Source organism: Collinsella sp. MSK.8.10 (assembly GCF_019041915.1).
Classification (GTDB): Bacteria; Actinomycetota; Coriobacteriia; order Coriobacteriales; family Coriobacteriaceae; genus Collinsella.
The window spans coordinates 1-55,440 of sequence record NZ_JAHPYF010000005.1; the positions used below are offsets into that span (position 1 = coordinate 1).

Here is a 55,440-nt window from a genome sequence, read left to right on the forward strand (position 1 = left end):
GCGGCGTGGTGGACGCCTCCGGGGGCATGGCTCCGCATGTGGTGGTTGAGCCCGATGTCGCCACGCCCCCGGCGGGGGAGACCGACGGGCGCGATGTTCCTGGCGATAGCGTGGAAAAGTCTCCCACCGATGCTAGCCCCGCTGCCGGAGAGCCCACCACAGGGCCCACGGCAAATCCCGCGCTGAAACCCGCGGCCGCGACAACCAAGACAACAACGACAGTAACCAAGGCCACGGTGTCCACGCCGTCAAGGCCCAAGACCGCAACCGCAACCACTGCGGCGCTCCCCAAGACTGCCGACAACAACTGGATCACCGCTTCCGTGACGCTTTTCATTCTGGGAACAGCGCTCCTGGCAGCCGCATATCGCTGCTAAGGCCTCGTTTAAGTGAGACCAGGGGAGAAGTGAATGCAGCTATTGCAGAAGCCTTTAGCCTTCCACTAAATCAATTTCTTAGAGATTGGTGCCGTATCAGCCATCGCTGCGACGGCACTATTTTGTTCAGCTCGACTGCCTCTCGATCCATTACCGATGTTGAGCCTTACACCCCATCTGCCAGAGCGATAAGATAATTGCAATTCAAATACTGCCGTTTATAAAGCTCCATTTGGATCCAATTGCCTATATCACTGGAGTCATACCATGAGGAACTACTATCAAATCAAAACCGTCGCATCGGCCCCTCCAAGGAGGCTCATCCCGATCGGAAAAGTCATCAGCGCTTCTGGTCTTGTGTTGGTAATTGTCAGTCTCTTTTCCGCTCTGTCATCGAGTGCCAACATATATGGTTCGCTTTCTTTTCCTTTCTTGCTCTTTGGCTTGTTCTTTTTTGTGGACGGGCTCCTTCTTGTTATTACGGCATCAAAGCAACAAGAGAAACTACTGGGGATACGCCAATCGCTCCTAGAAGATGATCCGCAAATCGTCGCAAGCGCCGAAGAGTTTATCGCTCAGCGAAAGGCCCTGACACAGCAAGGTGAAATTACTGGCATCTTCATTGTCCATAATGCAACCAAAGATCTGTACTACGTAGGCCAAAGCGCAAAGGCAATTGATCGGGCGGCCATACAGTTTCTCGGTAGGGGCAATTGCGATGTGTATGCCGATTACAAGTACGGTGACTCATTCAACGTGCGAATAATCCCGCTGTCGGGAAGCGGCTACGAAAGTCTCAATGAGCAAAAACGCGCAGCGATACAAGCGCTCGAGGCTGCTGATGAGGTGCTCTATTAAAGGCGAATGTTAGGTTAAATGAAATGGCAAGCTCAAATAACACTGGCAACAACGAGGAATTAACGCCGTCCGTCGAAGAAACGCTTCTTAACGAATCCGGCTCGATTGCCAGGGTCAAATCGTTCTCATGGATTTGGTTTATCAATAAGGAGCGAATCCACGACATAGATCCCGTTCAATGCGGCAAATGGATGTTCTTCTTCTCTCCATTCAAAACCGCCCTCATGGACGACATTGTCGGAACGGCAGTTCTAGATGGCGTCGTCGTAGAGGCCAAATACTCGAACCCCGAAACGCTCATCGTGGCGGGCTCGAAACAAGGTGTCTGCTGCTTTTACCTAAACGGTAACGATAGAGAAAGCCATAAGAGGGTACTGAGCTACATGCTGGAAAACGGGCTGATCAGGAAGACAAAGACCGGAAAGCTTTATAACATTTCGTTCAAGTTCGACTCTGAGACCTATGCAGGAAAGTACAAGGGGAGCGGCTTCTCCGGAAAGATAAAGCTCGCGGACTTCGTAGACCTGGAGACGGGAGAGTTTATCTAGGACAGCGGGGCGGAGTAATGAACTCTGCTTATGCTAGGGATGACGGGACCGTTCGCGTAGCCGTTGAGGGTCCGGTTGGCCCTGGCTTTGACCATGCGGAATGCTTCTTGCCTAGGGTTAATTGATTCAAAGTCGAAGGATTTACTACTGACGATCTGGTTTTTTTGACCGAGTTCGTTAGATCAAACGCTCCGTTTATCTTCGAGCTTGCAGAACGGCAAAAAGCTGGACCGGCGGTGGCATAATGCCTCGAATTCTTGTTTTTGGACAGTATATACGAGCTTGTTCTGGAGCTCGAGGAAGCGCTTGGTCAAATACCCGAGGGCTGACGAGCCGACCGTGTGACTTCTGGGTTTGCCTTGCAGCTTTTCCCATTCATTTGTATACTTAACTTATATTTTGGTCGTAAGGCGCGACCAACGGAATCAAAACAATGCTCGCGGAGAAGGCGCCTTCAATCGCATTGATTGCAGGCGCCTCTAATATCAAGCAATATCTATTCTGCCGGGGAGCGTGGAGTAAGGGCGTCGGTCGAATACGCCAGATAACAGGTATCGCCCTGACGATACTCTGATAAACTATCGTTAGGGCGATACCTGTTAGGAGACTCGTGTGAAGCTGTGGCATGGTTCTCAGAAAATCATTAAGGCTCCCCAGCTTGGCCTGGGGAAAGTCCATAACGACTATGGACAGGGATTCTATTGCACAGAGAGCCTCGACCTTGTAAAGGAATGGGCATGCTCTCGGGATGTCGATGGTTTTGCAAATAGATATGAACTCGATATGACCGATCTTAATATCCTCGACCTGCTATCGCCGCAATATAGCGTCATGCATTGGATAGCGTTGCTCATAGAGCATCGTTCTTTTCGTAAAGATACTGCCGTTGCCGTAGGGGCGTGCGAATATCTCCACGATCACTTTTTACCGGATACTGAAGCCTATGATGTGATTAGAGGATGGCGTGCGGACGACTCGTACTTTAGCTATGCCAGGGCATTTGTGAACAATACGATCACCGTTGAGCAACTTGGTCGATCTATGAGGCTTGGCAACCTGGGGGAGCAGATCATGCTCAAAAGCGAGCATGCGTTTAAGAATATTCGATTTGCTGGATTTGAGCGCGCACCGCTAGCCCTGTATGGCCCATTGGCCAGGGAACGAGACGAAGCAGCAAGAGAACAGTATCGGCAGCTGCTTGCCGAAAACCCGTTTGAGGGAATCCGCATCGTCGACATCATTCGAGAGGGGATGACTGCAGATGACCTGCGCATACAGTGAAGTGTATCTCGAGGACGCTATGAGAACGCTGGGCGAGGCAGTCGATTTTGCCCTCTGCGACCAAGGGCTGAATCCGACCGAACTGACGGCGATCTTGTCAAACGCTCTTGAGATGAAACAGTTTGAGCGCGGTATCCCACGCGTTGTCTGCGGCATGTCGGGCGACGAGCTTGCGCACGAGATCATTGTTCACGCGGGTCTGAAGCCCGTCGAATTCAGGGAGGCCTATCCGTTCGACCGTTCCCCGCAATACTGGGCAGGTTGGGTTTTGGCATACACGCAGTGGACGTGCGGCCTAGGTTTTAGCGACCTTTTTGAAGTGGCACCACTCGATTGGATTATCGGCTCGTACCATCCGCTCCACGAGGCCTCCGAAGATAAATTCGCCCAGATTGTCATCGAAAAATGGAACAACGCCCAGGCAGACAAAAAGGGCCTCAAGGCGGCACGAAAGGCTGCCGGACTAACGCAAAAACAGCTCGCCGCCCAATCGGGGGTTAAGCTTCGCGCCATACAACTCTACGAGCAGAACCAGCTCGACCTACGCCGTGCCTCGGTTTCCTCGGCATTGGCGCTTGCAGACACCCTAAACTGCACCATCGAAGACCTCGTCTGGCAACCGATTGCTCTGGAGTACGACTCGCAGGCTATTTCGTCTGTAAAGCTATAGAGGAGTCAGACATGCCTTGGAGCTATGTTCAACAAGATGACGGCGCTGATTGCGTTGCTCAAGAAGATCATTCAACTGCGCACGTGGCAAATTCAGCATCACCGATTTTGCTCGGCGGTACCACGTCAATCGACGAAGCTATTCGGCTGACCATTTCGAACATGCCCAACGCGCTCAGGCTCTTAGAGAACTCATGATGGCGGACACGAAGCGGGGAGCGCATCCGTTCGCGCCGCTCGTGCTCGATGATGCCGGTTCGCTCGAAGATATGGCCGCGGCCGTGATGCGCCTGCACAGCACGCTGATAAAGGTCGGGCGCTGCTATACAACCGACGCCACAGGCGACCGGGCCGCGCTTGAGCTTGGAAGTGTCGAGTCCGTGCTTGCGGGTGCATTCTGTACGATATTCGGTCAATCGCCGGCCGATCGCTTCGCAGACATCTTTGACCAGGTCACCTACGTGGTCGAGCACATGGTCAAGGACCACATCTTTGAAGACGGTAACAAACGAACCAGCCTTGTCTTTGCGTTGTCCGTCTTAAGGTTCGCAGGCACTCCGATCGTGCTGTCTGACAGCCCCGAACCAAAAGACAACCAGTACTACGCCTGGATCCAGGACCTCGTTTCCAGTCGCCGCACGAACAGCGAGCTAGCCGAAGAGCTGCGCTGCGGATTCGTTGCGGGCACGGGCGATCTGTCGCTCGTATAGAATCTAAGCATCCGCACGCCGGTTAATGAATTGATTGGACGCCACATGGAACTCCCTAGCACCCTGTGCAGCAATGTCTACGACTTTGCGTTTTGCCCCGAGCCCTGCTACGACCGCCTGGCCGACCTCGCCGATCCAGAGGACTGGGGTCCCGGCAACCGCATCCTCAAAAACTACCTGTCGTTTTCGTTTAGCCGCGCGGTGTTCCTGACCGAGCGTGACTTGGACCAGACCGGGCCGTCCAACCTGCCGCTGGTGTTCGACGATGACCGCTGCCTGTTCAATACCGGCCTGTACACGCGTCGCTACGAGACCATCTACGGCCTGTTTGAGCCCAACACCAAGCCCGACGCGCGCCAGCGCTGGTTTTTGAAGGGCTTCTTTAAGGAGAGCGACCCCATGCTGGTCTCGTTTGAGTACCTGCCGTGCCGCGTGCGCTTTGCCGAGGACCCCTCCGAGCTGGTCTTTGACTATCGACTGCCCATCCGCTCCAACATCGACCACATTCTGGGCGACGAGGAGAACCTTACGCGCATCCCCGCCAGCCTGATGGGGGAGGACAACTCGCTGCTGCTGCGCCGCGCCTTTGAGGGTGCCGTCGTCGAGGCCGCCCGCCGCGCCGCAGCCAACTACACGCTCGCCGTGCCGCAGTTCTACGGCGGCCGGATCCAGCTGCTCTTGCCGCTGTGCCTGACCGGCGACAAGCCCGAGCTGGCGCTGACCATCCAGCGCGAGGACGGTTTCTACGCAGCGCGCACCTGCCTCACGCTCGACATGGCTTACAACAACGCGCGACTTATCTGCCGCCCCGAGACCTCGTGGATTAAGCGATAAGGGGTGGTTAAGCTGCGGTTTTGTTGGTTGACTGGGTTGAAACAGCGCGGTTTGCTCTCACGAATTTATAATCGAGGGCAAAAAGTTCTTGGTAAACCGCGCACGGCTATGTTAGTATCTCTTTTGCCGAAAGGCGACGGGCGATTGGCTCAGGGGTAGAGCATATCCTTCACACGGATGGGGTCACAAGTTCGAATCTTGTATCGCCCACCATCAAAAGAGCAGGTCAGAGGTGTTAAGCCTCTGGCCTTTTTCTTTTTGACACCAAGGGTGACACCAAAAGTGACACCAAAATCGAATCGAAGTCGTATAAGGCGTCGTTTTTTATCGCGCCCTTTTTGCTGACGCCATTGCATGTTTTGCATAAAACACATCTGTATTTTCATTGAACTCCCCATGTGATTCGAACGAAAATGTGGAGACAGGGACCGCATGCCCAGAGCGCCTTCCAGCGGATTTCTATCACACGACGGTTTTTCACCAGAACTCGTCAAGCATTTGGTCAGCTTCTGGTACTTACCGGCATGATGCCCCAGTAGATAATCGGCGATGCCCACAATCCGCACGGTCTATAGCCGATACCAGGGAAGACGCAAATGGAAGAAATCGTCTGCGCAAACACCGCATTCCGTTACTGGCGCTGCCCGCCACAGGTCCGCGACCTCTACCCGAGACTGCCAGCCCCAGAAAACGGCTGGCGAGCCCTATCTCAATCGCCCTTTGTAGTCGACATCCTCAAGACCCCGATTATTACCGCAACAGTGCCCGGTGGCATTAATTACCATTCGGGATTACGGACAACAATCCACTGTGATGATGCTTCGGAGGTAGATAGCACGCTGGAAACCGCGATGGGCTTTAGGGTTACCAATCCACTTGCGACGCTATTTACCATGGCGCGCTTTGTTTCTCCAACCGATCTTGTCCTTGCCATGTACGAATTCTGCGGATGGTTCTCAGTCTTTGAGCCCACGGTAGCAGTAGAAGCGGAACTAGACAAAGCCAATGAGGCTGCCGAGAATGCAACCACCGAATCCCTCTTTGACCTCGATGAAAGCCAAGACGAACCACAATGGAAACGCGTTTATGCGTGCATAAATGCCAAAGAACAGGTAAATACGAAGGGGCCCAACGGACAAAAGAAGACGAAGGGGGTCACAAGGCTAAAGGGCATTTCGCTCTGGATGAGGAAGCCACTCATCGAATTACACGAGCTTCATGAGTACGCCAGTAAGATGAAAAGACGAAAGTGGGGTACAAAGTTTTACAACGCCGCGCAGCTGGTGACAGGTATAGCAGCTTCTCCGCTTGAAGTTGCAGGAATTTTATTACTATCGCTTCCTCGCTCTCGCGGCGGTGCCGGCTTTCGTAACGTTTATGTTAACGACCTTACGCCGCTTACCGCATCGGCGCAGAGCATTGCAGGGCAAAAAGTCTGCTACGGGGATATCGTGATCGTGAATCCAACCATAATGAAGGCAGGCATCGTGGAGATTCAGGGAGAGGTCATCCACGGATCAGGCGCCGTGCTCGACCACGATGCCAAACGAATGACGGCGCTGCAAAGTATGGGGTACGACGTCTTCCTGGTTACGCACGACATGCTTAACGATGCCGAGCAACTTGATGCGATCGTGCGAAGTCTTTGCTCGCGCTTGGAATTGCGCTATAGGTGCAAAAATAAGGCGCAAAAGACGACAGAAATGGAGTTGCGAGCCAACGTACTATGCAACTGCCTGGAAATCGGTCGTTAGACGGGTGCCTTGCTCACTTCCGGGCGCCCTCGGTCGGCTGCCCGCGATGCCGCCGGAAAATTTTTCCAAAAATGTCCTTGCATCGCCGTCCGAGTTCCCGTATAGTACTTCTTCGCACGGGGGCGTAGCTCAGCTGGGAGAGCGCTTGACTGGCAGTCAAGAGGTCAGGGGTTCGATCCCCCTCGTCTCCACCCGAGCATTGAATGAGGCTCCAACGCAAGTTGGGGCCTTTTTTCATATAGGAACACAAGGTCAAAGGCGGCACCATGATCCTCCTGGTCGACAAGATCGTGCGTTGAACGGGTTCCGCGCGCATGGTAGTATTTCACATCGTGGTTCAAAGCGTTGGAGGCTGTTCTGCCACCCCAACTGCAAGCGCCACTTTATAAGGGCTCTTGGCGCAACGGTTAGCGCAGGGGACTCATAATCCCTGGGTTCTGGGTTCGAATCCCGGAGGGCCCACCAGGTTTTTCAACAGGTCAGGCAATATGTCTGGCCTGTTTTCTTTTTCATGGCATTAGTTTTCACTTGCAAATAGCCTGCTTGCTCATTTCCGGGCGCCCTCGGTCGGCTGCCTGCGATGCCGCCGCCACGAAACCGGCCCATCTACTACGTTTAACCCCGACCCCTCGACCATACCCCGTATTTCGCGAAAACCGCAGGCCGTCTACCTGCGGTTTTATTTCTGCCCGAGACGCCATGGTCGGGGGATGTCGCCCAAACGTAGTAGATGGGCCGGTTTCGTGGCGGGGGTCCCGGGGGCGGCCGGAGTGGAGCCTGATAGGCGGGCGGCGGCAGCGCCGCCCGCATCGGCCCCGCGGGCGCTGGTCTCCGCCGTCGCGGCCCCGCGGGACTCCGGCGCCCGCGCCCCCCGGAAAGTTTTCCAAAAATGTCCTTGCATCGCCGTCCGAGTTCCCGTATAGTACTTCTTCGCACGGGGGCGTAGCTCAGCTGGGAGAGCGCTTGACTGGCAGTCAAGAGGTCAGGGGTTCGATCCCCCTCGTCTCCACCCGAGCATTGAATGAGGCTCCAACGCAAGTTGGGGCCTTTTTTCATATAGGCACACAAGGTCAAAGGCGGCACCATGATCCTCCTGGTCGACAAGATCGAAAAAAGCTTCGGCGCGCGCGTCCTCTTTAGCGGCGCGTCCTTCCAGATCAACCCCGGCGAGCGCTTCGCGCTCGTGGGCCCTAACGGCGCCGGCAAAACCACCATGCTCAAAATCATCATGGGCATCGACAGCCCCGACGCCGGCCAGGTCCAGTACGCCAAGGACTGCCAGGTGGGCTACCTAGAGCAGGAAACTAATCTGGAGCACAAGGACACCACCATCCTTGCCGAGGTCATGGCCGCCGCCAAGGAAATCCGCCGCATGGGCGAGCGCGCTAACGAGCTGCAGGCCCAGATCACCGAGCTCTCCGAGCAGGGCAAGGACGTCGACGCACTCCTTAACGAGTACGGCCAGGTCCAGGACCGCTTTGAGCACCTGGGCGGCTACGAGCTCGAGAGCAACGCCCGCAAAATCCTTTCCGGCCTGGGCTTTAAGGTCACCGACTTTGAGCGCCCATGCTCCGAGTTCTCGGGCGGCTGGCAGATGCGCATCGCGCTCGCCAAGCTCTTCCTGCGCCACCCCGACCTGCTGCTGTTGGACGAGCCCACCAACCACCTGGACCTCGAAAGCGTCCAGTGGCTGCGCGGCTTTATCGCCAACTACGACGGCGCCGTCCTCATCGTCAGCCACGACCGCGCCTTCATGGACGCCTGCGTCGACCACGTCGCCGCCCTCGAGAACCGCCGCGTGACCACCTACACCGGCAACTACAGCAGCTACCTCAAGCAGCGCGAGGACAACCTGGAGCAGATGCGCGCCAAGCGCGCCGCCCAGGAGCGCGACATCGCCCACATGCAGGTTTTCGTCGACAAGTTCCGCTACAAGCCCACCAAGGCAGCCCAGGCCCAGGAGCGCATCCGCAAGATCGAGCAGATCAAAAAGGAGCTTGTCATCCTACCCGAGGGCCACAAGCACATCGACTTTAAGTTCCCCGACCCGCCGCGCTCCGGCGACATGGTCGTGGGCCTGGAGGGCGTCTCCAAGTCCTACGGCAACAAGCACATCTACAGCGACATCGACCTCAAGCTCTACCGCGGCGAGCACGTGGCGCTCGTCGGCCCCAACGGCGCTGGCAAGTCCACGCTCATGAAGATCCTCGCCGGCCTGGAGCCGCCCACCACCGGCACCCGGGACCTGGGCACCAACGTGGGCGTGGCCTACTACGCCCAGCACGCACTCGAGGGCATGACCGAGTCCAACACCGTCCTGCAAGAGATCGACACCGTCACGCCCAAGTGGACCGTGCCACAGCAGCGCAGCCTACTGGGCGCCTTCCTGTTTAGCGACAACGATTCCATCGAGAAGCAGGTTCGCGTCCTCTCCGGCGGCGAAAAAGCGCGTCTGGCCCTGGCCAAGATGCTCGTGGCCCCCGAGGCGCTCCTGTGCCTGGACGAGCCCACCAACCACCTAGACATCGACTCGGTGGACATGCTCGAGAACGCCCTGCAAAACTTCCCCGGCACCATCGTGCTGATCAGCCACGACGAACACCTGGTGCGCGCCGTGGCCAACCGCGTCATCGACATCCGCGACGGCCAAGTCACGGTCTACGACGGCGACTACGACTACTACCTCTACAAGCGCGAGGACCTCGCAGCCCGCGCCGCCGCCGAGGCGTCCACGGAGAGCGCGCCGGCCACGACCAAGTCCACCAAGGCCAGCGCCGCCCAGGCCGACACCCCCGTCGCCGCCCCCAAGCCTGCCGAGGGCAAAAAGACCAAGGAGCAAAAGCGCGCCGAGGCCCAAGCCCGCGCTGCGCTCAACAAAAAGCTCAAGGGCGTGCGTAACCAGCTCAAGAAGATCGAGACGGAGCTCGACAAAAAGCGCGCCCGCTATGACGAGCTTATGGAATTGATGGCAAGCGAAGAGCTTTATGCCGATCAAGACAAGTTCAACGCCGCGCTGGGGGAATATAACGGCCTTAAGCAAGAGCTGCCCAAGCTCGAGGACGAATGGCTGGAGCTTTCCACCCAGATCGAAGAGGAGACCGCGCGTGAACTCTCGTAAAGCCGCTGCCGTGGCGATGAGCATCATCGCCATCGCCTGTCGCATCTGCGGCATCTTTATGAGCGCGATGACCGTGCTGCTGTGTTTTAGCGGCCTCACCGCCAAGCTGCAGATCGTAGGCTTTGTCGTTGAGCTTTCGCGCGCACTGCCGAGCGCCATCGCCGGCTATGGCGTCATCACGTCGCCCTTTGGCGGCGTGTTCCGCCTGGATTACGCCATCGTCGCCGTGATCCTGTTTGTGATCGACTACCTGCTCACGCGCGCCTCGCGCCACGTCCGCTAGGGGAGCGCTATGTCCAGCAGCTACCTCATGAACCTGCTCGCCAGCGCCGTTGCCGTCATCGTGGGCATCGTGATCCACGAGAGCGCACACGCCGCCGCGGCCTGGGCGCTCGGCGACAAGACGGCCCGTTCGCGCGGGCGCGTCTCGCTCAACCCGCTCAACCATATCGACCCGTTTGGCACCATCATCCTGCCGCTGCTCATGCTCGCGGCCGGCGGCCCGGTGTTCGCCTTCGCCAAGCCCGTGCCCGTCTACCTTAACAACCTCAAGCACCCCAAGCGTGACGAGGTCCTGGTGAGCGCGGCCGGCCCCGCGTCGAACATCGCACTCGCGTGCCTTGCCGCGGCACTCATGCACGTGGCGTACGGCAACCTCTACACCGGCATCTCCTTTGCCCTGGCGTCACAGATCATGAACTTCGGCGCCACGTTTATCGTGGTTAACCTGTCACTCGCATTCTTCAACCTCATCCCGATCCCGCCGCTCGATGGCTCGTCGATCATCGTGCCGTTCCTCAAAGGCAAGGCGCTCAACAACTACTACCACCTGCAGCAATACGCCATGCCCATCCTCATCATTGTGCTGTACCTGCTGCCCATGTGGACCGGCATCGACGTTATCGGCCGCTTTTTCGACGTTACCGTGTATCCGCTGGCCGAGTGGCTGCTCAACTTCGCAATCGCCGGCATCTAAGGTAAACTTACAGGTCGACCGTGCAAAACGGTCGTAACATGCACCCAAACCGCGCCGCGAAGGCGCCGTCAAAGGAGGTCGAAGATGTCGTATCGCGTGTCGACGCAGGTCTACAGCGGACCGTTCGACCTGCTGCTGCAGCTGGTAACCCGACAAAAAGTAGATATCGGCGCTATCTCCATCAGCGAGGTGGCCGAGCAGTACCTTGCCGAGGCTGAGCGCATCGAGGCGCTGGACCTGGACGTGGCGAGCGACTTTCTGCTGGTCGCGGCAACCCTTCTGGACATCAAGGCCGCCTCTCTGGTCCCGCAGGAGGACCCGCGTAAAATTGATGACGACGATGGCGAGTTCGACGAAGACCTCGAGGAACTCAGCGCGCTCGACGGCGACGCCCTGCGCGAGGTCCTGATTCAGCGTCTGATTGCCTACAAGCAGTTTAAGGGTGCGGCTGCGGCCCTCGGTGCCCGCATGCAGGCCGAAAGCCGCATGCACCCGCGTGTGGCCGGCCCCGACCCCGAGTTTTTGGGCCTTATGCCCGACTACCTGGCCGGCATCACCCTGCGCGGCCTCGCCGTCATCTGTGCCGACCTGGACGGCAAGCGCCAGACCTTCCTGCTGGAGGCCGAGCACGTGGCGCCGCATCGCGTGCCGCTCGATCTGACCGTAGCCTCGGTCGACCGCTTTACCATGGCGCACCAAACTTGCACCTTCCGCGAGCTGTTGGACGGCGACGCCACCACCGAGCAGCTCGTCGTCACCTTCCTGGCCATGCTTGAGCTTGCCAAGCGCGGCTCGCTCACGCTGAGCCAGGACGAGATCTTCGGAACCATCTGCATCAACCGCGTCGAGGGCGCCGAGGCATACGTGCCCGGCGAGGGCCCCGAGCTCACCGAATAGGAGCCGCAACCATGTCAACCCTTTCCACGCTGGAGGCAAACAGCCTCAAAGGCGCCCTTGAGGCGCTGCTGCTGGTGTCGAGCGACCCCGTGAGCGCACCCGCGCTGGCAGGTGCGCTGGATATCGCCCCGGGCGAGTGCGCATCGCTGCTCGCCGAGCTCAAGGTTGAGTACGAGGAGGCCAACCGCGGCTTTCAGCTGCGCGAGGTCGCCGGCGGCTGGCGCCTGTTTACGCATCCCGCCTACCACGACGTGGTCGAGGCCTACGTGCTGAGCTGGGACACGCAAAAGCTGTCGCAGGCGGCGCTCGAAACCCTGGCCGTCATCGCATACCACCAGCCTGTGACGCGCGAGGTGGTCAAGGGCATCCGCGGCGTCAACTCCGACGGCGTCATCGCGTCGCTCGTGGACAAGGGCCTGGTGCGCGAGCTCGGCCGCGATCCCCAGCGCGGTCAGGCCATCATTTACGGCACGACCAACGCCTTCTTGGAAAAGTTCGGTCTGCGCTCCACCCGCGACCTGCCCGACCTGGAGCAGTTTGCCCCCGACGAGCAATCGCGTCAGTTTATCCGCGAGCGCCTGAGCGGCCGCAGCATTCAGTCCACGCTCGAGGAGCAGGCCGATGACCTGGACGAAGAGCGCGAACTGCTCGATACCGATGTTGAAGATGTTGAGGCAGTCGAGGACTTGGAAACCCTGGTCGTCGACAAGACCTCGGAGGATTTGCATGACGAGGACTAACGAAGTAGGGGAGACGCACGCCATGGGTAACGCAGTACCCGCCACCGACGCCCAGCCCGTCTATCCGCACACCATGCGCCTGCAGCGCTTTTTGGCGCGCGCGGGCGTGGCGAGCCGCCGTGGCTCGGAGGACCTAATGACCGCCGGCCGCGTGACCGTCAACGGCGAGGTCGCGACCGAGCTGGGCACCAAGGTCGATGTCGACCACGATCACATCGAGGTCGACGGCATGCCCGTCAAGCTCAACCAGGGCGCCGTGTACTTGATGCTCTACAAGCCGACCGGCTACCTCACCACCATGAGCGACCCGCAGGAGCGCCCTTGCGTGGCCGACCTGGTCCCGCGCGACCGCTTTCCGGGCCTGTTTCCAGTGGGCCGCCTGGACCGCGACACCACGGGCCTTTTGCTCTTTACCACCGACGGCGACCTGTCGCAGGATCTGCTGCACCCCAGCAAGCACGTCTACAAGACCTACCAGGCGCTCGTGGACGGACGGCTGTCCGACCGCGACTTGGAACCACTCCGCAGCGGCATCGAGCTCGACGACGGCCTGTGCCAGCCGGCGTTCTGCCGCGTCATCAACGCGCGCGAGGCCGAGGCTGTGGCACCGCAAGGCGTCAAGCCCGGTACCACCGCCGTGGAGGTCATCATCCGCGAGGGTCGCAAGAACCAGGTCAAGCGCATGCTGAGCAAGATCCACCATCCGGTAATCCGCCTGCACCGCTGCAACTTTGCCGGCCTTGAGCTCGAGGGCGTGGCCAAGGGCTCATGGCGCGAGCTCACCGACCGCGAGGTGCAGATCCTCAAGGCCGGCGGCATCCCGCCCAAGCAGGCGAGCGCCAAGCGCAACGGCGGCAAGCCCCAAGATACGCCCGCCAGCCGCACGCGTCACCACGGCAGCCACGGCTCCGCACCCAAGCGCAACACCTACCGCGAGCGCTACACAGGCTAGGCAACCCGCCGCGCCCCAGCGCCCCGAACCATACCAGCACGTCAACCATCGAAAGGAAGCATTGCATGATCGTCGCCATCGACGGCCCCGCCGGTTCCGGCAAATCCACCATCGCCAAGGAGATCGCCCGCCAGCTGGGCTTTAACAAGCTCGACACGGGCGCCATGTATCGCGCCGTCACGTTCGCCGCGCTCGACCGCGGCATCGACCTGGACGACGAGGCGGCCATCGACGCCCTCGCCGAGCAGATCGAAATCCGCTTTACCAACGGAACCGGCGAGGATACGCGCCTGACCATTGACGGACAGGACGCATCGGCCGCCATTCGTACCCCGCAGGTCGACGCCAACGTGTCCAAGGTCTCGGCCTATCCGGGCGTGCGCACCGCCATGCTCATCCACCAGCGCCGCGCCGCCGAGGACCGCGATATCGTGGCCGAGGGTCGCGACATCGGCACCGTCGTGTTCCCCAACGCGCAGGTCAAGATCTTCCTGACTGCCGACCCGCGTGAGCGCGCCCGCCGCCGCGTGCTGCAGCGTCACCAAAACGACGCCCAGCCGCTCACGTCCGAGCAGCTCGAAGCCGAGGTCGACGAGACCCTCGACGCCCTTAAGCAGCGCGACAAGCTCGACAGCAGCCGCGAGGTCGCCCCGCTCGTACCCGCCGAGGACGCCGTGCACGTCGACTCCACCGCCCACACCATCGACGAGGTCGTCTCGATAATCGAGGACCTTATCAACCAAAGGAGGTAGCCCATGCGCCTGTTTAAGCAGACGCCCGAGGACTATTACAACGCCCCCTACGCAGAGTTCCCAGCGCTCATCCGCGGCACCGTCGTCGTAGTCATGGCCATCCTTTGGGCCTTCTCCAAGCTCATGTGGCGTTGGAAGGTCGAAGATGCCGATCTGCTGTTTGAGCGCCAGGACGGCCGCGGCAGCGTGGTCATCTGCAACCACACCTCGATGGCCGAGCTCTTGGCCGTGGAGACGGCGCTGTTCTTTGGGGGCCGCCGCATTCGTCCCATCTTTAAGTCCGAGTTCGCCAAGAGTAAGATTGTGCGCTGGGCCTTTAGCCGCGTTGGCGGCATCCCCGTGGAGCGTGGTACTGCCGATATGAAGTGCCTGCGCGCCGCCCAGCATGCGCTGCAGCGCGGCGAGGACGTCCTGATCTTTCCCGAGGGAACGCGCATCCGCTCGCGCGAGATCAAGCCCGAGGTCCACGGCGGTTTTGCGCTCATCGCTCAGATGGGCAAGGCGCCCGTTAACCCGCTCGCCATCTGCGGCTGGTCCGACATCACGCCCGCGGGCAAAAAGCTCATGCGTCCCAAGAAATGCTGGATTCGTGCCGGCAAGGCCGTCTCGCTTTCGGACGCGCCGGCCGGACTTAAGCGCACGGAGCGCTTGGCCTGGTTTGAGTCCGAGGCTATGGACCGTGTCTATAAGATGCGCGACGACCTGTGCGCTGAGCATCCGGGCAGGTTCTAGCCATGAGCGAGAACATTATGGACACCAACGCGACTACGTCCGACCGGAACGGCGCGCCTACCATCGAGATCGCCGCCCACGCCGGCACCTGCTACGGCGTGCAGCGTGCGCTCGATATGGCATTGGCGGCCGCCCCGCAGGCGGAGAAGAACGCTCAGGTCCACACTCTGGGCCCGCTCATTCATAACCCCATCGTGGTGCGCGAGCTTGCCGAGGCAGGCGTTGGCCTGGCCGACACCTTGGACGACGCCACGTCGGGCACCGTGATCATCCGCGCCCACGGCGTGGTGCCGCAGGTGATCGAGGCCGCTCGCGAGCGTGACCTTACTGTGGTCGACGCCACCTGCCCATACGTGAAGAAGGTCCATGTGGCGGCCGAGCGCCTGGTGCGCGAGGGCTACCGCGTAATCGTCGTGGGCGAGCCGGGCCACCCCGAGGTCGAGGGCATTCTGGGCCACGCCGGCGATAACGCGCAGGTCGTAAGCTGTGCCGCCGATGCGGACGCGCTGCCGCTCAAGGGCAAGGTGGGCCTGGTTGTGCAGACCACCCAGACCGCGCAGAACCTGGCCGAGGTTGTGGCCTCCATCACCCCGCGCGTGCAGGAGCTGCGTGTGATCAACACGATCTGCGCCGCCACGAGCGAGCGCCAGCAGGCAGCCGCAACCCTCGCCAACCGCTGTGATTGCATGGTCGTCGTGGGCGGCAAAAATTCGGGCAACACCCGCCGCCTGGCGCAGATTTGTGCCAATGCCTGCGAGCTCACACATCATATCGAGGAAGCTTCCGAGCTCGAAGCCGCATGGTTTGTCAACGCGCGCCACATCGGCATCACCGCCGGAGCCTCCACCCCGCAAGAACACATCGAACGCGCCGTTGCGCGCATTAAGGAGCTTTGCCGCTAGTTATGGACCAGACCGTACCCGCATACGCCGCCGAGGTGGCCGATTACGGGCGCAGCCGCGACCCCGAGCCGGGTGAGGGCGCGCTCGTAAAGAACGTGCGTCCCGAATCGCCCGCGTGGGATGTGGGTATCGAGCCGGGCATGCGCGTGCTCACGGTCAATGGCGAGCGACTCACCGACATGATCGTGTGGCTCTGGGAGGCCGACGACGACACCGTCGAGCTGGAGGTATTCGACCCGCGCGACAACACCGTCTCGCCCGTGGAGCTCGACCGCTTCCCGGGCGAGGACTGGGGCCTGGAGTTCGACGGCCCCATCTTCGATGGCATGCGTACCTGCGTTAACGCATGCGTATTCTGCTTTATGACCATGCTTCCCAAGGGCGGCCGCTCCACGCTCTACATCCGCGACGACGACTATCGTCTGAGCTTTTTGCAGGGCAACTTTGTCACGCTCACGAACCTCACCGACGAGGACGTGCAAAACGTCATCCAGCGCAACATGAGTCCCATGAACGTGTCGGTCCACGCTGTGAGCCCCGACGTCCGCCGTCGTATGATGGGCCGTAACGCTCAGCGAGGCATGGACGTACTCGAGACCATCATGGCCGCCGGCATCGAGATTCACGCGCAGATCGTGTTGTGCCCCGGCATGAACGACGGCGAGGAGCTGGAAAAGACCCTGCGCTTTTGCGAGGAGCACGAGCAGATCACAAGCCTGGGCATTGTGCCGCTCGGTTTTACCAAGCACCAAAACCGCTTTAGCTGGTCATACAGCGACAAGCCCGAACTAGCGCGCGAGACCATTGCCATGATCCGGCCCTTCCAGGACCGCGCCTACGAGCGCTTTGGCCGCCACACCTTCCAGATGAGCGACGAGTTCTATCTGGACGCCGGCATCGATCCTCCCGAGGCGGACTTTTACGACGGTTACCCGCAGTACTACGACGGCATCGGCATGATCCGCTCCTATCTGGACGAGACCGACGACGTGCTGGCTACCGATGCCGAACGCCTGACCCGCGTTCGCGAGGGAATCGCCGCCCGCAGCCAGCGCCTGCTGTGCCTCTCGGGCGCCAGCGCGCGCGATACGGTCGCGCGCTTTGTGGAATCGCCGCACGGCCTCGCCGGCACCGTCACGGCCATCAAGAACCGCTACTTTGGCGGCAACGTGGACGTGACCGGCCTCATCGTCGCGAGCGACATCCTGGAGCAGCTGCCGCAAGACCTGTCGGGGGTTATGCTCTTTGTGCCTAAGCTCATGTTCAACGCTGACGGCATGACGCTTGACGAGTATCATCGTGACGATTTACTCGCAAGCCTTACCAGTCGCGGCGCCGAGGTTCATGTGGTGTCGACCATGCCGCATGAGTTGCTCGATACCCTGGAGCACATCCTTGGCATAGCGCCCGCCAATTCAACTATTCCCGCTGACCCTACCCATTAAAGGAGAGCAGATGAAACCTATCGTCGCCGTCGTCGGACGCCCTAACGTGGGCAAGTCCACGCTCGTTAACCGCCTGGCCCAGACCTCGGACGCCATCGTCCACGAGTCCCGCGGCGTCACGCGCGACCGCTCATACCACACGGCCGATTGGAACGGCCGCGAGTTCACCATCGTAGACACGGGCGGCATCGAGCCGCTCAAGAGCGATGACGTCTTCGCCACGTCCATTCGCGACCAGGCCCTCGCCGCCGCCGAGGAAGCCGCCGTCATCCTGTTTGTGGTCGACGGCCGCACCGGCGTCACCGAGGAGGACGAGTCGGTCGCTCGCATGCTCAAGCGCTGCGACAAGCCGGTCTTTCTGCTGGTGAACAAGCTCGACAACCCCGATCGCGAGAACGACAGCATCTGGGAGTTCTATTCGCTCGGCATCGGTGAGCCCACGCCGCTTTCGGCCCTGCACGGCCACGGCACGGGCGACCTGCTCGACGACATCGTGGCGCTGCTGCCGGAGGAAGAGGACGAGGTCGCCGACGAGTTCCCCGACGCGCTCAACGTCGCCATCATCGGCCGCCCCAACGCCGGTAAGTCGTCGCTGTTCAACCGCATCCTGGGTGCCGATCGCTCCATCGTGTCCAACATCGCCGGCACCACGCGCGATGCCATCGATACCGTCGTAGAGCGCGATGGCAAACACTACCGCATGGTCGATACCGCGGGCATCCGCAAGAAGAGCACCGTGTACGAGAACATCGAGTACTACTCGATGGTCCGCGGCCTGCGCGCCATCGACCGCGCCGACGTGGCGCTGCTCGTCGTCGACGCCTCCGTGGGCGTCACCGAGCAGGACCAGAAGGTCATGGGCTTGGCCATCGAGCGCGGCTGCGCCATCGTGGTGCTGCTCAACAAGTGGGACCTGCTCGACGACGACCGTAAGCGCGAGGCCTGCATGGAGACCGTCGACCGCCGTCTGGGCGTTATGGCTCCCTGGGCACAGTACCTGCGCATCTCTGCCCTGACCGGCCGCAGCGTCGAGAAGATCTGGGCGATGGTCGACGCCGCCGAAAAGACGCGCTCGCAAAAGATCAGCACCTCGCGCCTCAACACGTTCCTCACCGACCTGCGCGAGTTCGGCCACACCGTGGTGGACGGCAAGCGCCGCCTGCGCATGCACTACGTGACCCAGACGGGCGTCAACCCGCCGACGTTCACGTTCTTCGTCAACCACAGCGACCTGGTCAACGACACCTACCAGCGCTACGTGGAGAACCGCATGCGCTCGACCTTCGATTTTGCCGGCACGCCCATTCGACTCTTCTTTAGGAAGAAGGAGCAAAAGGATGCATAATCCGATTCTGCTGACCGCCATCTGCGCCGTGGTCTCGTTCTTTATCGGAGCGATTCCGTTTGGCCTGATCCTGGGCCGCGTGTTCAACCATACCGACATTCGCAAGGCGGGCTCCGGCAACATCGGCACCACCAACGCCCTGCGTGTGGCCGGCCCCAAGGTGGCCGCGCTCACGCTGCTGCTCGACTGCCTTAAGGGCGCTATCTGCGTCCTTATCGCGCGTCCGCTTATCGCCGACATGGGCTATGGCTTCCCCGTGAGCATTATGGCCCCCGGCGCTGCCGGCGACTGGATGCTCGGTGTCATCTGCCTGGCGGCCGTATGGGGCCACATATTCTCGCCGTACCTCAACTTCCACGGTGGCAAGGGTATCGCGGTCGGTCTGGGCGTCATCCTCGCCTGGTACTGGCCCATTGGCCTGTCGCTGCTGGGCATGTTCATCGTGGCCGTCGCCATTACCAAGTACGTGTCGGTGGGCTCGCTTGCCGCCGCCGTCGGCCTTCCCATCGCCGCCTGTGCGGTCTTTCCGTACAGCAGTCTAGGACTTAAGTTTTGCATGGCGATGATCGGTATCACCGTGGTGTGGGCTCATCGCGCGAACATCAAGAAGCTCATGACGGGTAAGGAGTCCAAGCTCTCGTTTACCAAGCGCGTCACCGAGCCCGACGATAAGTAGGAGAGAGTCATGAATGTTGCGCTGATTGGCTCCGGCTCCTGGGGAACCGCCGTCGCCGGCCTTGCCGCCGCGCGAGCCGAGCACGTGACCATGTGGGCCCATAGCGAGCAGACCGCCGTCGGCATTAACGGCGAGCACCGCAATCCCCGGTATCTGGTGGACTACGAGCTGCCCGGCAACGTTGTCGCCACCACGGACCTGTCGCAGGCGCTCGACGGCGCCGACTCCATTATCTTTGCCGTGCCCTCCACACACCTGCGCAGCGTATGTCATCAGGCAGCACCCTTCATCGCTGCCGGCACCCCGGTGCTCTGCCTCACCAAGGGCATTGAGCCCGAGTCTGGCCTGCTCATGAGCGAGGTCATCGCCAGCGAGATCGGCAACGAGTCGCGCGTGGCGGCGCTCTCGGGCCCCAACCATGCTGAGGAAATCTGCCGCGGTGGACTTTCTGCCGCCGTCATCGCCAGCGAAGATCCGCAGATAGGGGAGACCTTTAAGGACCTGCTCCTGTCCACGGCCTTCCGCATCTACCTGTCACAGGACATGACCGGCGTCGAGGTTTGCGGCGCCATGAAAAATGTCATCGCGATCGTGTGTGGCATCTCCGCCGGTACCGGTTCGGGCGACAACACGCTCGCCCTTATCATGACGCGCGGCCTGGCCGAGATCAGCCGTCTGGTGCATGCCCGCGGCGGGCAAGCTATGACCTGCATGGGACTTGCCGGCATGGGTGACCTCATCGCCACCTGCACCTCGGAGCATTCGCGCAACCGCACCTTTGGCTACGAGTTTGCCCACGGCGTGTCGCTCGACGAGTATCAGGAGCGCACGCATATGGTTGTCGAGGGCGCCGTCGCGGCCCGCAGCGTCAGCGAACTTGCCCGTTCACTGGGCGTAGACATTCCGCTCACCTTTGCCGTGGAGCAAACGCTCTACAACGGTGTTACTTTGGATAGGGCGCTCGAGATTCTTACCGATCGCGTCCCTTCTCAAGAGTTCTACGGACTCACCGACTAGCGCAGAAAGGCTTCTACCATGGGTTCCATCAAAATCGCTCCGTCCGTCCTTTCGGCCGATATGGCCAACCTCAAGGGCGAGCTCGACAAGATCGCCGGTGCCGACTACGTGCACTTCGACGTTATGGACGGTCACTTTACCGGCAACCTCACCTTTGGCGTCGACATCCTCAAGGCCGTCAAGCGCTCCACCGATGTACCGGTCGACGCGCACCTGATGGTGTCGAACCCCGACGAGACGGTCGATTGGTACACCGACGCCGGTGCCGATATGATCACCGTCCACTACGAGGCTTCCACGCACCTGCACCGCACGCTCACCCATCTGCAGCAGCGCGGCGTCAAGGCAGGCGTTGTGCTCAACCCCGCCACCCCCGTGTGCGTGCTCGAGAGCATCATCGACGTCGTCGATATGGTGCTGCTCATGAGCGTGAACCCGGGCTTTGGCGGCCAGAGCTTTATCCCGGGCACTATCGCCAAACTGCACGAGCTCAAGGCCATGTGCGAGCGCCACGGCGTGTCGCCCATGATCGAGGTCGACGGCGGCATTTCTTCCAAGAACATTGCCGAGGTCGTCAAGGCTGGTGCCAACGTTCTCGTGGCCGGCTCCGCCGTATTTAAGTCCGAAGATCCCGCCGCCGAGGTTGCGCTGCTGCAGAAGCTGGGCAATGAGGCCGCACAGGAGGCATAAACCCTTATGACCGCAGGTCAAAACCGCATACCCGTGAATCTTGACTACGCCGCCTCGACGCCCATGCGCGCCGAGGCGCTCCTTGCGCAGCGCGAATATGACGACAGCGAGCTTGCCGGCGTCAACCCCAACTCGCTGCACTCGCTCGGCCGCAAGGCCGCCGCGCGCCTGGAGGTTGCCCGTCGCGAGATCGCCCATAGCTTTGGCGCACGCGTCCGCCCGTCCGAGATTGTTCTGACCAACGGCGGCACCGAAGCCAACCAGCTGGCGCTGCTCGGTCTTGCCGAGGGCGCTCGTCAGCGCGATCGCAAGCGCGATCGTGTAATCGTTTCGGCCATCGAGCACGATTCGATTCTGGACAACCTGCCGCTGCTGCGTGCCGCCGGCTTTACCGTCGACCTGGTGCAGCCCTGCCGCGCGGGCTACATTGAGCCTGCCACGCTGAGCGACTTGCTGAGCGACGACGTGTCGCTCGTGAGCATTATGGTCGCCAACAACGAGACCGGCGTGGTGCAGCCCATCCGCGAGCTTGCCTCGGCCGCTCATACCGTGGGCGCAGTGTTCCACACCGATGCTATCCAGGGCTATCTGCACATTCCACTCGATGTCACCGAGCTGGGCGTCGATGCTATGTCCGTCGCGGCCCACAAAATTGGCGGTCCTGTGGCATCCGGCGCGCTCTACGTTAAGACCCGCACGCCACTGCGCCCCCGCATCTTTGGCGGCGGACAGGAAGCCGGACGTCGCGCCGGCACGCAGGACCTGCGCACGCAGCTAGCCTTTGCCGCTGCTGCCCGCACGCTGGTGCCCCAAGTGGCTCAGGAGCGCGAAAAGCTGCAAGCCCTTTCCGACAAACTCTACGCCACGCTTACGGCCCATCCACGCATTCATGCCACCATGGGCGACTACGAGCAGGTCGACCGTCTGCCGGGTATGGTTTCGATCTACGTCGACGGCATGGACTCCGAGGAGCTCATCGTCAAGCTCGACGCCGCCGGCTTTGAGGTTTCGGCCGGCTCTGCCTGCTCGAGCGGCAGCATGGACCCGAGCCACGTTTTGAGCGCGATGGGCATCGGTCGCGAGCAGGCATTGGGAGCACTGCGCATTTCCTTTGATGACCGCGTGAATCCGAGCGATCTGGACGAGTTCGCCCGGACGCTGCTCTCGATCGTGGGTGCCGCATGATCGTCGCCGAGCTTGAGCGCGCGCTGCTGGCACGCTATCCCAAGGCGGACGCCGAGGGCTGGGATCACGTAGGACTCTCCGTTGGCGATCCGGCCGCGGAGATCACCGGCGTTGCCTGCGCACTCGATGCGACCGTGGCTAACGTTCGCCGCGCCCAAGAAGCCGGCGCCAACGTGCTGCTGACGCATCATCCCATATACATCAAGGCACCCGAGGCCTTTTGTCCGGCGGATGCCACACGACCCCAGTGCAGCGCGGCCCTCTACGAGGCTGCCCGCTGCGGCGTGAGCATTATTTCGCTCCACACCAATCTGGACCGCTCGCACGAGGCGCGTGCCTGCCTAAGTGAGCTGCTGGACGCCGTGCCCGTGAGCTCGCTGGAGCACGTAGACGACCCCGAGTCGACCGGCCTTGGCGCGCTTGCGACGCTCAACGACCCGTGCACGCTGCGCGATCTTGCCGCCCGTGCTGCCACGGCCTTCGGAAGCGACCCGCGTGTATGGGGCGATGCCGAGCGCTCGTGCCGCACCGTCGCCATTCTGGGCGGCTCCCTCGGTGACTTTGGCGAACTTGCCATCGCCGCCGGTGCGGATGTTGTCCTGACGGGCGAGGCAGGCTATCACGTGGCGCAGGACCTTGCCTTGCGTGGGCTACCGGTGATCTTGCTCGGCCACGACCGCTCCGAGGAGCCGTTCGTTGATATATTGATGAACTCTGCAGTTGACGCCGGGGTCGACCCCCGTCATGCGATTAAAATACTGAACCCTTGCCAATGGTGGACTGTGACAAAAGGAGAGAACTTATGAGCGCCGGCGCTACGCTACTCAAGCTGCAACAGATCGATTTGGAGCTCACCCGCAACAAGAGTGAACTTGCCAATATGCCGGAGCTCAAGGAGCTCGCTTCCAAGCGCAAGACCTATGTGAAGCTCAAGTCCGAGATGACCAAGCTCTACGCCCAGCGCAAGGATCTGGACATTGAGCTCGACGATCTCAATACCACCGAGATTCAGACCAACAACGCCATCGAGGCTGCCAAGAAGCGCCACGTCGACGGCTCCGACTACCGCGAGGTTCAGGACCTGGAAAACGAGCTCGCCACCCTGGCCAAGCGTCTGGACAAGATTGAACACACCCGCAAGGACGTCGTTGTCGCCCATAAGGAGGCGCTCGACCGCGAGGCCCGCGCGCAGGCAATCATCGCCAAGTTCGAGGAGGGCGTGAAGGCCGATACCAAGGCCGCCCGCGCCAAGGCTGCCGACCTGCAGGCTCAGATTGACGCCGCCGCTAAGGAGCGCACCGCGCTTGCTGCCACGCTGCCGGCCGACGTTCTCACCGACTACGAGCGTCTGCTCAAGCAGTTCCGTGGCCTGGCCGTCGAGACCATCCAGGGCAACATCCCCACGGTCTGCCACACCGCGCTGCAGGCATCGTCCATGAGCGACCTCAACCACGACGGTAGGTCAATTACGCACTGCCCGTACTGCCACCGCCTCCTGGTGCTCCCGAGCAAGGAAGCTTAAACGATGGCGGCACCCAACAATTCAATGCAACTTGAGGGAAATACGATCCTGCTGGGCATTACCGGCGGGATCGCCGCCTATAAGTCGTGCAATATCGTGCGCCTGCTGCAAAAGCGCGGCGCGCGCGTCAAGGTCGTTATGAGCGAGCATGCCACCGAGTTTGTGGGGCCGCTTACCTTCCGCGCACTCACCAATGAGCCGGTCGCGGTGGGCCTATTCGACGATCCCTCCGACCCCATCCACCACATTTCGCTGGCGCAGGAGCCCGATCTGGTGGTCGTGGCGCCCGCGACGGCCAATATCATCGCCAAGATGGCCAACGGCGTCGCCGATGACCTCATCTCCACCACGCTGCTTGCGACGCCGCGACCCATCGTGATCGCACCCGCTATGAACAACGGCATGTGGAAGGCGCCGGCGACGCAGGCCAACATGGCCACGCTGCGCGAGCGCGGTGTCCATGTGGTGGGTCCGGGCAGCGGCTACCTTGCCTGCGGCGACGTGGACACGGGACGCATGAGCGAGCCCGAGGACATCGTAGAGGCTGTCTGTGAGGTGCTCAACCCCGCGCCACAGGACCTGGCGGGTAAGCGCATCGTAATTACCGCCGGTCCCACGCACGAGCCGATCGACCCCGTGCGATTCATTGGCAACCGTTCTTCGGGCAAGATGGGCATCGCCCTGGCGGGGGAGGCCGCACGCCGCGGCGCTGCGCTCACGCTCGTGTTGGGACCGACATCACTCGATGTGCCCTGCGGCGTGGAGTGCGTGCGCGTGCAGACCGCCGCAGAGATGCTCCAGGCGGCCCTGAGCGCCTTCCAGACGGCCGATGCGGCAATTTGTGCGGCCGCCGTCGCCGACTACACCCCCGCGGCCCCTGCGGACCATAAGCTCAAAAAGGCCAACGAGCGCCTGGATCGCATCGAACTGGTCGAGACGGTCGATATTTTGGCCGAGCTCTCGCGCCAGAAGGGCGAGCGATGCGTGATCGGATTTGCGGCCGAGACCGATAACGTTGTCGAGTACGCAGAGCGCAAATTGGCCCGCAAGGGGTGCGATGTAATAATCGCCAACGATGTCTCACGCACCGATTCGGGCTTTGGGACCGACACCAACAAGGCCTGGATTGTGAGCACAACGGGTACGCAAGAACTTCCCGTACTAACAAAACCCCAGCTCGCAGATACAATTTTGGACTTGCTTCAAAAATTGTAAAAAAGTTCTTGCACAAGTCTAAAGTTTCGGGTTAATATACTCCCTGTTGCGAGCGAGAGCAGAGCAACAAACAAAAGCTTCGGGACGTGGCGCAGCTTGGTAGCGCACTTGACTGGGGGTCAAGGGGTCGCTGGTTCGAATCCAGTCGTCCCGACCAGAAGTTTGCAGGTCAGGCACATAGTGCCTGACCTTTTTTGTTTTAAGCAATTGCTTAATTTTGATTAAGCAACGGGGTGCCAAAAATCTACCTGCGCGATAATCGCCTTTTACGGCTACTTGCGCGTTTAGCACACGCTTGAGCCGTTTTATTAACGCGATATGAATCTACATACGCGTAGCTGGTATGCAGCCGAGTACAGGCTGTATTTATCGCGGCGATTAACACAGATATAGCGACTGTAACGGACAAGCGTGTCGCTGTATCTATTCCAGTAGTTCACTTGATCGGTGGACAAGTGGGCTGTTGCAACCAAACGGCAAGCGGGATGAACTCTATACGAGGGCGCAGCAGAGGTAATTGTGGGGGAGTGCGGCAGACGCTCTGAGAGCCGCTTTATGGCCCCATTTTTTTTCTCAAACCGACTACCTATGCCACGAACTTCAAATCGTTCGTGCGATAGCCAATAGAAAAGCCCGCGCGGTATGGCGCAGGCTTTTCATCCAGTAAACTAGAAGCACCAGGCGGGACAGACGCAATCCGAGTACGCGGCACCATTGGCGCAGGACGGACTGCCGCGATGATCGACTAAGAGGAAGTACGCAGAGTTGTCCGGTAGCATCGAACGCTCCCACCAAAGGCGGCCAATGGCAATGGCGGAGTTGTACGAATAGTTCTCCGTCACTTTGCCCTCGAATGCCTCGTACTGGACACCTTCCTTGCCAATCCAAGAGTATTCAGACCAACCGCTATATGGGGTCTCAACAATCTCGGAGTAGCTGAGCAGGAACAGCTTGTCGGTGGTAGCCGTCACGGCGGCATCCTTGTTCGCCCGCTCGCCGTCGACGTTGTTCGTGAGCTTCCTGACCGATTTCACCTTGGTTTGGAAATCGGACGGCATGAGTTTCCAGATCTCGCCGGAATTCATCTTCTGGCGCAAGTCGGATTTCTCCCAGCCGCCTGCATTGGTGTGGCCGGCGTTCATGTTGGACGAAAGCTCTGTCGAGGTGGTGAGGAACGTCAGGCCCGCCTTGCCGGAACCATCGGCCAAATCCTCGTGGTTGATGCCGATGATACGGTAGGTCATGGTTTCGCCGTTCGTCAGCTTGACCGACCAGGTCGTCCCCGCATCCATGGCGGCCTTGGCCTTGGAATATGCCGGCGAGGTCTCGCCTTTCGCGGCGATGTCCTCGGCCACGGCCTTCTGCTCCTCGAGAGTCCAGTCCTTGGCGTCCTTGGCGATAGCCGCCTGGACGGTCGCGGAATCGGCTCCTGTGGAGCCGCCACCGGACGCGCCGCCGCCCTCGACGCCGCCGCAAGTCCCGCTGTTCACCGTGTTGCCGACCAGGTTGAACTGGTTTCGGATGGCACCGGCCACGCCGGGTCCCGCGAACACGATAACCAGACCGATGACCGCGATGATCAGGACGTACTCGATAATCGATTGGCCTCGGAGGCGGGCACCTCTAGGAGATACCCCCCCCCGAAGGTTAATTGCCGCTGCATGCATATGCGACACTCCCTTCGCTCAGGGTTTGCAATACGAGCCGAGCGTAGGGCTATTCCATAATTCTGCTCCGGTCTTGCCGCAGCGGCAACGATGACGGTAGGGGAGAAAACCGAGTGTCTTGGATGCAGTCAATTGCCCTCCCGAAGCCCTCGCACGGCTGCACCTCGTCGATATAGAGGCGATTGTGGGTGCCCCCCTTGTACCGCCCAATGTTTGTCAATCTTGCTCGAGTTCCCTGCGCCGGGTCTGGCAGCTGAACCAAAGGCATAAAGCGCAGAGTATACTGACGTTCGCATGAGAAACAACGCGATTCGAACTGTCTGTTCGCCCACGAGAAAGAATCGTCCATGAGCATATTCGACAAAGGCTTCGACCCGCTGCAGGAGATTCAGAGGGCCACTAAGACTGCCGGCGAGACGGCGACCAAGATTGCCGAGGGGGCATCTGGGATGGCGGTTGCGGCAAGCGCTGCGGTCGTGGGCACGGCGACTACGGCGGGTGCAGCGATTGCAGAAGCGGCGAGCGGCGCGAAGGCCTCCCTCGACGAAAAAGAGGCCGAAAGACTCGATGCGGAGAAGGCGGAGTACGCGCCCAAGGTACAGGAAGCCCTGAGAGCGATTGAGGGCTCCCGCGCACAGGAGCTACTCGGCTCATTCCAGGAGTCTCCGCTTCCGTTGACGGAAGCCAATGCAGCCAAGGTGAAGTCAGCCTTTCCGATACCGAGGGAACAGACCGTCGTCTGGGCCGACGCTGAGTTCGACCTCAGGCCCAGCGGCATCGCCATGACCGAAAAGGGCGTCTACATCAAGGCAGATGCCGACGCGTTCGCCGTCCTGGGGAAGGAAAAGAGGCAGTCTCGGCTCTTCTACTTCGAGTAGGCGTACTTCGAGCCCGGCCCCTTCGCCTCCGACAGTGAAAGCAACCTTGCGCTCACCGTCGACGAAGCGTGCCGGGGCCAATTCGTATCCCGCTGCCGGGCAATCCGCGGCCTTGAGGATGACCGAGCCGCCGGCATCGACAGCGAGCTTGCCACGGTGGACGATACGGCGGTCAAAGCCGCGGCAGTCGCGGCGGCGGCGACCATCAACAGCAACGGGGAGGTCTTCGTCGAGCAGCGGGCCGCGGTCAACAAACCTGCGGGCCACGGAGAGCTTGCCGAGGAGGCCAACAACATCATCGACAGGCTCCAGGGCCACCAGGCCGAGATTCTGGGGAGGGACAACGCGAAGAACGGCCCCGACCGAAGCGTCGATGGCGTTCTGATCCAGACCAAGTACTACAAGACGGCACGCGGCTCCCTCGAAGCATGCTTCGATCCGAGCAGCCATCAGTATCGCTACCTCACAGAAGACCGCACGCCGATGCAGCTCGAAGTCCCGAAAGACCAGTACCAGCAGGTGCTCCGCAGTTTCGAGAAGAAGATTAGCCAAGGCAAGGTCCCCGGCGTCAGCGACCCCAAGGACGCCGAGAAGATCGTCCGCAAAGGCAAGCTCACATACGACCAGGCGGTGAACCTCGCCAAGCCGGGAACGGCGGAATCGCTGAAGTATGATGCTGCAACCGGCGCGGTCACATGCTCCTGCGCATTCGGCCTGTCGTTTCTAGCGACGACGTTCATGGCGTACAGGGAGACCAGGGACATCACCGGTGCCGTCCAGGCGGGCATCGCCGCCGGCGTCCAGGTGTTCGGCCTGTCCTTCGCCCAGCACATGGTCGTCTCGCAGCTCTCCAGAACGGGGCTTTCCAACGCGTTGATGGCACCCAGCCAGGCGGTGGTCGGCGAGCTCGGATTCAAGACGTCCGCCACAATCGTCAACGGCCTGCGCGCCCTTACGGGCAAGACCGCCATCAGCGGTGCGGCCGCCTCCAAGCAGCTTGCGAAGATGCTAAGGGGCAACGCCGTCTCGGCAGCGGTGACTCTCGCCGTGTTCTCGGTCCCCGAGACCTACAAGCTCTTCCAGGGCAAGGCAAGTGGCGCCCAGTACGCCCAGAACATGGCATGCCTCGCCACCTCGATCGCCGGGGGAATCGCCGGCGCCGCCGCGGCAGGTGTCGCGGCGGCGAAGGTCGGCGCCGTGGCCGGCACGGCGGTGTCGCCCGGCGAGGGGACCATCGTCGGTCTCGCGGGCGGCATGGTCGGCGGAACGGTCGGCACAGTGGCTGCGGGAGTAGTCGGCGGGATACTGTTCGAGGGCGACAGCGCGTCTTTTGGGCGGTACTTCAACGCCATGGTGTCGTGCATGGCGGTCGAGTACCTGCTCGACGGACGAGAGATGGATGAGCTGCTTGCCGTCCTAAACTGCGTAAAGCCGGAAGAGTTCAGGACGCTGATGGAGGAAACACTCTCATCGCGGGACCAAGAGGCGAAGGTCCGGGCGTTCCTTGTTCCGATGTTCGATGAGACTGTGTCGCGCAGAGAGCGCTTCGCGCTTCCCACCAGCAGACAGATATCCGATGCCCTTGTCGAGTTCGAGCAGGATGCCGAGGAGAAACCGACAGCTTAGCACGTTGCGCTCGACGGAATCGAAGAGGTAGGCATTCCTTGTATTCTTCCAGTCCCACGAATCGCTTTCCGGGGAGTCGGACTTGACTGCGATTTCGCACATCGCCATGGTCGCTCCCGTCAACTCCGTCATCGAGGTGAGTCCATTATCCACCCACCGCATACTCCCTGAGCTCGAAACGCCAACCAGGATGGGCTCGTAATGGCGGGGGAGTGCAGCAGACGCTCTGAGAGCCGCTGTATGGCCCCATTTTTTTTCCTCAAACTAGCCACCTGTGCCACGAACCTCAAATTGTTCGAATAATCGCCAAAAGAAAAGCCCGCACAGCCTGTGCGGGCTTTCGGTATGAGCACACAGAACTAGAAGCACCAAGCAGGGCAGACGCAAATCGAGGTCGTCGCAAAGTCGCCGTCCAACGGACCGCCGCTGACGTTGACACGGAGGAAGTTCGCAGGGTAGCCCGGACTCACCGAACGCTCCCACCAAACGCTGCCAATGGAGATGGCGGAGTTGCTCGAATAGTTCGATTTCACCTTACCCCTGAAGCCCTCGTACTGGGCGCCCTCGGAGGAAGTCCACGGGAAACTGGAGACCCAATAGGAAATGGGGACGATCTCGGAATCGCTGAGTAGGAACAGCTTGTCCGTTGTCGCCGTCACGGTGTCATCCTTTTCCGTGTACCCGCTGACGTTGTGCGAGAGCTTCCTGACCGGTTTCACCTTGGACTGGAAATCGGAGGGCATCAGGTTCCAGATCTCGCCGGAATTCATTTTCCGGCGCAAGTCCGACTGCTCCCAGCCGCCGGCATTCGTTTTCGTGGCGTTCATGCAGGATCTGATACCCGTCGAGGTGGTGAGGAACGTCAGTCCCGCCTTGCCCGAACCGTCCGTGAGGTCGTCGTGGTTGATGCCGATGATGCGGTACTCGAGCGTCTGCCCATCTGTCAGCTTTATCGAGAACTTGGTGGCGGCATCCATGGCGGCCTTCGCCTTGGCGTAGGCGATAGACGATGTACCGTTCTTGGCAATGTCTCTGGCAACCGCCTCCTGCTCATCGAGCGTCCAATCCTTCGCATCCTTGGCTACCGCCGCTTGGACAGTCGCGGAGTCGGCCCCAGTGGAGCTGTCGCCGGACGCGCCTCCCTCGGTGCCGCCGGTCGCCCCGCTGTTCACCGTGTTGCCGACCAGGTTGAACTGGTTTCGGATGGCACCCGCCACGCCGGGTCCGGCGAACACTATGACCAGGCCGATGATCGCGATGATCAGGACGTACTCGATGATACTTTGACCTCGGAGGCGGGTATTCCTAGGAGATACCCCCCCCCCGAAGGTTCCGCGCCGCTGCATACATATGCGACACTCCCTTCGTATGGGGATTGATATTGCATGCAGAGCGTACGTTAGAGCGAACCAATCAGCCCGTAACGTGCCGATGCGGCAACAAGTGCGGCGGGGAAGGAGTCAGGCGCCCTCAGAGCGGCTATGACGCTCGCTTCGGGCGTTGCCCGCATTCCTATCGAGGCAACCGTTTCACACCTTTAGATAGACGAATGAAAGCCATAGAAAAGCGGGGTCCGGCTACAAGCCGAACCCCGCCCAAGAGAAACATTTAGAGTCGGGGAAGACACTACGTGTATCACTCGGCCTCCGCTGCCATGCGCACGACCTCTTCCATTGGGTAACGTATTCCATCATCCGCGTCCAAGGCCTCGTCGTAGGCCTCGGTGTCCGCCATGTCCTCAGCCTTCTCGAGGGCGGCCCTTTTCACGAACTCAGGAAAGGACATGCCGGCGGTGTCCGCAAGGCTCTGAATCAAGGCCCTTTCGTCCTCGTCGAACTTGACCGCGATCTCGCACATCGCCATGGTTGCTCCCGTCAACGCCGTCATCGAAGTGAATCCATTATCCACCCACCGCATACGCCCTGAACTCCAAATGCCAAGCAAGGGAGAAAACCGAGGACCCGAAGGCATTATCAAATCGGGCGATGAAGGGAGTGAACAGGACGACGTAATCGGAGTCCGTCCCGCCATCTGGGTCAAATTGAATTAGAAGCCGGCTCTCAAAACGGCTGAAACGAAAAGCCGACCTCGATGCGCTTGGGGTCGGCTTCTCGCAGTGAGTTCGGTTCCGGTTACCGCCAGGCCTTGGGGAGAATTACTCCGGGGCCTTGCTATTGAATCCAAAATGATAAGCATCAGCGCGGACATTCCAATTCGAGCAATCGAGATTGAGCTTGTCACAGCACTCGAACATGAGACCGAAATCTGTTGCCTTTTCGGTAATTTCGAGCTGATCGACAGCGGCTTGCATTGCGCCGTCGCTCATTGCGCGGCAATTGTGAAACAGACAGTGGAACGACAGCACATTGGATGTTTCCCATCCGCCCAGATAGGGCGATTTCATCCGTTTGCAGCCGAGAAAGGTACCGTTAAGCCTTATGAGCGACTGAGTGGACCAGTTCGACGCGTCGATAGAAGTCAGGCTACTGCAATCCCCAAAGGTCAAGAAGAAATCTGAACATCTGGACGTATCGAGCTTTTGGACATCGATGCTCGAAAGGTTCTCCATTCTGTAAAACCAGTAGTCGATTGAAGTCGGAGCTATGCCGCTATCGGCGACCTTTACCGTGCGGACCGCAGTTCGAACCGACCACCAAGGAATATTTGGCTCATGCGCGAGCCACTCACCCCGTTTATCCCAATTAAGGTTCACGTCCTTCTCTGACTCGAACCCCGTATAAACATCGGTCACCCTGCGGCAGTTGAACATATCTCCCACTTGCGGAACTCCACGCCTCTTGTAGAACATGAGGCTGTGGTCGTCCTCACTGTAAATCGCGAAGGCCGTGCCGTTCTGCGTGGAACTGATATGCCGCTGCGGCAATCACACTAAGAAGGTAAGGCGTTCGGAGTGACATCCCGTTCCAAAACGTATGGGCTCAATATGCCCATGTCGGGTCGGCGGATGTCTGACGTCCGCTATGCACGCGATCTCCTGTCCGACAGGAACCATGCGCAGAAGCGCAGGACGGGCAGGGCCGGCCCCGGCTGCCGTCCGGCCGCAGGAGATGCCAGGAGCCACAGGGCGAGCGCTGCGGCCTCGGGCGATGCGTGAACCTCCTCCGCGGCCGCTGCGACCTCGTCCTCGAGTTCTTCGGTGGCCCTGAGCCACGAGCGGTTGATCGATTGCCCTATAAGTTCATCAGGTACGCTAGAGCCAGTCGTCATTATAGACGAACCCCCTCGTATACAGCTCATCGACGAAGCGCAGCGCGTCGTGCGCGGACCAGTCCTTCTGGGCCAGGCCTTCTATCGCGATGGCGATGCTCTCGAAGATTCCGACACCATTCCTGAACAGGATCTTCAGCGCCTCGTCCCTCGCGGCCTGGTTGTTGCGGAGGGACGGAAGGAACGCAGCCGGGATAACGGCCTCGTAGAACATGTCCCGATCGAGTACCGCGAAGCGGCCGGGGACCCTGTTCCTGGCGTTCATCTCGTTGACGAGCGCGACGAAGCGGGGCCGGGTCGAGGGTGCTATCCTGCGCGGCGAGAGGAATGTCGTGGCAACGATCCCGCTACTCTCCATGTTGATCGATATCTGGATCGAGGGGACCGAGCTCACGATGAAGTGGGCGGCGTCTGCCCTGAGCTCCACGACGTTGCCGTGCATGACGATGCCGGGGCCGTGTGCGGGCCTGTACCTGCCGTCGGCGCTTGCCTGGTCACGGACGATCTGCCTCAGCAGGTCTTCATTCGAACACTGCCCGCCATTTATGGCCTCCATAGACGACCTCCTTCGGACATAAATCTCAACTGTTCTCACTATACATGTTGCAGTCACTGCGAACAAGAACTATACTTCGAACAGCAAAACGCATGCTACCTATTAAAGGAGATAACAACATGGCGAACCAGACTCCCCCCATGCGCAAAGCAATCCGCACTGCGAACGAGAACGCGTGGCTCCTGTCTGAAGCAACGTCTCGCGTGATTGCAGAAACAGGCAAGCCCGCCCCAACGCCGAGCACGGTGCTCGCATATGCCTTAGACAAGTTGGACGATCAGATGACAATAGCCGCAGCCGCCAAGAAGAGGATCGATTTTGATCAAGTTATGTGCCCGATCGAGGAATTCTGCAAGCTGGCCCAGCTTCCTCCAGCAACGACCAGCAGCCTGAGCGGCCGCTATGTCTTCACGGTAACGGGTCAGAAGGTAATCACTCATCTAATGCAAATGAACGCTCGCCTGACGCTCGACCTTCTGCCCTGCGAAGTTAAAAGTTGCTACACCATCCGTTGCGCTATGCGCGTCTTTCTGCTGGACGCATACGGCACGGTGCCGATGGTGTAGTAGACGCCTGGACACGCAGAAACCGCGCGCCATCCCATCTAGCCGCCCGGCCGGTGGTTTGCCAATTCGTCCCAAAACGTATGCCGTCCGGCACGACCGACGGCCGAGTCTTGCGCCCCGTTCGGGCAGCGCCAGAACCCCGTGCCGGAACCCATGCGGTCGATTGCAGGGGAATTCAGCCGAGGCCATCGAGGAGCCGACCTAGGGACGGCGCCCTCAGTCCTCGAAGGATTTCAACCGCCCCTTAAAGGCTCGGATTGATTTAACGGTTGATTCAATCCGGCAGAATATGCCGGGCATGGACCGGTTGACACAATGTAAGGTAAAAAGCAGATGCGGCCGTACGCCGGTGCGGGGTTCGGGTGATGTGATAGAAAGAAATATACGTATTACATCTAACCAAGAGGTGCGTCATGGCAACCGCCACCGCAGCCCTGAGAATCCCCGAGGACCTTGCGAACAGGTACGACCGCCTGGCGAAGTCGACGGGCCGCACGAAAAACTTCTACATGGCGGAGGCGCTTGCCGCAGAGATAGGCAGGCTCGAATACGAGTACGGCCTCATGAATTATCCGGGAAGCGTTTGGTTGCGAGCCACGCCGGTGTGAGGGGCCTGAGTCGTCAGGCCCCGCACAGGGGGACCGCGATGGTGGCCACCGCGCCGCCCGAGGGGCTGTTGGCGAGCGAGACGGAGCCCCCGTGGGCGCTCGCGGCCTCGGAGGCGACGTGGAGGCCGAGCCCGTAATGGCGGCCTCCGTCGCGCGAGGAGCGGGAGGAGTCGTCTGTGAAGAGGCGCTCGCAGCCGCGTTCGAGGGCGGCGGGAGAGAAGCCCGGTCCGTCGTCGGACACCTCGATGACGAGGCGCCCGCCCGCGACGTCGCAGGAGACCGCCACGCGCGAGCGCGCGTGCTCGGCGGCGTTGGCCACGAGGTTCGCGGCGGCTCGCGCCAGGGCGGTTCGGTCGAGCGGGGCCTCGGGCGCGCCCGCGACAGCGGGGCCCGTGGCCGCGTCGAGCGTCACGCCTCGCGACCGGGCGATCTGGGCGGCCTCGGCGAGGACCTGCTCGCAGAGCTCGGCCGGCCGCATGGGGGCCCTCTCCGCCCCGCCGGACCCGCGCGAGGCCTCGATGAGCAGGCGCACGTAGCCGTCGAGCCTTTCGACACCGCCGGCTATGTCGCGCGCGGCGGCCGCGAGGTCGGCGTCTTTCTCGTCTTCCAGCTCCTCCGCCACGAAGTCGGCGTTGGCGCGCAGCACGGTGAGCGGCGTCTTGAGGTCGTGGGCGAGCGACGCCACCTGCTCGCGCTGCCCCCGCTCCGCGGCCCAGCGGGCCTCGAGCGACTCGGCGAGGGAGGTCCGCATGGCGTCCATCGCGGCAAGGACGTCGTTCACCTCGCGCACGTTGGTGCTGCCGACCGCGAAGTCGAGCTCCCCCGCGCCGACGCGCCCCGCCGCCTCCGCGAGCGGCGCCATCTTGCGCGAGATCACGCGGCTCGCGCGGCGCGCCACGAGCGCGAGCGCGAGCGCGCTTCCCGCAGCGGCGCCGACGAGCATGAGGTTCTGCGGGTTGGGAAGCAGGCCGGCGAGGTCGCGCGAGACCCACTGCGGCAGGTACTCGCTGACGAGTGCGCAGGCCCCGCCGCCCTTGAGCGGGAACGCGGCGTAGGTGAGGCCCGAGCCCCCGCCCTCGATCTCCACTGTGCCCGGATCCGCGGCGAGTGCCGCACGGGCCATTTCCGTCGCGTCCTCGAGCCGCGTGCCCTCGAGGTCTGTCATCAGCACGTGTCCGTCCTTGTTCAGGATGAGGTAGCGGTACGCCGTCGGCACGTCCTGCTGCCCGCAGACGCCGTCGCGTGCCAGGCCCTCCGCGACCTCGCGCGCATTGGCCGGCCCCCAGCTTGCCTCGTAGACGAAGCCCGCGTTGATCGCCGCGGAGAGCGCCATGAACGAGGCGAGCCACGCCGTGGCGACCGCCGCGAACGCGTAGGCGAAGTAGCGCGCGATGACGAAGGAGAGCGGCATGCCCCCGCGACCTCGCGCCCCGGTCCTCAGAGCTGCCACTTGTACCCCATCCCCCAGACGGTCGCGATCGGATCGGCGCCGGCCTCGGAGAGTTTCCTCCGGGCGCGGCTGACCTGCATGGATATGGCCGCGTCGTCGGCGTCGCTCTCCCAGCCGAGCACCGCCTCGCGTATCTGCGCGCGGCTCATGACCTGCCCGGGGTGGCGGGCGAGGTACTCGCAGATGGCGTACTCGGTAGGCGTGAGCGGCACGGCCTCGCCGCCCACCGCGAGGCCGCGCGCGCCGAGGTCGATCCGCACCTCCCCGAAGGAGAGGGCGTGCGAGCGCGGCCGGCGCTCACGGCGCAGATGGGCCGCGACCTTGGCGCGCAGCTCCGCGGCCCCGAAGGGCTTGCGGACGTAGTCGTCGGCGCCCAGGCCGTAGGCGGCCACGGCGTCCTCCTCGGCCACGCGCGCGGTCAGGAAGACGATGGGCCCGTCGAAGTCCGGGCGGATCTGCCGCACGAGCTCGAAACCGTCGAGCCCCGGCATCATGACGTCGCAGAGCACGAGGTCGAAGCGCGAGAGGTCCATCCCCGGGACCGCCGTCGGGTCCGCCGCCCTGACGACCTCATGGCCGTCGCGGCCGAGGACGCGCGCGAGCGCGTCGAGGATCGCCCGTTCATCATCCACTGCCAGTATCCTCGCCATGTTCGACCTCCTGAAACTTCCGTCGAAATTGTACTAGCGCCGCGCTCAGCGGTCCAGAGCCCTGCGCGCAGCGCCGACCCCCAGCCGGCGTCGAGCAAGTCATTCCCGCCCAGGACGAGCGCTGCGGAGAGGAGGACGAGCATGGCGGCGAGCGGCCTCCTACGCATCCGCCCTCCCGTCCTCGAAGCGGCAGAACCAGGCGAGAAGGACGGCGTCGGCTAACAGGGTGAGCACGAGGCCAGCGAGCGCAGTCGTGAGGAGAGGGCCCGCCGCGCGTGCTGCGTCGATGAAGGCCTCCACCCCGAGCGACCCCAGGCGCGCGGGCCAGGCGAGCGGCACCCAGCTCAGGGGCGTCGCCAGGGCACCGGTGAGCTCGCCGGTCATGAGGCCGTGCGCAAGTCCGCCCACTGAGAAGAACGCGAGGAGCATACCCGCCGCGCCGGCGCCGATGGCGGCGTTGCGGCCGAGGCGCAGGGCCACGCCGAGCCCCAGCGCGTAGAGGGGCAGGCTGCCCAGCACGATGCCCGCCCAGGCGGCCGCAAGCGGAGCGGGCCCAAGCGGCAGGCGCCCGGCAACGGCGAGCACGGCCCCGAACACGCCGAGCGCCACGGCCAGCGCGCCCGCGCCGAGCGCCGCAAGGGCGAGCAGCTTCGCCGCGACGGCGCGCCCGCGCGAGGGGACCGCCGTGAGGTTGGCGAGACGCCCGGCAGCGCGCTCGTCGTCCACGGTGAGCCCACAGACGATGGCGGACATGAGCGGCATGAGGGCGCCGAGGAACTGGGCGTAGGCGTCCGCGCCCAGCGCCGGGTCCCATCGGGTTACGGAGAAGTACTCGCCGCAGGCAAGACCGGCTGCCAGGCCGCAGACGAGGTGCACCGCCGTGAGCGGGGAGCGCGCCAGGCGCAGGGCCTCGGAGAGCAGGGCCCGCGGGAGAGTCATGCGCGGCGTCGGGTCGGAGAGTCGTGCCATGGCCATCACCTCTCCTCGGAGCGCGCGAACCAGGCCGCGCCCGCCGCCGTGAGCGCGGCGAACGCGAGCGCGCTGACCGCAAGGCCCGCTAGCGTGAGCATGCCGTCCGCCGCGAGCGCCCCGCCGAGCGCCATGTCCGCCGCGAGTGGCTCGCCGCTCGGCAGCACGGGGATGAAGCTCGTGGGTATGACCATGCTCGCCGACGGCGGAAAGAGCTGCGGCAGCGGCACCAGCGACCAGGCGAACCCGCCCACGAGCTGCGCGGCGAGCGGGCAGAAGATGCCCGCGAGCATTCCGAGCCGCGCCGTGAGGAAGAGCCCTGCGGGGATCATCCACGCCGCGGTCACCGTGTTGGCGAGCGCGCAGAGGAGCATCGTGAGGGTGCCCGCGGCCGTGAGGCCCTGCGAGGAGAACGCCGATCCCGCGAGGTAGATGCCGAAGACCACGAGGTTCGAGAGCGTGCAGAGAGCGAGGCACCAGAGCGCCTTGGCCCACCAGGCGCGCCCGAGCGGGAAGCCCAGGCCCAGAAGCCCCCGCATCCGCGTGCGAGCGTCCGCCCGCGCGACGCACGCCACCACGAGCGAGAGAGACACGGGCAGGAAGAGCGCGTACCAGTAGTTCCACGCGCTGAAGATCTGCACGCCCCGGTAGGGCATCGCGCCGAGCAGCGGCATCGGCAGCGCCATGAGCACGGCCAGGCGAACCGGTGCCGCGTGGCGCGACTTCAGGGCCTCGGCGCGCAGGCCCGCGAGCAGGCCGCCTTTCTCGCCCGTCATGCCGCCACCTCCCCGCGTGCTCGTCGCCCTTCCCGGCAGAAACTCATGAAGAGTTCCTCGAGGTCCTGCCCGGGCCGAAGCGCATCCTCGTAGGCGAGGCGCCCTCCGCAGATGATGCCGATGGTGTCCGCCATCTGCTGCACCTCGGAGAGGATGTGGCTCGAGACGATCACCGTCGTGCCCGCCGCCGCGAAGCCGCGGATCTGGTCGCGCAGCTCCTCGATGCCGATGGGGTCGAGGCCGTTGGTGGGCTCGTCGAGCACGAGCAGGCGTGGCCGGGCGATCAGCGCCAGCGCGAGCCCCAGGCGCTGCCGCATGCCCATCGAGAAGCGCCCGGCGCGCTTCTTCCCAGTGTCTGCGAGGTCCACGGCGGCGAGCACCTCATCTATGCGGCTCTCGGGAAGGCCCAGCAGCGTGGTGCGCACGCGCAGGTTCTCGCGCGCGGTGAGGTTGGGGTAGAGCGGCGCCTCCTCGATGAGGCTGCCGATTGCGTAGAGGTCCTCGCGGCGCCAGGCGTGCCCGGCAAAGAGGATCTCCCCGGCCGTCGGCCGCAGCATCCCGCAGATCATCTTGAGCGTTGTCGACTTGCCGGCGCCGTTGGGGCCGAGCAGCCCGTACACCTCGCCCTCGCGGATATGAAGGCTCACGTCGGCCACGGCGTCCTGCGCCTGGTCGCCGCGGCCGAAGCGCTTGGTGAGCCCGCGCGTCTCGAGCATGTAATCCATGGGCTTATCCTTTCTCTTCCGGGCGCGCGGGCCGAGTCGCCGTGCCCGCGCGCCTTACCTTTCGGGTTCACCATCCATGATGGGGCGCGTTTCTAACGAAGCCGTAACGGCCGTTGGGCTCTTTTGGTGCCAGCCCTTCTCGACCCGTACGCATTTGCTTAAAGCAACAACTTTCCCGATCGATGTAATCACCGAATCAAAACGTGTACACCAGCCACCAAAGATGCCGAAAAATGTCGCTTTTGGAGGCTGATGTACACAAATGCAGAATCCAGCGCAGCCCAGAGGCGCCCTCCACATGTCTGGACTCTCTATGGCTGCGCTGGATAGACATCGCTGGAACGGGTATAGTATCGAAAGTTTTGTCGTTAACCAGCGGGGGAGTCCTGTGGGCATCAAAAAGAAGATCAAAAAGGAGCTTATCGGCACTTCCGATTACCCGTCGAATAAGATCTTTACGATCTCCAATTTCATCACCTTTACGCGCCTGATCCTCACCCTGGTATTTCTGTACCTGTTTGTGACGGATAACAACCGTGTCATCGCCATCGTTATCTACGCCGTTGCCGCCTCCACCGACTGGATGGACGGTCAGATCGCCCGCATGACTAAGACGGTCTCGTGGCTCGGCAAGGTCATGGATCCCATTTGCGACCGTGCGCTGCTGTTCACCGGCGTACTTGGACTGGTGGTCCGCGGAGAGCTGCCCATCTGGGTCTGCGTACTCATTATTGGCCGCGACATCTATCTGGGCATCGGCACGCTTATCGTGCGTCATTATCACCGTCGCCCCATCGATGTGGTCTTTCCCGGAAAGATTGCCACGGCGCTGCTCATGACCGGCTTCTCACTCATGCTGCTCGGTTTCCCCGTTATTGACGGCCTGCACCTTTTATCTTCAACCCTTACGGCCTTCCCGGGCCTCAACGGAAGCTCGGTGCCCCTCGGCATCTACTTTGTGTACGGCGGCGTGATCTTCTCCATGCTCACGGCTGTCATCTACTCCATTAAGGGCGGAGTGGCCATTAAACAGGCTCTCGCGCATCCCGAGGACGAGGACATCGACTTTCTGAACCCTGAAATCGAAGACTGATTCGTTGGGGTATGATTACGTACGGTTCATTATTTGCGGCACGTCCGCGATAAGTTAGGGGTTGTCATGGACAACATGGTTAACAATATGCCTCAGAATGATAAGACTGCTGACGCTACCTGCGTATTCCGCGTGCCTTCAAGCGACGTCACCGTTCCCGACCTCATGGCCAACGTGCGCATCACCGCCCCCGTCCTGTCCATCGTCAAGGGTCCGCAGACTGGTGCCGCCTTTGAGCTCGAGGACGACGTGACCACCATCGGCCGCGATCCCGCGAACGGCATCTTCCTTAATGACATGACCGTTTCGCGCAGCCACGCGCGCATTATTCGCGAGGGCCTCGGCGCTCGCATCGAGGACCTGGGCTCGCTCAATGGTACCTGGGTCGACGGTGCCATTGTCAATGCAGCCCCGCTGCACGACGGTTCTTCCGTTCAGATCGGTACGTTTACGCTCATCTACCACGAGAGCACGCCGGAGCGCATCGAAACCGGTGAGTAGGGCATGGCCGAACGCAACTATCTGAGTATCGGCCAAGTCGTCAACCTACTTCGAGGCGCATACCCCGATCTTTCGAACTCAAAAATTAGATTTCTAGAGGATGAGGGGCTCATTACCCCTCATCGTACGCCTAAGGGATACCGTCAGTACTCTAAGGAGGACGTTGATCGTCTGGAGGTCATCCTGCACTTGCAGAAGACCCGCTACATGCCGCTCAACGTGATTAAGCAGCGCTTGGAAAACGCCACGGACCTGTCAACGCTCGCCTACGAGGTGGGCTTGCTATCCGATGTTCCGCTCAAGACGGAGCCCAAGGAGACTAAGCAAAAGCTGCATCCCATCGAGACCATTCCCGATATGTTGGGCGTCGAAATTTCGTTTATCCGCTCGCTCGCCGAGAACGACCTCATTCGCATCATCAAGAGTCCGCAGAATCGCGAGCTTGTCGATGGTCGCGATTTTCCGATCATCCGCTACTGCTCCGAGCTGTCGCGCTTCCATATCGAGCCGCGCAACCTGCGTCAGTACGTGTCTTCCGCCAACCGCGAGTCCTCGATGTTTGAGCAGGTGCTTGTGAGCATGCTCGGCATGGATACCTCCGATGACGAGCGCGACGCCAAGCTCGAGCGTGCGTTTAAGAAGCTTCACGACCTGACGGAGGGCGTGCACACCGCGCTGCTCAAGAACCGCGTTTTTGAGTCGCTCAACGCCGTGGTCGAGGACGCCGACATCGATGCACTCGATGAGGAAATCACTCGCTCCGAGTCCACCAAGGCCAAAAACGAAGAGATAGCCGCGCCGGCTTCGCACAAGGATTCTCTCGTCAAGCCGCTCAAGGTCGTCCCCCCTTCGCAATCCGGCACCGCCACCGCGGGCAAATAACCGCTGCTGAAATTTCGGGAACCCATTGAAAGGTCATGCAATGTACGACTTCGAATCTCAAATCGTCGACATCCCCGACTATCCCGAGCCCGGAGTCATCTTTAAAGACATCACGCCGCTCTTTGGCAATCCCGAGGCGCTCAAAGCCATGACCGATGCCCTCGCCGAGCACTTTGCCGGCATGGGAATCACCAAGGTCGTGGGTCCCGAGGCTCGCGGCTTTATGGTTGGCGTACCGGTAGCTGTAGCCCTTGGCGCCGGCTTTGTTCCCGCACGTAAACCGGGCAAGCTACCGCGCAAGACTGTGAGCCAGAGCTACGAGCTCGAGTACGGAACGGATTCCATTGAGATCCATGCCGACGCTATCAGCTCTAAAGATACCGTGTTGATTCTGGACGACTTGGTCGCGACGGGCGGAACCGTCGAGGCAACAGGTAAACTGGTGCGAGATATGGGCGCAAAGCTTATCGGTTACGGTTGTATCCTTGAGCTTGCGTTTCTCAACCCGCGCGAGAAGCTCACGCCGTCTGATGACGATGTGGAGCTCTTTAGCCTGGTGACGGTGGACTAGCCGTTACCCTTAGTTACTGGAAAGGAAGCTACATGCGCACAGCAAACACGCACAAAAACATGGCACGCTGCGCTGCTACGGCAACCCTCGCTTGTGTTTTGGGCTTGGGCCTCGCGGCTCCTGCCTACGCCGATACCGCATCCGACCTTGCCGCTGCTCGTACGAAGCTCGAGCAGATCGGTACCCAAACTCAGCAGATTTACGATGAGCTCGCCACGCAGACGCAGGCGCTCGATCAGACTGCCGGCGAGATCACGCAAAAGCAGCAGGAGATCGCCGATGGTCAGGCTAAGCTCTCAACCTATGTCGCCGGCGAGTACAAAACCGGCGGTCTGAGCCTGCTTCAGGTTCTGACGGGTGTCGATGACCTGAGCGATATGCTCAACCGTCTGTTCTACTACGGCAAAGTTTCCGATAAGCAAGCTCAGACCATTCAAGAGGTCAAGGAGCTTAAGCAGCAGCTCACCGATAAGCAGGCCGAGCAGGAGAAGAACGTCGCCGCCACGCAAAAGAAGGTCGACGAGCTTAACGCCCAGCAGGCTGAAGCCCAGAACGTCGTAAACTCCCTGGATTCGCAGCTGCAGGCCGAGCTTGCCGCCGAGGCCGAGGCCAACGCCGCGCTGCAGGCCGGCATCAACGCCAGCACCGCCGAGAAGGCCACGGTGAGCAACGAGACTGCCGGTACGACCGAGAACACCAACAACGGTGGCCAGACCAGCAATAACAACAACCAGGGCGGCAACACTCCGGCTCCTACGCCGGCACCTGCTCCGACGCCGCAGCCCTCCACGCCTGCTCCGGCTCCGACGCCTTCTGCTCCGAGCCAGTCCGTCGACGGCGGTTCTGTTGTCTCGCGTGCATACAGCAAGCTTGGTTGCGCCTATTCCTGGGGCGGAATTGGCCCGAACAGCTTCGACTGCTCTGGTTTTGTAAGCTATTGCCTTACTGGTCGCTATTGCCGCCTGGGCACCACGGGCACCTTTATGGGCTGGACGCGTGTGTCCGATCCGCAGCCCGGTGACGTTGTAGTCAACTCGTACCACACCGGCATTTACATCGGTGGTGGTCAGATGATTCATGCTTCTGACTACAACACGGGTGTTATCATCAGCTCCGTTGCCGCCGGCATGAACAACAACTACATTTTCGTGCGCTACTAAGTATTCAGATAAAGCAAACGGATATGGACCTCGTGGCTTTGAGTCATGGGGTCCATTCTTTTGCCTTTAGTGCAGTCCGCTATCTAGTTTTGAATACTAGATAGCGGCCCAATCGGTCTGCAAGATGGCTATAATTGAATGGGAACGATTAGAAAGGACCCTCTATGAGCTGGGCACTTATCTCCGATTCAAGCTGCAACCTCCGCGATTGGCAACCGACCGCGCCCCATACCACCTTTGCATTTGCGCCCCTCAAAATTCGAGTGGGGGAGCATGAATTCGTCGATGACCTTTCGCTCGATGTTCATGAGCTCAACTGCGCTGTTCAGGCGGAGACGAACGCTTCTTCGAGCGCTTGTCCCAGCGTAGGGGAGTGGGCCGAGCTCTTCAAATTGGCAGACAAGACCATCTGCATGCCGATCTCTGAGGGCGTGTCGGGCAGCTACAACGCGGCAGCCACGGCTCGCGATATGGTTCTTGCCGAGGAGCCCGACCGACAGATTCATCTAGTCAATTCACGCGCAGCTGGCGGCAAAATGGACCTCATTTTCTTGCTGTTCGACCGCTATCTTGCAAGCAATCTGAATGTCTCATTCGAGGATGCTTGCGCATACTTCGATAGCCTTGAACAGAACAGCAAAATCCTCTTCAGTTTGTGCAATTACGAAAACCTCGCCAAAGCCGGACGTATCCCTAAGGCAGCCGGCGTCATTGCCAACAAGCTCAATATCCGTATTTTGGGCACAGCGAGTGAGGCCGGTAAAATCGAACTCGTCGGGCACACGCGTGGCGAAAAGAAGATGCTCAACAAGATCATCGACACTATGGAAGCCGAGGGCTTTACGGGCGGTGAGGTCGTCATAGATCACGTTGAGAACGAAGCTGGAGCCCAGGCGCTCACTGACCGCATAGTCGAGCATTGGCCCGGCTCCAAGACCATCATCATGCCCTGCAACGGCCTGGATTCCTATTACGCCGAGATGCACGGCCTCATCATCGGCTACGGCATGGGCGTAGCTTCGGGCAAATAAAGTCCAACCAAGCAAAAATACGGGCGGGACAAAGCGACAGATGGCTCTTTGTCCCGCCCGTTTTATACGTCGGCTAGCTATTAAACCCGTTGAACTTGAGATAGCTCATCAAGTAAGCCTTCGAAACGAAGGACGATACCGCGCTACGCACAAGCAGCGACTCACGCGTTACCTGATGCGCCGTATCGGGCACGGGAGTCTGCTCGACGGAAAACGCCGCACGAATCGATGCCTCGAGCTGATCGACCACATAATCAAAGGCCGTCGGGGCATCGTAGCTCAAACGCTGAATGTTAAAGAGTGCCTGCACCGCAGCAATAGGTAGCACCTGCTTAAAGATGCAGATAGCGATCAGGCGGGCAATCTGCTCGCGGCCATATTGCTTTTTGACCGGAGCAGGCACTAGGCCGACCTTTACGTAGTTATTGATCATCGATGGCGTAATGATAGGCTGCTCAACGCAAATGGACAGCGGCTCCATCCAAAGCGCAACATACTCAATAACCTGGTCGCGGTAGAGTGTCACATTGGGCAACTGGTCATAGCGCGGCAGACTCAACGTATTGAGTTTGCGCACGATATCGGACTGAATAAATGCATCGGGCAGCACAGTGGGCTGAATATCCTCAGGCTTAATGCTGACCGACGAATCGGACATCGGGATAACGCGTTTGGCGTGGTTCATAAGGATCCTCCGTTCATTAGCTATATTGTATTCTAGGTTATCTAGTTTTGCATACTATATAACCGGAAAGTAAAAGTGGTTGGACAGCACATTGATACACCGTCCAACCACTTTGTTAAAAGACAACAACCTTACATAAGATATATTATCGTACTTATCCACGAAGAAACGCGTATGCGCTCGTTGCTGCTATGGCTCCGTCAGAAACGGCGGTCACAACCTGGCGTAAACGCTTGGAACGGATGTCGCCAGCGGCAAATAGACCTGGCGTGCGGGTCGCCATGGAATCATCAGTAACAATACCGCCGTCCGGCGCCAGATCGACTAGATGCTCAACAAGCTCGGTATGGGGTTGCGTCCCGGTAAAGACAAAGATGCCAAACGAGCCGGGCTCAAATGACTCGGTATGAGTCTCACCAGATGCATTGTCCTTAAAGGCGATCGTCGTTGGCATGGCTGCGCCCGAGAGCTCCACAATACTAGTTTGGTACCTAACTGTAATATTGTCCTTTTCGAGCACCTTCTGAACAACACCATCAGGCGCACGAAACTGGTCGCGACGCAGCACGATGGTCACGCTGCTGGCGATTTCTGACAAGAACAGAGCTTCCTCGCAGGCAGCATTGCCGCCGCCGATGACAAAGACCTGCTTGCCGCGAAAGAACATACCGTCGCACGTCGCGCAATACGAAACGCCACGACCGCGATACGTATCCTCGCCAGCGAAACCTGCCGGACGCGGCGTGGCACCCATGCAAGCGATAACGCTCGGGGCCAGCGTATCGCCCATATCGTGATGCACCGTAAACAGCGCTGCATCGGCATCGTAGTCGACGCCCGTCACCATACTCCATTCAACCTGAGCCCCCAAGCCTTCAGCATGTTGTTGAAACCGCTCACCAAGTTCAGCACCGCTCAGCAGCGGAATGCCCGGATAGTTCTCGACCTCATTGGTTGTGGCGATCTGCCCTCCCGACATGCCCTGTTCAATCACGGTCGTCGTTAGGTTGGAGCGCGCCGCATAAACGGCTGCGGCATAGCCCGCAGGGCCGCCACCGATAATCGCAACATCGATCGGCTGATCGGTAGTCATGAAGAGACCTCCTGTCGAAAGATTGGCGTTCTTTGCGCTCATACCCAAATTTAGGCGAACGTGACACTCATGCACTACAATGATTCATTGCGAAACAAAGATGAAGGGGAGTTATCGATGGATCAAACGCAGACGAGCAACGACGCTCCCCTGCCCACGCAAAGCACTCCCCAACCGGAGCAAATGACCGTTTCACCTGCACAAAAACCCCTAGTAACCATTGTGCACGCATCGGTTGGATCGGGCCACAAAGCCGCCGCCAACGCGATTGCACAAGCATTTGATCTTATCCGCGGCACCAAGGGAATCCCTGAGGATATTGAAATTGAAGTGCTCGATATCCTTGATTTTGGACGCATTAAATTCGACGGCAATAAGACCGCGGCTTCTTTTACGGGAGCCACGCGCCCCATTTACGACCTGACCTGGCGATATACGCTTACGGGACATCTACTCTGGGGCGGAGGCACGGCATGGTCGCGAATTATGTTCCCCGCCTTCAACGATTATGTCCGCACCCGCAGGCCCATGGCCGTGGTTGCAACACACATTACGGCAGCCAATGTTGCTGTGGGCGCCCGCGTCATCACGGGTATCGATTACCCGGTCATCTGCGTACCCACAGACTATGAAGTCGAAGGCTTTTGGCCCCACAAGGACACCGACCTGTTCTGCGTAGCCAACGAATTTATGGCCGAGACACTTCGCCCCCGCAAGGTTCCCGAGACCAAAATCCGCATTACAGGCATCCCCATTCGCGCCGGGTTTGATACGAACTACAATCGCGAGGAAGAACTCGATAAGTTCAATCTCCCCGCTGACAAGACCGTTGTGTTGGTGATGGCCGGTGCCAGTTTGCCTCAACCGTACGTTCGCTTTCGCGCGGAGATGGACCGCACACTCCCCTTCCTGCGCAGCTTCGAGGACATGCACTTTGTCTTTTTGCCGGGCAAGGATGAGGAATACGCCACCCGCCTCAAGACGCTCTTCGACGCCATGAAGCTCGAAAACGTCACGGTTCTGGACTACGTGGACGATATGGCAGCCCTCATGCACGGCTGCGACCTGGCAATCCTCAAATCGGGCGGACTCACGGTCACCGAGTGCCTATGCGCACATCTGCCGATGATCCTGCTGGGCAAATCATACGGTCAGGAAAAGGCCAACACAACGATGCTCACCGGCATGGGCGCCAGCATGCATGTCACCACCGCACGAGAACTAATCGTGACGTTGCGCCATCTGCACGATCATCCCGAATCACTCAAAGCCCTACTCATCAACGGCGAAGTACTACGCCGCCCTCACGCAGCCGAAGATATCGCCATCGCAACCATGGAGCTCGTAGGCAAACCCCAGAAAAGAAAACGCGCATTCTGCCGCTTCTACTGGGGCGATAAGCCAGCGCATATCCGCTAGCGTCTTAACGGCCGCTGCTCGGCGGGAGCCGCCCATATATCATTCCATGCTCAAACATTCTCGCTTCGCAGGGCGCACTAATCCCCCCCGTCCGGGACTCACCCATATCATTCCATGCTCAAACATTCTCGCTTCGCTACGCTCGCTGCGAAACTGCGCGTGGAACGATTTGGGTGAGCCCCGGACGGGAGGCTTCTTGCTTGAAAACAAATTGAAATCCAACTAGTAAGCCGGTGCGACAAAGGAGAAATCCCCTTGTCGCACCGGCTTACCAATTGATTAATGCTAACGGTTACCAGCGAAGATACACGGTAGTTGCAAGCATGCAAACGCAGCTCACCCGTGGGAGGGCCCTATATATCGTTCCACGCGCAGTTTCGCAGCGCAGCGAGAATGTTTGAGCATGGAATGATATATAGGGGCCTCCCACGGGTGAGCGGACATTACAATACGCCGCTAGAACCGAAACCGCCGACTCCTCGGTCGGTTTTATCCAGTTCGTCTACCTCTATGAAGTTAACCGTGGGGACTTCTTGGATGACGAGTTGGGCTATGCGGTCGCCTTTGTTGATTTGGATGTTGTTCGTGGGGTCTAGGTTAATGAGGATGACTTTGAGTTCTCCTCGGTAGTGGGCGTCGATGAGGCCCGGCGTATTGACTATAGACAGGCCCTGCTTGATGGCCAAGCCGCTGCGGGGCTGGACAAAGCCGGCGTAGCCGTCGGGCAGGGCGATGGCCAACCCAGTAGAGACCAGACGGCGTTCGAAGGGCTTCAGAACACAGTCCTCGTTGGAGCGCAGATCCAAGCCGGCATCGGAGGGATGGGCGTATTTGGGAAGCTCGACGGTGGGGTCGAGACGCTTTATGTTGACGGTAATGTTGGACATGGAATCACCTTAGCTTGTCGAGCTCTTGCAGAAACTCATCGACGTCTTTGAAATCGCGGTAGACCGAGGCAAAGCGGATGTACGCCACCTTGTCGATCTTGGCCAAGCGCTTGAGCACCATGTCACCCAACTCATGGGACGTGACGGCCGTCAGCGTACGAGAACGCAGCTCGACCTCGATATCGTCGATAATCTCATTGAGCTTCTTAGTGTCGATATCACGCTTGATGGTGGCGCGCATCAAGCCGACGAGCAGCTTATTGCGATCGAACCGCTGCTTGGTTCCGTCCGACTTAATGACCTCGATTGGGTCTTCGCATCGCTCGAACGTTGTAAAGCGGTAGTTACACGAGCAACATTCGCGACGGCGCTTAATGGTGTTATTTGACTCCTGCATACGGGAATCAACGACGCGGGTATGTGCCTTGCCGCATTTGGGACAGCGCATGGTACCTCCTCTTAAACGATAACAAGGGTACCATGCGCAGCGCGATAATGATTACGAACGAGCAGGAACCTTAAGATGCGCACCGGCGGCGAGCGAACCATGCTCCAGATGATTGACGTTACGGATCATGTCGGAAGTCTCTTGCGTGGAAAGGCCTTCGATTGGATATTCCTCAGCAAGCGACCAAAGAGAATCACCAGGCTGAACGCGAATGGTCTCATAGGTAACGTTGGAAACGGACTCGGCATACGCGGCGTGACGAGCACTAAAGACCGACGTAGCGAGGACAAAGAAGAGCGTAAGCGCAACGGCAACAGCGGCAATCGTCGGGACCTTCAGGGCAACGCGGGCCGGCGCGACTGCAGCCTGCTGATTGCGAGTAGGCTTTACGGTCAAAGGCTGAAAGCCGGAGCGGCCACCCTGAACAACCGTAAAAATGGGTTCCGCAGGCGTCTCGAGCTTAAGGGCGAGGTTTCCCTGGACCATATTCGTTGCGTTCATCATGTTCTCCTCTCGCGTGTTTTGCTGAGAACAGTTTTATCAAGCCGCGCGGACAAAAAAGTCTAGCGCGAGAACGAATGTTCGGTTATTATTATCTTCGAACAGTTGTTCCTGTCAAGCAAAATTCGAACATTTGTTTGACATGGGTAGAGAGGATGCCCTGATGGCTCGCAAAATTACCAAGCGTCAGCAGCAAATTTACGACTTCATCAAGGAATATCAGCAGGAGAAGGGTTATCCGCCCAGCGTGCGCGAGATGGCTTCTGCCGTGGGCCTTTCCTCCCCCAGCACCGTGCACGCCCATCTATCTGCCCTGGAGGCGCGCGGGCTACTCAAGCGCGATGCCACCAAACCGCGCGCCCTGGAACTCTTTAACGAGGACGGTTCCTCTGTCTCAATTTCTAAATCTGACGAGCCCACCGCACCTCGCGGAACGGTCTCGCTACCGCTCGTTGGTCGCGTCGCGGCTGGGATTCCCATTCTGGCCGAGCAGAATATCGAAGACACTTTTACGATCCCGACCGAAATCGCCACTGATCAGGGTTCCTTTATCCTTGAAGTGCATGGGAGCTCAATGATCAATGTCGGCATCTTCAATGGCGATTACATCATCGTCCGTGAACAAAAGAATGCCATGAACGGCGAAATTATCGTGGCCATGATTGATGGTTCAGCGACCGTCAAGACGTTCTACAAGGAGCAGGGACGCGTACGCCTGCAGCCAGAGAATGACACCATGGAGCCTATCTATGCAACGAATCCCGTTATCTTGGGCAAAGTCGTCGGCTTGATGCGCCGGTTCTCGTAATGCAAAAACGCATCACCATCTTTGATACCGTCCGCGGGTTTACGATGATTTCAATGGCAGGTTTTCACGCTTGCTACGATCTCGCCTACCTGTACGACTGGGATATGCCCTGGTTTACCCAGACCGTCTTTCAAGACATCTGGCGCGCCAGCATCAGCTGGGTATTTTTGTTTATCGCGGGTTGGATGTGCACGCTCTCACGCAACAATGCCAAACGAGCGGCCAAGTACGCTGCCGCAGCTTTGGTCGTCTGGATCGCAACAACGCTCGTATCGGTCGACGATTCAGTGAAGTTTGGCATCATTTATTGCATGGCGGCGTGTACCGCTGTGACAGCCGTAGCACGACCGATGCTTAAGAAAGTGCCCAGCACGTGGGGCATTGCGATATGCCTCGCTCTCTTCGCGGCGACATGGGGCATCCCGAAATCGACCTATTCATTCCCCTATTTGGCGTGGCTAGGATTTCCCGGCCCCCGGTTTGTTTCAGGTGATTACTACCCCATCATCCCGTTTTTCTTTATGTATCTTGCAGGATACTTCGCCGCACACATAGCGCAGGGAATCGATAAGACCATCCCAAGCTGGGCCTACGCCAATCCCATCCCGGCGCTCGCCAGCCTTGGACGTCATGCACTCCCCTTTTATCTGCTGCATCAGCCCATCATTCTGGGCATTTTGGAGCTCGTCTACTCGGTGCGATAACGCTCGAGCCGTGGCGCGATACGGGCCGGCAGCTTCGCAACAATACGAACGCCGCCCTCAAGATATTCCTCGTGCAAAAGGGTTCCCTGTTCATGCACCAGCGTGATGAGGGCGCCCTCGCGATACGGGATATCAGCGGAGAGCAACACATCGGTGGCAGCCGCCTCACGAGCAATACGGTCGACGAGATCGTCAAGTCCCTCGCCCGTCTGGGCCGAGAACAGAACGGCTTCCGGATAACGACGACGGAAACTCAATCGATCAACGCTATCGAGAAGATCGATTTTATTGAATACGGTCAGCGTTAGGCGCTCTCCAGCGCCGATCTCATCAAGCACGCGGTCGACAGCCTCCAGCTGCCGCTCATAGTCCTCGTCAGAGGCATCCACAACTTTAAGGATCAGATCGGCACCAAGAACCTCAGACAGCGTGGACTTAAAGGCATCAACGAGACCATGCGGTAGCTTTTGAATAAAGCCAACGGTATCGGTAATCGTCATGCCGCGACCGCCGGGCAGGCGATACGAACGCGTCGTCGGGTCGAGCGTAGCAAACAACTTGTCCTGCGAAAGTACCGTAGAGCCGGTCAGACGATTGAGCAACGTCGATTTACCGGCATTGGTATAACCGGCTAACGCGACGCGAAACGCCGGTGACTCAATGCGGCTCTTGGATTGAACATCGCGACGCTGTTCAACCTGCTTGAGCTCACGACGAAGCGCAGCGATCTTATTACGAATGAGGCGACGGTCGACCTCGAGCTGACTTTCGCCCTGACCAAAGCGTGAGCCGATGCCGCCGCGCGTCTGTTCCTTGGCGAGGTGGCTCCACATGCCACGCAGACGAGGCAACAGATATTGAAGCTGTGCCAGCTGTACCTGTAGGCGTCCCTCACGCGTCTGAGCATGCAGGCCAAAGATATCCAAGATCAGTGCCGTACGATCGATAATCTTTACCGGCTCGCCCACGGCTTTCTCCAAATAGGATTGCTGCGAGGGCGTCAGGTCGTCGTCAAAAATAACGACATCGGCATCCATGCGATGTACCAGACCGCACAGCTCCTCTACCTTACCGGAACCGATAAATGATTTGGGATACGGCTTTACCAAACGCTGAGACAAGCGAGCCACACACTGGGCGCCAGCCGTGTGGGCAAGACGCTCCAGTTCATCAAGCGAGCGATCGAGCGGCCATGCATTGTCGCGCCATTCAACACCAACCAAAATGGCACGCTCGGGCTCGGGTGCCGTAGGAACAAGGGGAAAACGGGCCATTAGACAGCCTCAATACGAAGTAGGATGTCCTCAACGACCTCATCGATCGTAAACTCGTCCATATCGAACCACACGATGCGGTCATCGCGTTTAAACCACGAAAGCTGACGTTTGGCATAGCGACGCGAACGCATCTTGATGAGTTCACGAGCCTCGTCCATAGAAATCACGCCATTGAAAGCATCAATGATCTCTTTATAGCCAATTGCCTGCATCGAAGTCAGGGCATCTCCCAGCCCCTGGTCCATAAGACCGCGAACCTCATCAACAAGACCCTGTTCAAACATCAGATCGACACGCAGGTTAATGCGCTCGTAGAGCACCTCGCGATTACGCGTCAGACCAAACCATAGGGCATGATAATGCTCGCGCGGAACACTAAACTGAGACTTTTGCTGCGCGTAGGACACTCCATCATCGTGCATTTCGAGCGCGCGAATCACGCGACGAACATTATGGGGGTGGATGACCGCAGCGGACTCGGGGTCACGCTCGGCAAGCAGCGCGTGCAGCGCTTCCTCGCCTATGCGCTCGGCAAGTTCCTGATACCCCGCGCGACGATCGTCCTCAAGCTCGCCCGAGGGAAAATCCATCTCATCCAGAGCGGCCTTGAGATACAAGCCTGTGCCCCCGCAAAACACTGGTAGGCGGCCCTCGCCAAGCAAACGCTCAACATGCACACGAGCGTCAGCCTGATAAAGCGCAGCAGAATATGCCACACCCGGCTCTACAATGTCGACGAGACGCAGCGGCGCCGTACACTCATCGGGCGCCATCTTTGCAGTACCGATGTCCATGCCGCGATAGATTTGCATCGCATCGCACGACAGCACTTCGGACGAAAGACGAGCTGACAAACGGTCGGCAACATCGCTCTTACCAACCGCCGTCGGACCGACGATCGCAACGGCGGAAAGACCTGCCCCGGGAGAAACCATTAGCGCGGCTCGCCCACAACGGAGCCAGACAAATACCAGGTCTTGGCAACGTCAACGTCAACATCAACGATCTTGCCAACAAGCTGATCAATACTGTAGCCCTCGGGGATAGGCGCATGCACGGTCTGATTCTTGGGACTCTTGCCCAGCAGGACCGCGTCGTTCTTTTTACTCGTTCCCTCAATGAGCGCCGGCACCACAGTATGAAGCTCACCCTGGTTATACTCGTGTGCCGTGGTCTCGATAACCTTAACCAGGCGGTTGAAACGCTCGAGAATAACCTCATGCGGCGTAGGATCGTCAATCTCGGCGGCCGGGGTACCGGCGCGCTTGGAATAGATGAAGGTATAGGCCTGAGCATAGCGGACCGTCTCGGCAAGTGAGAGCGTCTGCTCAAAGTCTTCTTCAGTCTCGCCCGGGAAGCCAACGATAATGTCGGTCGAGAGCGCGATATCGGGCATGCGGTTGCGAATGCGATCGACAAGGCCCAGATAGTCCTCGCGTGTATAACGGCGATTCATCTCTTTGAGGATCCGTGTCGAACCTGACTGGACGGCCAGGTGCAGCTGCGGCATAACGGCAGGCGTCTCGGCCATGGCGTCGATGGTCTCGGGGAGCAGATCCTTGGGATGCGAAGACGTAAAGAAGATGCGCTCCACACCCGTATCGCCCACGGCACGCAGCAGATCGGCAAAACGCGGCTTGCCAAACAGATCGCGACCATATGAGTTAACGTTTTGGCCCAGCAGCGTAATCTCACGCACGCCCTGGCGCACCAAACCGGTCACCTCGTCGACAATCTCATCGAAGGGGCGGCTTTTTTCGCGACCGCGCACGTACGGCACGATGCAATAGGTGCAGAAATTATTGCAGCCCGTCATGATGGGCACCCAGGCGTGATACTGGGTCTCGCGATGCCACGGCATGCTCATGGCATCCGTATCCTCATGCTCATTGGTGCGGATATGACGCTTGCCGTCAAGGAATGCCTCGGCAATGAGCTCGGCCACATGTGCGATAGAATGCGTGCCAAAGATGACATTGACGTTATCGACGTTGGTGAGCAGGCCCTCACCATCACGCTGCGCGATACAGCCACCCACGGCAACCACGCGCTTGCCCGAAGGCGAAGGCGGCAGGCTTTTGCAGGAATTGCACTGACCGTACAGGCGAGTATCGGCGGCCTCGCGCACGCAGCATGTCATGAAGACAACAATATCGGCATGCTCGGGATCGAGCGCCATGAGGCAACCATACGAATCGAGCAGACCGCTCACGCGCTCAGAGTCGTGCTGATTCATCTGGCAGCCAAAGGTGCGGATAAAGTAGGTTTTACCGGCAAGAATATCGCGTACGGAACGCTGGTCCATGTGCATAAGTCCTAACGATGGAGGGGGGGCGAATCGAGGCAAGCAGAAGCTATGCCACAGGCTTAACATCATCCATGACGACGTTATCCATAGCAGCTCGATTGATCTGGTGAACGTAAATAGAAAGACGGATGGCCGTGCGCGACTCCCCGTTAATAAGGATGTCGGAGAACACGGGCGCGCAGGAAATATCAAACCCGGTTGGAATCAAAAAACCGCGCGCGATAGCCACGGCCTTTATGGCCTGGTTGACCGCACCGGCGCCGACACACTGAATGTTGACGGGAACACCATCCTTGACCATGCCGGCGATGGCGCCGGCAACGGACGCGGGCGATGATTTGCTTGATACCTTCAGGCAATCCATGAAGAAACTCCTGCGTTTAAAAGTACGTTTTAACTGCAATAACTGTATCGTACCGAGTGGACTCGGTAAAGGCACTATTCCTCTTTGGCAAGATCGAATGTCACGGTGATTCGATCACGCGAAACGCGAATCTTTGGGTCGCCGCAAAGGTTGAGATAGTACCGGGCGGCAAGGTCATTAAAGTCGCGCTCCACAGCACGCGAAAACTGTGCCATGTCATCCTTGGCAATACGTAGCCCACGACGATCCTTCGCGAGATCGACAGGAGCCGGCGCATGCGAGGATGAGTCACGCTCGCGCAGCAGACGCGCAGTCACACCGCGAACGGGCTTAATCTGCCCTGCCAAAATGCGATGGGCCGTGCGCTCGGACATTTCAAGACCCAAACCCGAACAGATGCGGATAAAGTCCTCGGCATCAGAGGCAAGGCCTAAACGATCGACAACCGGAAGCTCGCTCTCGTCATCAATAAACAGGAGACGAGACGTATCGAGCCGACTTGACGCCTGAGCATAAAGGGTCGCGGCAATCTCAGACGGAGAACCAAGATAGACATCGCAACCACGTAACTCCTCGAGCGCAAACTCACAGGCAGCGCGAATAATATTATGCGGACCGCGAGCACAGACATAACGTCCGTCCTCATCCTTGACGGCCTGGGGCCAGCTGGACTGATCGGCGCGCTCACTGAGGCGGTCGGCCGCAACGCTCACCTTAAAGGCTGAACCAAGATCGACACCGGACGTGACCACACGGGCCTCGTCGGTGTTCTGCTTGATCGAAAACAATGCCATGCCACGACCGTGAACGCCCC

Annotated in this window: 59 protein-coding genes and 5 tRNA genes (1 of these 64 only partly in view); 44 read left to right on the forward strand and 20 right to left on the reverse strand. The window is 60.0% G+C overall.

From position 1 onward, the window contains the following. The 31 genes from KTF55_RS06270 to KTF55_RS06420 form a co-directional block, all read left to right on the forward strand. Positions 1-377: hypothetical protein (locus KTF55_RS06270; RefSeq protein WP_217108542.1), on the forward strand; the 377-nt coding region annotated here is incomplete at its 5' end. A gap of 267 nt (positions 378-644) precedes the next feature. Beyond that, the gene (locus KTF55_RS06275; RefSeq protein ID WP_217108079.1) at positions 645-1,235 is read left to right on the forward strand and encodes a hypothetical protein; all 591 of its coding nucleotides are present in this window, start codon (positions 645-647) and stop codon (positions 1,233-1,235) included. A 23-nt stretch (positions 1,236-1,258) separates the two neighbouring features. After that, positions 1,259-1,783 carry a hypothetical protein gene (locus KTF55_RS06280; RefSeq protein ID WP_217108080.1) on the forward strand — a complete coding sequence of 175 codons (525 nt, stop codon included), beginning with the start codon at positions 1,259-1,261 and terminating at the stop codon, positions 1,781-1,783. Positions 1,784-2,395: 612 nt separating this feature from the next. Next, a complete protein-coding gene (locus KTF55_RS06285) occupies positions 2,396-3,064 on the forward strand; it encodes a DUF3990 domain-containing protein (protein WP_217108081.1) in 669 nt (222 codons plus the stop codon). After that, positions 3,045-3,734, forward strand: a complete 690-nt coding sequence (locus KTF55_RS06290) for a helix-turn-helix domain-containing protein (protein WP_217108082.1) — start codon at positions 3,045-3,047, stop codon at positions 3,732-3,734. The genes KTF55_RS06285 and KTF55_RS06290 overlap by 20 nt, the downstream gene beginning before the upstream one ends. Positions 3,735-3,930: 196 nt before the next feature. Beyond that, positions 3,931-4,443 (forward strand): Fic family protein, encoded by a 513-nt coding sequence (locus tag KTF55_RS06295; protein WP_217108543.1) that lies wholly within the window; start codon positions 3,931-3,933, stop codon positions 4,441-4,443. Positions 4,444-4,488: 45 nt separating this feature from the next. Continuing rightward, a complete protein-coding gene (locus KTF55_RS06300) occupies positions 4,489-5,277 on the forward strand; it encodes a DUF3825 domain-containing protein (protein WP_217108084.1) in 789 nt (262 codons plus the stop codon). 138 nt (positions 5,278-5,415) lie between these two features. Beyond that, positions 5,416-5,490, forward strand: a tRNA-Val gene (locus tag KTF55_RS06305). Between the two features lie 383 nt (positions 5,491-5,873). Then, a complete protein-coding gene (locus tag KTF55_RS06310; protein WP_217108085.1) occupies positions 5,874-7,031 on the forward strand; it encodes a hypothetical protein in 1,158 nt (385 codons plus the stop codon). A gap of 118 nt (positions 7,032-7,149) precedes the next feature. Continuing rightward, a tRNA-Ala gene (locus KTF55_RS06315) sits at positions 7,150-7,222 on the forward strand. 198 nt (positions 7,223-7,420) lie between these two features. Beyond that, positions 7,421-7,496, forward strand: a tRNA-Ile gene (locus KTF55_RS06320). A gap of 471 nt (positions 7,497-7,967) precedes the next feature. Then, positions 7,968-8,040, forward strand: a tRNA-Ala gene (locus KTF55_RS06325). A gap of 75 nt (positions 8,041-8,115) precedes the next feature. Then, positions 8,116-10,149, forward strand: coding sequence for an ABC-F family ATP-binding cassette domain-containing protein (locus KTF55_RS06330; protein WP_217108086.1), 2,034 nt, complete (start codon positions 8,116-8,118; stop codon positions 10,147-10,149). Next, positions 10,136-10,432 carry a hypothetical protein gene (locus tag KTF55_RS06335; RefSeq protein ID WP_226790600.1) on the forward strand — a complete coding sequence of 99 codons (297 nt, stop codon included), beginning with the start codon at positions 10,136-10,138 and terminating at the stop codon, positions 10,430-10,432. The genes KTF55_RS06330 and KTF55_RS06335 overlap by 14 nt, the downstream gene beginning before the upstream one ends. Positions 10,433-10,441: 9 nt before the next feature. Next, the gene (locus KTF55_RS06340; RefSeq protein ID WP_217108087.1) at positions 10,442-11,125 is read left to right on the forward strand and encodes a site-2 protease family protein; all 684 of its coding nucleotides are present in this window, start codon (positions 10,442-10,444) and stop codon (positions 11,123-11,125) included. 84 nt (positions 11,126-11,209) lie between these two features. Next, a complete protein-coding gene (locus KTF55_RS06345) occupies positions 11,210-12,022 on the forward strand; it encodes a ScpA family protein (protein WP_217108088.1) in 813 nt (270 codons plus the stop codon). Positions 12,023-12,033: 11 nt separating this feature from the next. Next, a complete protein-coding gene (gene scpB / locus KTF55_RS06350; RefSeq protein ID WP_148331422.1) occupies positions 12,034-12,762 on the forward strand; it encodes an SMC-Scp complex subunit ScpB in 729 nt (242 codons plus the stop codon). A 22-nt stretch (positions 12,763-12,784) separates the two neighbouring features. Further along, positions 12,785-13,714, forward strand: a complete 930-nt coding sequence (locus KTF55_RS06355) for a pseudouridine synthase (RefSeq protein ID WP_217108089.1) — start codon at positions 12,785-12,787, stop codon at positions 13,712-13,714. 65 nt (positions 13,715-13,779) lie between these two features. Further along, complete coding sequence (cmk, locus tag KTF55_RS06360; protein WP_217108090.1) at positions 13,780-14,466, forward strand: (d)CMP kinase; 687 nt, start codon at positions 13,780-13,782, stop codon at positions 14,464-14,466. Positions 14,467-14,469: 3 nt separating this feature from the next. Then, a complete protein-coding gene (locus KTF55_RS06365; RefSeq protein WP_217108091.1) occupies positions 14,470-15,198 on the forward strand; it encodes a lysophospholipid acyltransferase family protein in 729 nt (242 codons plus the stop codon). A 2-nt stretch (positions 15,199-15,200) separates the two neighbouring features. Next, the gene (locus tag KTF55_RS06370; RefSeq protein WP_217108092.1) at positions 15,201-16,100 is read left to right on the forward strand and encodes a 4-hydroxy-3-methylbut-2-enyl diphosphate reductase; all 900 of its coding nucleotides are present in this window, start codon (positions 15,201-15,203) and stop codon (positions 16,098-16,100) included. Positions 16,101-16,102: 2 nt separating this feature from the next. Beyond that, the gene (locus tag KTF55_RS06375) at positions 16,103-17,545 is read left to right on the forward strand and encodes a DUF512 domain-containing protein (protein ID WP_217108093.1); all 1,443 of its coding nucleotides are present in this window, start codon (positions 16,103-16,105) and stop codon (positions 17,543-17,545) included. 10 nt (positions 17,546-17,555) lie between these two features. Continuing rightward, positions 17,556-18,890: a ribosome biogenesis GTPase Der gene (gene der / locus KTF55_RS06380; protein ID WP_118935334.1), complete on the forward strand. Its 1,335-nt coding sequence runs from the start codon at positions 17,556-17,558 to the stop codon at positions 18,888-18,890. After that, entirely contained in the window at positions 18,883-19,566 is a 684-nt protein-coding gene (gene plsY / locus KTF55_RS06385) for a glycerol-3-phosphate 1-O-acyltransferase PlsY (RefSeq protein ID WP_217108094.1), read from the forward strand. Before der ends, plsY begins: the two co-directional genes overlap by 8 nt. 9 nt (positions 19,567-19,575) lie before the next feature. Next, positions 19,576-20,583, forward strand: coding sequence for an NAD(P)H-dependent glycerol-3-phosphate dehydrogenase (locus KTF55_RS06390; protein ID WP_217108095.1), 1,008 nt, complete (start codon positions 19,576-19,578; stop codon positions 20,581-20,583). 18 nt (positions 20,584-20,601) lie between these two features. Further along, on the forward strand, positions 20,602-21,273 hold the full coding sequence (gene rpe, locus KTF55_RS06395) for a ribulose-phosphate 3-epimerase (RefSeq protein WP_217108096.1): 672 nt from the start codon (positions 20,602-20,604) through the stop codon (positions 21,271-21,273). Positions 21,274-21,279: 6 nt separating this feature from the next. Further along, entirely contained in the window at positions 21,280-22,458 is a 1,179-nt protein-coding gene (locus tag KTF55_RS06400; protein ID WP_217108097.1) for a cysteine desulfurase family protein, read from the forward strand. Continuing rightward, a complete protein-coding gene (locus tag KTF55_RS06405) occupies positions 22,455-23,264 on the forward strand; it encodes a Nif3-like dinuclear metal center hexameric protein (protein WP_217108098.1) in 810 nt (269 codons plus the stop codon). Before KTF55_RS06400 ends, KTF55_RS06405 begins: the two co-directional genes overlap by 4 nt. Beyond that, on the forward strand, positions 23,261-23,980 hold the full coding sequence (locus KTF55_RS06410) for a zinc ribbon domain-containing protein (RefSeq protein ID WP_217108099.1): 720 nt from the start codon (positions 23,261-23,263) through the stop codon (positions 23,978-23,980). Before KTF55_RS06405 ends, KTF55_RS06410 begins: the two co-directional genes overlap by 4 nt. A gap of 3 nt (positions 23,981-23,983) precedes the next feature. Next, the gene (coaBC, locus tag KTF55_RS06415) at positions 23,984-25,195 is read left to right on the forward strand and encodes a bifunctional phosphopantothenoylcysteine decarboxylase/phosphopantothenate--cysteine ligase CoaBC (protein WP_254179356.1); all 1,212 of its coding nucleotides are present in this window, start codon (positions 23,984-23,986) and stop codon (positions 25,193-25,195) included. 80 nt (positions 25,196-25,275) lie between these two features. After that, positions 25,276-25,352: transfer RNA gene (locus tag KTF55_RS06420), tRNA-Pro, on the forward strand. 511 nt (positions 25,353-25,863) lie between these two features. Here the strand turns inward: KTF55_RS06420 and KTF55_RS06425 are convergent. Further along, positions 25,864-26,862 carry a DUF6273 domain-containing protein gene (locus KTF55_RS06425; protein WP_217108544.1) on the reverse strand — a complete coding sequence of 333 codons (999 nt, stop codon included), beginning with the start codon at positions 26,860-26,862 and terminating at the stop codon, positions 25,864-25,866. Positions 26,863-27,209: 347 nt separating this feature from the next. Here KTF55_RS06425 and KTF55_RS06430 point away from each other — a divergent pair, with 347 nt between their 5' ends. Continuing rightward, positions 27,210-27,740, forward strand: coding sequence for a hypothetical protein (locus KTF55_RS06430; RefSeq protein ID WP_217108101.1), 531 nt, complete (start codon positions 27,210-27,212; stop codon positions 27,738-27,740). A 156-nt stretch (positions 27,741-27,896) separates the two neighbouring features. Beyond that, positions 27,897-29,366, forward strand: a complete 1,470-nt coding sequence (locus KTF55_RS06435; RefSeq protein WP_217108102.1) for a hypothetical protein — start codon at positions 27,897-27,899, stop codon at positions 29,364-29,366. 359 nt (positions 29,367-29,725) lie between these two features. Here KTF55_RS06435 and KTF55_RS09975 read toward each other — a convergent pair whose 3' ends face one another. From KTF55_RS09975 to KTF55_RS06455, 4 genes are all read right to left on the reverse strand, one after another. Beyond that, a complete protein-coding gene (locus tag KTF55_RS09975) occupies positions 29,726-30,583 on the reverse strand; it encodes a DUF6273 domain-containing protein (RefSeq protein ID WP_217108103.1) in 858 nt (285 codons plus the stop codon). Between the two features lie 418 nt (positions 30,584-31,001). Further along, positions 31,002-31,229, reverse strand: coding sequence for a type II toxin-antitoxin system RelB family antitoxin (gene relB / locus KTF55_RS06445; RefSeq protein ID WP_226790606.1), 228 nt, complete (start codon positions 31,227-31,229; stop codon positions 31,002-31,004). A gap of 292 nt (positions 31,230-31,521) precedes the next feature. Further along, positions 31,522-32,175, reverse strand: a complete 654-nt coding sequence (locus tag KTF55_RS06450; protein ID WP_217108105.1) for a BspA family leucine-rich repeat surface protein — start codon at positions 32,173-32,175, stop codon at positions 31,522-31,524. A gap of 402 nt (positions 32,176-32,577) precedes the next feature. Next, complete coding sequence (locus KTF55_RS06455; RefSeq protein WP_217108106.1) at positions 32,578-33,150, reverse strand: hypothetical protein; 573 nt, start codon at positions 33,148-33,150, stop codon at positions 32,578-32,580. 119 nt (positions 33,151-33,269) lie between these two features. Between KTF55_RS06455 and KTF55_RS06460 the strand changes: the two genes are divergently transcribed. Beyond that, positions 33,270-33,716, forward strand: coding sequence for a hypothetical protein (locus KTF55_RS06460; protein WP_217108107.1), 447 nt, complete (start codon positions 33,270-33,272; stop codon positions 33,714-33,716). A 413-nt stretch (positions 33,717-34,129) separates the two neighbouring features. Further along, positions 34,130-34,324 carry a ribbon-helix-helix domain-containing protein gene (locus KTF55_RS06465; protein ID WP_217108108.1) on the forward strand — a complete coding sequence of 65 codons (195 nt, stop codon included), beginning with the start codon at positions 34,130-34,132 and terminating at the stop codon, positions 34,322-34,324. A gap of 13 nt (positions 34,325-34,337) precedes the next feature. On the opposite strand, the gene KTF55_RS06470 is transcribed toward KTF55_RS06465, so the two are convergent. From KTF55_RS06470 to KTF55_RS06490, 5 genes are all read right to left on the reverse strand, one after another. Next, positions 34,338-35,735 (reverse strand): sensor histidine kinase KdpD, encoded by a 1,398-nt coding sequence (locus KTF55_RS06470; RefSeq protein WP_217108109.1) that lies wholly within the window; start codon positions 35,733-35,735, stop codon positions 34,338-34,340. 26 nt (positions 35,736-35,761) lie between these two features. Then, positions 35,762-36,424: a response regulator transcription factor gene (locus KTF55_RS06475; protein WP_117770652.1), complete on the reverse strand. Its 663-nt coding sequence runs from the start codon at positions 36,422-36,424 to the stop codon at positions 35,762-35,764. Positions 36,425-36,583: 159 nt separating this feature from the next. Then, positions 36,584-37,393: a lantibiotic ABC transporter permease gene (locus tag KTF55_RS06480; RefSeq protein WP_217108110.1), complete on the reverse strand. Its 810-nt coding sequence runs from the start codon at positions 37,391-37,393 to the stop codon at positions 36,584-36,586. Between the two features lie 5 nt (positions 37,394-37,398). Next, positions 37,399-38,169, reverse strand: a complete 771-nt coding sequence (locus KTF55_RS06485; protein ID WP_117839911.1) for a hypothetical protein — start codon at positions 38,167-38,169, stop codon at positions 37,399-37,401. Next, positions 38,166-38,894: a lantibiotic protection ABC transporter ATP-binding protein gene (locus KTF55_RS06490; protein WP_055309961.1), complete on the reverse strand. Its 729-nt coding sequence runs from the start codon at positions 38,892-38,894 to the stop codon at positions 38,166-38,168. Before KTF55_RS06490 ends, KTF55_RS06485 begins: the two co-directional genes overlap by 4 nt. A gap of 388 nt (positions 38,895-39,282) precedes the next feature. Here KTF55_RS06490 and KTF55_RS06495 point away from each other — a divergent pair, with 388 nt between their 5' ends. The 6 genes from KTF55_RS06495 (at position 39,283) to KTF55_RS06520 (ending at position 44,132) form a co-directional block, all read left to right on the forward strand. Continuing rightward, positions 39,283-39,987, forward strand: coding sequence for a CDP-alcohol phosphatidyltransferase family protein (locus KTF55_RS06495; RefSeq protein WP_217108177.1), 705 nt, complete (start codon positions 39,283-39,285; stop codon positions 39,985-39,987). 66 nt (positions 39,988-40,053) lie between these two features. Then, positions 40,054-40,488 carry an FHA domain-containing protein gene (locus KTF55_RS06500; RefSeq protein ID WP_006236002.1) on the forward strand — a complete coding sequence of 145 codons (435 nt, stop codon included), beginning with the start codon at positions 40,054-40,056 and terminating at the stop codon, positions 40,486-40,488. A gap of 3 nt (positions 40,489-40,491) precedes the next feature. Beyond that, positions 40,492-41,370 (forward strand): MerR family transcriptional regulator, encoded by an 879-nt coding sequence (locus KTF55_RS06505; protein WP_117770349.1) that lies wholly within the window; start codon positions 40,492-40,494, stop codon positions 41,368-41,370. A 40-nt stretch (positions 41,371-41,410) separates the two neighbouring features. Beyond that, positions 41,411-41,941, forward strand: coding sequence for an adenine phosphoribosyltransferase (locus KTF55_RS06510; RefSeq protein WP_117770348.1), 531 nt, complete (start codon positions 41,411-41,413; stop codon positions 41,939-41,941). Between the two features lie 32 nt (positions 41,942-41,973). Further along, positions 41,974-43,101, forward strand: a complete 1,128-nt coding sequence (locus KTF55_RS06515; protein ID WP_055285172.1) for an NlpC/P60 family protein — start codon at positions 41,974-41,976, stop codon at positions 43,099-43,101. Between the two features lie 164 nt (positions 43,102-43,265). Continuing rightward, a complete protein-coding gene (locus KTF55_RS06520) occupies positions 43,266-44,132 on the forward strand; it encodes a DegV family protein (RefSeq protein WP_217108112.1) in 867 nt (288 codons plus the stop codon). Between the two features lie 73 nt (positions 44,133-44,205). On the opposite strand, the gene KTF55_RS06525 is transcribed toward KTF55_RS06520, so the two are convergent. Further along, complete coding sequence (locus KTF55_RS06525; RefSeq protein ID WP_217108113.1) at positions 44,206-44,817, reverse strand: DUF1836 domain-containing protein; 612 nt, start codon at positions 44,815-44,817, stop codon at positions 44,206-44,208. Between the two features lie 154 nt (positions 44,818-44,971). Further along, positions 44,972-45,910 carry an NAD(P)/FAD-dependent oxidoreductase gene (locus tag KTF55_RS06530; RefSeq protein WP_217108114.1) on the reverse strand — a complete coding sequence of 313 codons (939 nt, stop codon included), beginning with the start codon at positions 45,908-45,910 and terminating at the stop codon, positions 44,972-44,974. Between the two features lie 69 nt (positions 45,911-45,979). On the opposite strand from KTF55_RS06530, the gene KTF55_RS06535 reads away from it, so the two are divergent. Continuing rightward, a complete protein-coding gene (locus KTF55_RS06535) occupies positions 45,980-47,329 on the forward strand; it encodes a glycosyltransferase (RefSeq protein ID WP_226790611.1) in 1,350 nt (449 codons plus the stop codon). Between the two features lie 443 nt (positions 47,330-47,772). On the opposite strand, the gene dut is transcribed toward KTF55_RS06535, so the two are convergent. The 3 genes from dut to KTF55_RS06550 are packed head-to-tail and all read right to left on the reverse strand — an operon-like array spanning position 47,773 to position 49,165. Further along, the gene (dut, locus tag KTF55_RS06540) at positions 47,773-48,216 is read right to left on the reverse strand and encodes a dUTP diphosphatase (RefSeq protein ID WP_217108116.1); all 444 of its coding nucleotides are present in this window, start codon (positions 48,214-48,216) and stop codon (positions 47,773-47,775) included. Between the two features lie 4 nt (positions 48,217-48,220). Then, a complete protein-coding gene (gene nrdR, locus KTF55_RS06545; RefSeq protein WP_022093781.1) occupies positions 48,221-48,664 on the reverse strand; it encodes a transcriptional regulator NrdR in 444 nt (147 codons plus the stop codon). A 51-nt stretch (positions 48,665-48,715) separates the two neighbouring features. After that, on the reverse strand, positions 48,716-49,165 hold the full coding sequence (locus KTF55_RS06550) for a LysM peptidoglycan-binding domain-containing protein (protein ID WP_217108117.1): 450 nt from the start codon (positions 49,163-49,165) through the stop codon (positions 48,716-48,718). 163 nt (positions 49,166-49,328) lie between these two features. Between KTF55_RS06550 and lexA the strand changes: the two genes are divergently transcribed. Together lexA and KTF55_RS06560 are read left to right on the forward strand one after the other, a co-directional pair. Beyond that, positions 49,329-49,973: a transcriptional repressor LexA gene (gene lexA / locus KTF55_RS06555; protein WP_217108118.1), complete on the forward strand. Its 645-nt coding sequence runs from the start codon at positions 49,329-49,331 to the stop codon at positions 49,971-49,973. After that, positions 49,973-50,677, forward strand: coding sequence for a heparan-alpha-glucosaminide N-acetyltransferase (locus KTF55_RS06560; RefSeq protein WP_217108119.1), 705 nt, complete (start codon positions 49,973-49,975; stop codon positions 50,675-50,677). Before lexA ends, KTF55_RS06560 begins: the two co-directional genes overlap by 1 nt. Here KTF55_RS06560 and hflX read toward each other — a convergent pair. The 5 genes from hflX to KTF55_RS06585 form a co-directional block, all read right to left on the reverse strand. Further along, the gene (hflX, locus tag KTF55_RS06565; protein WP_217108120.1) at positions 50,662-51,951 is read right to left on the reverse strand and encodes a GTPase HflX; all 1,290 of its coding nucleotides are present in this window, start codon (positions 51,949-51,951) and stop codon (positions 50,662-50,664) included. The genes KTF55_RS06560 and hflX overlap by 16 nt on opposite strands. Further along, positions 51,951-52,889, reverse strand: a complete 939-nt coding sequence (gene miaA / locus KTF55_RS06570) for a tRNA (adenosine(37)-N6)-dimethylallyltransferase MiaA (RefSeq protein ID WP_217108121.1) — start codon at positions 52,887-52,889, stop codon at positions 51,951-51,953. The genes hflX and miaA overlap by 1 nt, the downstream gene beginning before the upstream one ends. Further along, entirely contained in the window at positions 52,889-54,259 is a 1,371-nt protein-coding gene (gene miaB, locus KTF55_RS06575; protein ID WP_217108122.1) for a tRNA (N6-isopentenyl adenosine(37)-C2)-methylthiotransferase MiaB, read from the reverse strand. The genes miaA and miaB overlap by 1 nt, the downstream gene beginning before the upstream one ends. 49 nt (positions 54,260-54,308) lie before the next feature. Beyond that, the gene (locus tag KTF55_RS06580) at positions 54,309-54,626 is read right to left on the reverse strand and encodes a stage V sporulation protein S (RefSeq protein ID WP_006235982.1); all 318 of its coding nucleotides are present in this window, start codon (positions 54,624-54,626) and stop codon (positions 54,309-54,311) included. A 74-nt stretch (positions 54,627-54,700) separates the two neighbouring features. Then, positions 54,701-55,440, reverse strand: the 3' portion of a protein-coding gene (locus KTF55_RS06585; protein WP_217108123.1) for an ATP-binding protein. The gene runs 346 nt beyond the window's last position; 740 of the gene's 1,086 nt are visible here — the last part of the coding sequence; its start codon lies off the right edge, out of view; the stop codon is at positions 54,701-54,703.

What these genes read in the sequence shown, in the direction of transcription:
- hflX (WP_217108120.1), bottom strand. Translation starts at nt 51,951, where the DNA reads ATGGCCCGTTTTCCCCTTGTTCCTACGGCACCCGAGCCCGAGCGTGCC.
- KTF55_RS06485 (WP_117839911.1), bottom strand. Translation starts at nt 38,169, where the DNA reads ATGACGGGCGAGAAAGGCGGCCTGCTCGCGGGCCTGCGCGCCGAGGCC.
- miaA (WP_217108121.1), bottom strand. Translation starts at nt 52,889, where the DNA reads ATGGTTTCTCCCGGGGCAGGTCTTTCCGCCGTTGCGATCGTCGGTCCG.
- KTF55_RS06500 (WP_006236002.1), top strand. Translation starts at nt 40,054, where the DNA reads ATGGACAACATGGTTAACAATATGCCTCAGAATGATAAGACTGCTGAC.
- miaB (WP_217108122.1), bottom strand. Translation starts at nt 54,259, where the DNA reads ATGGACCAGCGTTCCGTACGCGATATTCTTGCCGGTAAAACCTACTTT.
- KTF55_RS06410 (WP_217108099.1), top strand. Translation starts at nt 23,261, where the DNA reads ATGAGCGCCGGCGCTACGCTACTCAAGCTGCAACAGATCGATTTGGAG.
- KTF55_RS06490 (WP_055309961.1), bottom strand. Translation starts at nt 38,894, where the DNA reads ATGGATTACATGCTCGAGACGCGCGGGCTCACCAAGCGCTTCGGCCGC.
- cmk (WP_217108090.1), top strand. Translation starts at nt 13,780, where the DNA reads ATGATCGTCGCCATCGACGGCCCCGCCGGTTCCGGCAAATCCACCATC.
- KTF55_RS06560 (WP_217108119.1), top strand. Translation starts at nt 49,973, where the DNA reads ATGCAAAAACGCATCACCATCTTTGATACCGTCCGCGGGTTTACGATG.
- KTF55_RS06375 (WP_217108093.1), top strand. Translation starts at nt 16,103, where the DNA reads ATGGACCAGACCGTACCCGCATACGCCGCCGAGGTGGCCGATTACGGG.
- lexA (WP_217108118.1), top strand. Translation starts at nt 49,329, where the DNA reads ATGGCTCGCAAAATTACCAAGCGTCAGCAGCAAATTTACGACTTCATC.
- KTF55_RS06430 (WP_217108101.1), top strand. Translation starts at nt 27,210, where the DNA reads ATGAGCATATTCGACAAAGGCTTCGACCCGCTGCAGGAGATTCAGAGG.
- dut (WP_217108116.1), bottom strand. Translation starts at nt 48,216, where the DNA reads ATGTCCAACATTACCGTCAACATAAAGCGTCTCGACCCCACCGTCGAG.
- KTF55_RS06515 (WP_055285172.1), top strand. Translation starts at nt 41,974, where the DNA reads ATGCGCACAGCAAACACGCACAAAAACATGGCACGCTGCGCTGCTACG.
- rpe (WP_217108096.1), top strand. Translation starts at nt 20,602, where the DNA reads ATGGGTTCCATCAAAATCGCTCCGTCCGTCCTTTCGGCCGATATGGCC.
- KTF55_RS06400 (WP_217108097.1), top strand. Translation starts at nt 21,280, where the DNA reads ATGACCGCAGGTCAAAACCGCATACCCGTGAATCTTGACTACGCCGCC.
- KTF55_RS06340 (WP_217108087.1), top strand. Translation starts at nt 10,442, where the DNA reads ATGTCCAGCAGCTACCTCATGAACCTGCTCGCCAGCGCCGTTGCCGTC.
- KTF55_RS06470 (WP_217108109.1), bottom strand. Translation starts at nt 35,735, where the DNA reads ATGCCGCTCTCCTTCGTCATCGCGCGCTACTTCGCCTACGCGTTCGCG.
- KTF55_RS06530 (WP_217108114.1), bottom strand. Translation starts at nt 45,910, where the DNA reads ATGACTACCGATCAGCCGATCGATGTTGCGATTATCGGTGGCGGCCCT.
- KTF55_RS06295 (WP_217108543.1), top strand. Translation starts at nt 3,931, where the DNA reads ATGGCGGACACGAAGCGGGGAGCGCATCCGTTCGCGCCGCTCGTGCTC.
- KTF55_RS06390 (WP_217108095.1), top strand. Translation starts at nt 19,576, where the DNA reads ATGAATGTTGCGCTGATTGGCTCCGGCTCCTGGGGAACCGCCGTCGCC.
- plsY (WP_217108094.1), top strand. Translation starts at nt 18,883, where the DNA reads ATGCATAATCCGATTCTGCTGACCGCCATCTGCGCCGTGGTCTCGTTC.
- KTF55_RS06510 (WP_117770348.1), top strand. Translation starts at nt 41,411, where the DNA reads ATGTACGACTTCGAATCTCAAATCGTCGACATCCCCGACTATCCCGAG.
- KTF55_RS06450 (WP_217108105.1), bottom strand. Translation starts at nt 32,175, where the DNA reads ATGTTCTACAAGAGGCGTGGAGTTCCGCAAGTGGGAGATATGTTCAAC.
- KTF55_RS06520 (WP_217108112.1), top strand. Translation starts at nt 43,266, where the DNA reads ATGAGCTGGGCACTTATCTCCGATTCAAGCTGCAACCTCCGCGATTGG.
- scpB (WP_148331422.1), top strand. Translation starts at nt 12,034, where the DNA reads ATGTCAACCCTTTCCACGCTGGAGGCAAACAGCCTCAAAGGCGCCCTT.
- KTF55_RS06370 (WP_217108092.1), top strand. Translation starts at nt 15,201, where the DNA reads ATGAGCGAGAACATTATGGACACCAACGCGACTACGTCCGACCGGAAC.
- der (WP_118935334.1), top strand. Translation starts at nt 17,556, where the DNA reads ATGAAACCTATCGTCGCCGTCGTCGGACGCCCTAACGTGGGCAAGTCC.
- KTF55_RS06355 (WP_217108089.1), top strand. Translation starts at nt 12,785, where the DNA reads ATGGGTAACGCAGTACCCGCCACCGACGCCCAGCCCGTCTATCCGCAC.
- nrdR (WP_022093781.1), bottom strand. Translation starts at nt 48,664, where the DNA reads ATGCGCTGTCCCAAATGCGGCAAGGCACATACCCGCGTCGTTGATTCC.
- KTF55_RS06550 (WP_217108117.1), bottom strand. Translation starts at nt 49,165, where the DNA reads ATGAACGCAACGAATATGGTCCAGGGAAACCTCGCCCTTAAGCTCGAG.
- KTF55_RS06535 (WP_226790611.1), top strand. Translation starts at nt 45,980, where the DNA reads ATGCACTACAATGATTCATTGCGAAACAAAGATGAAGGGGAGTTATCG.
- coaBC (WP_254179356.1), top strand. Translation starts at nt 23,984, where the DNA reads ATGGCGGCACCCAACAATTCAATGCAACTTGAGGGAAATACGATCCTG.
- KTF55_RS06505 (WP_117770349.1), top strand. Translation starts at nt 40,492, where the DNA reads ATGGCCGAACGCAACTATCTGAGTATCGGCCAAGTCGTCAACCTACTT.
- KTF55_RS06275 (WP_217108079.1), top strand. Translation starts at nt 645, where the DNA reads ATGAGGAACTACTATCAAATCAAAACCGTCGCATCGGCCCCTCCAAGG.
- KTF55_RS06455 (WP_217108106.1), bottom strand. Translation starts at nt 33,150, where the DNA reads ATGGAGGCCATAAATGGCGGGCAGTGTTCGAATGAAGACCTGCTGAGG.
- KTF55_RS06345 (WP_217108088.1), top strand. Translation starts at nt 11,210, where the DNA reads ATGTCGTATCGCGTGTCGACGCAGGTCTACAGCGGACCGTTCGACCTG.
- KTF55_RS06525 (WP_217108113.1), bottom strand. Translation starts at nt 44,817, where the DNA reads ATGAACCACGCCAAACGCGTTATCCCGATGTCCGATTCGTCGGTCAGC.
- relB (WP_226790606.1), bottom strand. Translation starts at nt 31,229, where the DNA reads ATGGCGATGTGCGAGATCGCGGTCAAGTTCGACGAGGACGAAAGGGCC.
- KTF55_RS06365 (WP_217108091.1), top strand. Translation starts at nt 14,470, where the DNA reads ATGCGCCTGTTTAAGCAGACGCCCGAGGACTATTACAACGCCCCCTAC.
- KTF55_RS06475 (WP_117770652.1), bottom strand. Translation starts at nt 36,424, where the DNA reads ATGGCGAGGATACTGGCAGTGGATGATGAACGGGCGATCCTCGACGCG.
- KTF55_RS06300 (WP_217108084.1), top strand. Translation starts at nt 4,489, where the DNA reads ATGGAACTCCCTAGCACCCTGTGCAGCAATGTCTACGACTTTGCGTTT.
- KTF55_RS06460 (WP_217108107.1), top strand. Translation starts at nt 33,270, where the DNA reads ATGGCGAACCAGACTCCCCCCATGCGCAAAGCAATCCGCACTGCGAAC.
- KTF55_RS06580 (WP_006235982.1), bottom strand. Translation starts at nt 54,626, where the DNA reads ATGGATTGCCTGAAGGTATCAAGCAAATCATCGCCCGCGTCCGTTGCC.
- KTF55_RS06280 (WP_217108080.1), top strand. Translation starts at nt 1,259, where the DNA reads ATGGCAAGCTCAAATAACACTGGCAACAACGAGGAATTAACGCCGTCC.
- KTF55_RS06405 (WP_217108098.1), top strand. Translation starts at nt 22,455, where the DNA reads ATGATCGTCGCCGAGCTTGAGCGCGCGCTGCTGGCACGCTATCCCAAG.
- KTF55_RS06290 (WP_217108082.1), top strand. Translation starts at nt 3,045, where the DNA reads ATGACCTGCGCATACAGTGAAGTGTATCTCGAGGACGCTATGAGAACG.
- KTF55_RS06425 (WP_217108544.1), bottom strand. Translation starts at nt 26,862, where the DNA reads ATGCATGCAGCGGCAATTAACCTTCGGGGGGGGGTATCTCCTAGAGGT.
- KTF55_RS06480 (WP_217108110.1), bottom strand. Translation starts at nt 37,393, where the DNA reads ATGGCACGACTCTCCGACCCGACGCCGCGCATGACTCTCCCGCGGGCC.
- KTF55_RS06465 (WP_217108108.1), top strand. Translation starts at nt 34,130, where the DNA reads ATGGCAACCGCCACCGCAGCCCTGAGAATCCCCGAGGACCTTGCGAAC.
- KTF55_RS06310 (WP_217108085.1), top strand. Translation starts at nt 5,874, where the DNA reads ATGGAAGAAATCGTCTGCGCAAACACCGCATTCCGTTACTGGCGCTGC.
- KTF55_RS06330 (WP_217108086.1), top strand. Translation starts at nt 8,116, where the DNA reads ATGATCCTCCTGGTCGACAAGATCGAAAAAAGCTTCGGCGCGCGCGTC.